Raw genomic sequence first — 54,848 nt, 5'->3', positions numbered from 1 at the left:
AAACGGCGGCTTTTAATTTCGGCCAAGCTCTAGGGTTAGCTAAGATTAAATTTGACGAAATAATGAGATAGCCGCCATTAGCTTTATCAAGTAACCCTTCGGAACTATGAATAATTTGACCATTTTCAACTTGGTATTGCCCAAATAACTCTTCAAGCTCGATACTTTCACTGGTGATAACGGGAGTACGATTTATGTCACCCGTATTCATTAGCATAGAGTAAGCATGATGGATTGCTTGGCGATAAATGAAATTATCCGGTGCATTCACTAATAGGAAACGCGGAAAGCTCGCCATTTGTGCAAAATGCAAAATAGAAGATTTGAGTCTAGGCTGAAGATCCAAAAAGGATAGGTGACTACTAGAGTCGTTTTGCGTGAGGATATCTTCATATTGTGAAAAGTTGGGTGTTGCAGATTGCCAAGACTCTTTGATCATTATAAAAAATTCAATATGTGGTTAGAAGAAAAGAAGTATATAGAAAAATAGCTTAACCTTATACCTGTTTATGCTTCGGAAAAAGAGAGTTTAATCAATGGATTTGAGAGGCTGCTATCATAAAGTCAAAATAGGTTGGACTATTATTCTAGATGGAGTGAAAACAGTTGAGAATGTGATGGTTTTTAGTTACGCTGTCACTGTAAATTGTCTATAGGGAAGACTAATGAAATATCAACAGCTTGAAAACCTTGAATGTGGTTGGAAATGGCAATATTTAATTCGAAAATGGAAAGATGGAGAATCGATTACTCGTTACCAAGATTCGAGTGAATCTCACGCTGCCATTATGGGGCTTCAAAAGTTAGAGCATCAGCCAACACAAGTGCTGAGTTGGATTGATGATCACATGAATCCTGAGCTTGATAACAAACTTAAGCAAGCCATTCGAGCAAAGCGCAAACGCCATTTTAATGCCGAACATACCCATACCAAGAAAAAATCGATCGATTTAGATTATGCGGTTTGGGAAAAACTGTCGGATAGGGCGCAAGAATTAGGTTGCACACTATCAGAAGCGATTGAGTATCTGGTGAGTGAAGCATCTCGAAGCGAGAAAGCCAGTAAGAAAGTGCATAGTATCAAAGCCGATCTTAGTAAATTACTCGACTTTTAACCTATAAACCATCATCTGCTGAGTCAAATTTTTGTGATAGTAAGTGATCGAGATTAAATTTCTTATTCTCAATCCTAGATATTGTCGGTTAAATTGCTAAATTGTATACAGTGATGTTCACATTTTATCTTCCCATTTTGAGGTGCTGTATGAAAAAGCTCGCTATTTTATCGCTATGTTTATTTGCCACATCTTCCCATTTTGCTTTTGCAGGCGATCCAGAAGCTGGTAAAACGAAAGTTGCAATGTGTGCTTCATGCCACGGTGCAGATGGCATCGCGGTAATCAAAACCTATCCAAACCTTAAAGGTCAAAATGCCGCTTATCTTGAAAAAGCAATGAAAGCCTTTAAAAGCGGTGAACGTAAAGATCCAGTAATGTCTCCAATGGCGACCACCATTAATGATGCTGATATCGCTGATATCGCGGCATATTACGAAAGCCTTAAATGAATCTAAGCATAAAATCATTATCTGACTATATTGGTAGGATTGTCGCATCTAACGATCAAGATGCGGCAGATTTTAAAATTGCTCATACTGAAACAACCATGCGCATAGACGATGGCATTACTACAGAACATACCATAACAAGTTTTAAATTCTCTGACGGTGTAGTGATAAGAAAAGAAGTTGAATTTGATCACTTAGCAGAAGAAGAACAAGAACCTCAAAATGTTTGTCCTGAGTACTGGTTAAGTTACCAAGTGATCGCCAATCCAAATAGCATTCAAATAAAACCATTTAAGAAAACATTTTCGAATTTATGCCAACAAAGTTTTTGGTTGAAGATGACTAACGTAAATTAGGATAAATACAGCTGTTGCGGCTCTTTAACAAACCAAGCCTTAGTGCGCATTATTAGTTCTTTATGTAAAATCCATGTAAAGATCACGTCATGATATAGCAAGCCGAATAGAGCGATATTTTTAACTTACTCACAAGATTAAAGATTGCTTGTTATGAATGTTTTCCAACTTATTCAGCCTAAACCCCTTGAATTATATGATTTTTATCCCATTAACAAAAATGAGATATAGATCACATGAAAGTAGATATTAAAGATACTTTGCACGAATTTGGCATGTACAAAAATCAGGTAAAGGATCTGTTTTTATGGCATTTCGATAGCGACAAAGAAGCCGGCGAATATTTCGGTGTAACTCCCCAGACGGTGAAAAACTGGAAAACTAAGGGCAATTATCCGCTTTCTGTGGTGCGCTTGCTGCTTATTATTCATCGTGGGTATTTGCCTACTCGTAAAGAATGGGCAGATTTTAAGATCAGGGGTGATAAATTATATACACCGGCAGGGCGTGAGCTAAGTGCTTATGATTTGATGGAGTTAGATATAAGAGTCACGAACGGCGACAACGTGATCGAATTTAGGAGAAAAAAAAAGACGTGGTTTAAATTACGGCACAAAAAGAAAAGGGCGAAACAATCGCCCTTTAACGTTTGAGTTTTACCGCTACCGCTCCGGCTATCACTGTAATAATTGCCGCGAGTATCATTGTTCTTTCTGTCACGTCAATCTTAACTGTTACCGGCTCCGGCGTGTTTACATCGACTTTAAAAGCGCTTGGAATCATAGTTTTTTCTCCAATTCTCGCAATCGTTCTTCATGATCATCTAACTTGAGCTTTACCCAACTAACATCAGTTTTAAGCGCTGAGACTGTCACAACGCCCGAGACCATGCCAGTAGTGAGGCTGATTAATACCGTTAAAACTAGGCTTATGGCTTGCTCTTTGCTCATTTACCCTCGCTTTTGAATTCATCGCGTATAGCATCATAAACGCCAATTACGACTGGAACTGCTAAACCAATTACACCGCCGAACTGTACGCCGGTTTGTGTGACATCTGCGCTAAAAAAGTGCCCGTAACCGGTCACAGCTGCGATTGTTGAACCAATTAGCGCGAGACCGCGCCATGTTGAACTTTGATTAAATTTCATCTTATTTCCCTATAGGCTGATTAATTAAAGGTCTGTACTTGTCTTTCATTGCACCGCCTTGGTTGCCAAATATCTCACCTAATAACGGTTGATATTGTTCAATGCTCCAGAGCGTTGCGCTTGCTTCATCGGTTAGCGTGTAATCGTTATTTAAATACACGTCACGAATTAAAAGGGGTTGCAGTTCGACCGCTTCCCAACCGTTGAAAAATGCGGTTAGGTCGCTGATTAATTCTGCCGGTGCTTTGGTGGCTTCATTGGCGATATTGTTTAATTTTTGGGTGATGTACCACACGGCCACGCCGCCAAGTACGACAAAAGATAAATCAATAACGCGCCTATCAAGCTGCTTTAATGCCGTCATAAATCACCTTATCGCTGTATGGCTGCACACCGTTTTCATGCTTGATGATCACCTTGATTAAGTCCGGTATGTTTGCATCGTTAATTGTTTGAGTGGGCGAAACGCCAACCGCTTGCGCGGCGTGGGCGATATATGCGCCGGTGTCGTTTTCGACCGGTGGAGCCCATCGGTTAATAATTTGCTCGACCGTGGTTAACCCATGCGTAAACCGGTAAGTGTTGAGAATGCGCGCCATTGCACGGATCCCGTTTTCAGGTGTATCAAACTTGATAAAGCGGCCATCATTGCCAAGGCGACCGCGCCACGGTGTGCCGTTGTCTTCAATGTTGCCCGGGTTGTTGTTTCGGATACCTCTCGGCATGTTCGAATCTCCCTTAGTTAGTAGGAGTAGCAGGGCTGCCGCTGCCGTCATCACCAGTATTTTCTGATTCATTTTCTGCTTCCAGTTGTGCTATATGATCTAAATATCGTTGGTGTTCAGCTTGTAACCATGCGAAATGCTGATTAAAGAAAGCCTCATCAATAAATTGATTAGGGCGGTTGTCTATGTATTCGATCTCACCGTAGCCGGTTGTTGTGTCAAAATGTACCGCCCATTCACCATTGGTCATGTGATAGCCGCCAATATCAGCCATAAAAGCGGCGCTACCATCAATGACGATTACCTGATCTTCTGTTACTGCTGAAATTTTCATATTTTTTTTATCCAAATTACGGCAATAGATTCTTGCCTTGTGTCTACTGTTCCAACATTGCCGACTGTGGCCGTAATATTTCCGACTGTGGCGCTAATATTGCCCACACTCACTGTTGCACCGTGATTATGTGCACCGCTAGAGCCAGCATTGTTTGTTGATAGTGTTCTTCCTGTCATTGTGGAGGCTGCGAACTGAGAACCTGTCCCGGCATTCGCTCCGGCCGTCCCTGAGTGCCCATGAGCAGGTATTCTTGATGTGCTGAGTGTGTGATTTTGAACTGAAACACTTACACTTGGTTTAGAAACGCTCACGCTCGGTTTGGATACACTTACACTAGGTTTATCCGGTCGTTGGGTATTGTTGCCAAATTTTTGGCCTTTAGAGTAAGCTCCACCGGCACCGACCACGGCGCGATCTATCATTTCCTCGGCCAGCTCCCAACCGTTAGGAATGTTTTCTAGTTCACCGCTCCAAATTCGCAGATCGCCTTTTTTCCAACCGCTTGCATTGAGCCTTGGCATTAATTCACCTCCGACAATGTTTTAACCACTGAAGCATTAAGCGAAAGGGCGTAGATACTCGCCTGAGTGTTAATTTCAATACTTGAGCCGGCATCAACTAAAATTCCATTTTCAGCGGTGAGGTTTTCGCCGCCTATGTAGGTGCTATCATCACAAAAGATAAGAACCGAACGGCGGCCAAGTCGTGCCGGTACAATTTCAGTAATGACATTAGCCGATAGGGTGACCGCTTCACTTTCTAAACTGGCCGAACCGGTCAATGATGTTTCTAATCGGTCATCGACTAACTTGGCAGAACTGGCAAAAATAGTCGGGGTTTGTTCCGTATCCGATGAAATATAAAAGGCTTTAAAATCTTTCGAATGCTCGACCGCTAGCCCTTGGTAAAGCTCGGTTTCTATCTCGCTATCATCGAGAAAGACAAAGCGCACCTTTACCGTATCAGCCGCGCTAACGACTTTAAAAAATCGGCCTTTAATGCCAAAAGATTTAGGTTGCGGCGTGACTTGAATTTTTAATAAGGACATTGATTTAACTCCTACTTTTTAGCCGCAACAAAGGCCAATGCAACGGCAATCGCAAGCGTTGAATACATCATGTTTTTGTTGGTATCTCGCGCCGTTGCTGCATCGCTGTCTAGGCTTAAGTTTTTCGCTACATCGAGCGCGGAACCGGTCGCCACTTCACTCGCTGTGATAGCATCGCGGCCAAAATCTAAAATATCGCCTAGCGATTGACTGCCAAAATTGAGCGCACTATCTAAATAATTTTCACTGGTACTTAGCGCCGCTTTGGTAACCGCTTCATTAACGCCCAAGGCTTCACCACCAAAAGAAAAAGCCTCTTTGTTATTCATGGCGATAGCTTCTAGGGCTTTATTGACCGCGCCACCGTCTGTGATGTTTACCGTTGAATTTTCTAAACCTTGTACAAAATTTCCGTTTAATTCATCGTTTAAGCCAACACTGGTATTTTTATTAACCGTTGTTGTGCTAGTGCTGCTTTTATTAGCTGAGGAACTTGAGCCGCCCATTAAATCACCAACCTTAGAACATGCTCCGCGCCTCGTTGCTCGGCTTGTTCGAACTTATAACCAATAGAGCGCACGAACTTTAAGAAGCCTTTGCGCTTTGTGTGTAAGCGGATTGTTTTCGCTTTAATCGCTTTCCCCAAGTCATAGAAAAAGCCGCAAGCCTCCGCCAATTTGTGATCGCCTTTGAATGCAATCACGACCAATTCAAAGCATTCAGTTCTTACTAGGGCATAAGCGCCGCCAATGTAAAAACAAAATGCAAGGCCGGCTTCAATCTCGGCGCTAGGGTCGTAACCGTCTAGCGCCTCGATTAAGTGCGGTTTAGCTTCCGGCCATGAAATAGAATAAAAATCATTTCTTTGACTTAAAGACATAAAACGCGCCCACTCCTAAAGCTGCCAAAATTGCCCACGTAGGGATCCCATTATTTGAGCCAAAGTTAACCGCGCCGCCAGTAAAGCCGCTATTGTTGGTAGTGGTGTTGGTACTGGTTGCGGTACTTGGTCCGGCGCTGCCGCCTTGTAAGCCACCGCCGCCGGTTAAACTGGTTAACGAACCTAGCATTAAACCCCCTTAGCTCTTGGCAATTAGAACCGCGCCGACCAATACAAGCCCACCAATCAACAAATAAGAGGCCGGAACACCGGCCACGCTTGGCAGTTGATAAGAGGGATCATGATTGACTTGCTGCGGTACTTCGGGTGTGTTGTTCACGGCTTGCTGTGAGCTGCCGTTAAAGTCTGCACCGTGTTGGATTTTTTCGTACTCTAGCCACTTATCCGTGGCTGCTCCGAAAAAGTCACCGGCACCGCTTAGAACTGAATCCCAACTCATTGCGCCCCCTTATAAGCCTTGCAGAACGTCTAAATATTCCACGACAACATTAACGGCGGCAGGGTCGGACAGCTCCAGACGTACACGGAAATCTTGAACACCGGCTAAAACCTGCGATTGTGCAAAGTCGCCTTCTTTCATGAAATCCATAGTGAGTTTTGATGCGTCCGGCGTACGGTTTGCATCTTTCTGGATTTTATCCGCTAGACCTTTGGACGCTTGAAAAGCAATGTTGCCATCAACTTCAAGTTCCGCATGCGTGACCTTGTCACTAATTAAGTGAATCGAGGCAATACGCGCTGTCTGTGGAGTGGGTAGGTTGTCGATCTCTTGTGTGCCGGCTGTCGAGAATGACACCGGAAAAGACTTAACCTTAGTGATGTATCCAATCGGCATTGGGTTGCCTTGGATAGCGTGAGCGTTCAATTTTGGATTGGTCGCGGCTTCATCAATATCAATCAACATTGTGAAAGTAGAGATGTCGCTAGTACCTACCGCAAAAGTGCGCTGCTGCTCAATTTGAACTAATTCAGGACGAGCAAAGAAAATCGGTAAAAAACCGTTTTCAGCTTGACCGCGTGAGTAGTGCTTGTTTAACAAGTCTAGCTCTGTGCCGCTTTCGTACTGTTGGATCACTTTGCCGTTTACTTCAAAACGAATCTTCTTCATTTGGGCAAGTGTTACACCGGTAAACTCTAAAAGAATTTGGTGATAGGCAAGCCCTAAAGGGAGTTCGAGGGTCGCGGTAGAACCGGCGGCCACGTTTGAGATAGACGGAAGTTTTTTAAGACGACGTGCCATAAATTAACGCCCCCTTATTTGTTGTAAACGATGTTAGAAACCGGCTCGACTCGGTTAACAACCGCCATTGTTACCACGACCACAGCGGCCGTAATTAAGTATTTTTTCATTTGGTATGCTCCGTGTTTATGAAAAAGTCAGTTAATCGACACGGACAGTTAACAAGGGGATTTGGAAAGGATTACAAACACTTATTTAAAAAGTGTTTGCAATAAATTAGGAATGTTTCAAATAAAGGGCTAGATTTTGCCTTGTGTATAGCGTTTTCCATCTTGTTTTATGTATTGCTTCTCCTCTAATGCTTCAATCTCTCGCGCATTAATACCGGTCATGCGCTCAAGATAAACGCTGCTTACTTTGGTTTTTTGCATCATCACGTAACACACACTGCAGTTATCTATAATGGTTTTTGATACATCTTGACCACGTTGGAACAGGTTCACCACATGCAGATTAAACTTGCGACCGGTTAACAATAGTTTCCTGTGGTATGGGGTGGTTTGTTGGGTGTTCTTGCTGTTCTCGGCTAGTTCTTCGCATATCACTTTCAGTGGTTGCTTGAATCCATCGCCAAGCGCCCACGCAACACGACAAAAAGCGTCTAGGTCTTCCCATGTTGTGTCGTGCTTAGGTTGCCAAAAGATTTTAAATCCTTGTTTAGTTTTGCGAGCGGCTAGGGCTGCCGCTGCAAAGGTTTTTAGGTCGTGATAAATGCGCGGTTTAGCGCGGCCACATAGCCGCGAATAATCCCCAAGTGGGTCAAAACCTATTATCTGATCACGCTCTTGCATTATGACTTTCTTGGTTAGATAGGTTTTACCGCTGCCACTCATACCAACCACAAAAACATGACCGTTTGATAACTCATTGTTAGGGTTTTTAGGCTGCATCGTTTAGCGTCTCGCTGTTGGGTTCATCGTCTTTCGGTTTTGCTTGTGCTTCGTCTAGCTGCTTGAGCTGCTTCACTTGCATATAGCCACCGAACGCGAGGACACCAACCGCAAGCAAGGCAAAAACTTCTTCTTTGTATGGTTCTAACCATTCCGGCATTTGACCGCCATTTTTAACAATGGCCGGTGCTATCGCTTCGGCAGTGTTTTGCTTTTCTGCGTCTTGCCATTTGAAAGCAGGGTGCGCAAGTTGCTTTGTCATGGCTTCGGCGGTATTGATTAGCATTAAGGCCGTGCCGGTTGCCGCTTTTGTTTCTAAATCATCATTTGCATTATTTGGTTCGGTGCCAGTCGTGGCGGTGCTTTCACTTTCTAATGATTTTAAAAAATCGGCTTCCTCCTGGTCTAAATTTGGAGCGCTTTCGCCAGGTACTTGCTCGACATATTCCGGCACGTTTAGATCATCCATTTCCATTTTTTTTCCTTTTTAATTTTCAATTGAATCTGTTTTAAAACGCTTTCTCTGTGTCTTAAATCTCGGTCGTGAGCCATCAAGGCGGCTTCCCAGTGTTTTAATTCTTTCTTCCACCTTAAAAGGGTTTTCATTTCCCAGATAAACCAGAAAACACTAGCAAGAAAAAAGCCCCAAATTGTAAACGTCATGGTTAGCCCCTTAATTTGAGAAATCCAAATACACCAATTAGGCCGGCAATGACCCAAGGGACGGTGCTGCTGCTTTCTTCTTTTTGTTCTTTGGTTTCGGTCGGGGTTTTGAGGGTTTCAAGCTGCGCCTGCGCTTCTTCTTTGGTGATGTGTTTAGCAAAAGCATTTTGCACCGGTGCGCCGGTTCGTTGGTCTAATCCGCATTTACACTTTGCATAGAGAAAACGCGCGCGTTTTCCTTGGCCTTGGTAAACCGATTTTAAAGACAGGCATTTTTTGCAGGGCAGAAAGCCCACGGGTTCACGGTCGCTCATGCTTTCGCCCCCATGCCATTTAAGGCCGCTTTAAGCGATTCAATATCTTCGCTTTGCTTTCTGATTAGCTGATTTTGAACACGAATTAATAGGAATAATTTGGAAAGGGGATCGATAACCGGTTTAAAACCGAATGGGGGGGATTTTGTAACGGCTTCAAGCTGTTCGCCTAAATCCTTTTCAAGTTCTATCTGTTTTTCTATTAATAAACTCATGCTTGATTCTCCTTGGTTTGAGTATCAAGCCGACTTCCTTTATCTATCGGTTAAATAGTAAACGTATTTAAAAAAATTCCCAATAGCTCGCAGAATAAATGTCATGGTTTTGTTAACTTTCGTGGTGCTTAGCTAGCAATTAACAAATAAAAAAAGGAATTCCAATGAAAAAACTAATGCTTTCGGTGCTCACTGTAGGGGTTTTAGCCGGCTGCGGTGGCGGCGGTGGTGGTGATAGTTCGTCAAGTGATAACACGGAAAACACAACGACCTATCAACAAGACGGCATTTATTTAAATGATACAGATTTGGCGGTGATGGTGGTTGACTCTGAAGAAGCACAACACGGTGTAATAGTGGGCGACTATACCGCCAATGCAATTTACATCGTTGATTCTCTCAGCTCGCAAGAAAACACCATCAACACAACCGGCTTAACTTATGTGGATACCGGAACCGGTATTTATGATCCAACGATTGAAACAACCATCACATTTAATGAAAGCGGGGCAGATATCAACGGAACCGTAAACGGTGCAACTTTGATGTATTCGTTTGACCGTACTGAAGATAGCGAAGCGCTGGACCAAATCACCGGAACACACACGAACCCTGATGACGGCCAAGAATGGACAATCAATGCTGATGGTTCATTTGTGATCCACGCTGCGCCATCAATCGGCTGTATTATTTCGGGTACAATGGTACTGGTTAAAGACTATTATTATCGTGCTGATAATATCAAAGCTGAAAACTGTATAGATAGCTCACTAGATGGGACTAATTACACTGGTATTGTTGCCACTGTCACTCAAAACGGCTCTTCTTACTTAGTTGGTGCCATGTCTAATGGTTCATCGGCTCTTTGGAGTGCAACGCCTTATTAATCGTTATATGGCCGCCTAAGTGCGGCCTTTTTTATATCCGCTAAAATCTCGCCTTTCTTTTCCTCATAGACCATCGCGAAGCGATAAAACGACCACGCCACACACGCCACCAAAAACCGCATAGAGCTTTGCTATAAGACTTACCACGCATAAGGCGCCATGCGCTTGCGCATCGAAGCGCCGCTTCATTTTATCCCCGTGTTTCACGGGGTAAGATCTTAAATTTCTTAATTTCATTAAAACCATTTGTTCTAGTCGAAGACTATGAGCGCTAGTTATTAAGAGCGTTAACTAGTTGCAACAACTAGGAGTAGTTTATATAGCTCACTAACAGGCTTATCCACACGTGGCAGCCATGTGGTACAAAAAACAACCAATGATAGGGCGCTTGTGTGTGAATAATTCCAGAATGACAAACCGGTATGTTAAAAAATGACAAACTGACGGCTTAAAATAGGCTTAGGGAACGAAAAAAGCCCCAATTAAGGGGCATAGCAAGCAAAGGGCTTTAAATCGGTATGGGCGTTTGTTGTTGGGCTTCTGCCGCTTCCTTGCGGCGACGGCGTAATAAAGTGATCGGGGTTTGAATGTACTTTATCGGGCGGCCTAGTCTGCGAGCATACATTTTTAGCCAGTCTTTTGCAGCGGTTTGCGCTGTTTGGAACTGCTCGAATATGCCAAGGTCTTTAAAATAAGAATCTGTTACACGTTTAATAGAGGCCAATCCGCGCCACTTCTCAAGGTTATCTTTGCCGGTGTAGCTTTCACGCGGTTGTTTAGACGTGATCCAACCTTTAGAAAAAGCATATTTAGCGCACTGTTTAACACGCCAAAGCGGTAAGCCGGCTTCATCGGCAATGAACTGCCACGAACGCAAAGCAAAGCCGTCTTTAGTCGCTACGCCAATTTTGCGCGAACGTAGGCACATTTCATTGACTAATACGGTCATAACTTTGGCAATATCGCGCACAAAAGACTTGCGAACGCCACGACCGTTAGAGGTTAGAAAGGCAATAGAACTTGATGGGCATTGAGCGATTTTATCCAATACAGAACGATTAAGAGCCGCTAAAGGGCGGTCTTTTCGTTGCTTTCCTGTTTGGTTAATCATGCTCATTTGGTGTGTATAATCCTGTTCTAGTCAAAATTCCCAGTCCAATTTATCTAGCATCTATCGAGGGATGCCCTAGATTATCGTCAACATGTTCGACTCACTCAGATAATGCTAGGGCGCTTTTGATAGATGTCGGAACCATCTCGGCTTGGACGAAAAAACAATGACACAGTATGGTGTGTCTGTATAGCAGCGGTCTATACTTGATAAAGGAGGTATTTATGATTAAAACTGTAAAATTATTGGATATGCTTCGCCTTGAAAAACAACTAGATAGTGACAGACAAGTTGCAAAGTTCTTAGGTGTAAGCCAAGCAAGCGTCCAAAGGTGGCGAAATGGTGGAACAATGACTGATGATCAAGCCTGTATTGTCGCAGATATGTTAGGTTTAGACGTTGACCTTGTGTTACTTGCAATCATTGCGGAACGCTCTAAAAACAATCGTGCAATTGAGGCTTTACACAAGTTAGAAACCAATCAAAGAAGCCAGAAAATAGCGTGATTTTAGAATCAATAAATAAGGGTTAACTTATTGAATGGTAAGTGCTTTAGCCTTTATTTATTAACTCTATTCAGTGCGCATTATGTATCTTATGTTAAATAAGGTGCTCCATTTTTTAATAATCAGTCTGTTATGCCCTGTGATTGCCTTGAATTGTAAAATATCCCAAACAATTTCTATTTCTTTAAACTGTATATAGACAATCTTTTTTCTTTGTCGGTAACCCAACTTAATACATTCTCTAGATTAGATTTAAGCTAAGTTGCTCTCCATCCTTACCAAGACAAAATCTTGGGTTAAAGTAATCTGGATTTTGCATTGCCCAACACTCTAGTTGATGGCTGATGTGAATTAGTCGAGTTTGCTTTGGTTTGATTACTGTGACTATCTCGACAGCATCGTCTAGATTATTATGGTTTCTATTCGGATTGTTGAATTCCGGTGAATGGTTACAATCGATAAGTAAAATATCGATACTGCTATTCTCTAGCCATGTTTGAGTATCTTTTGGTAAACCAACAGTATCGGTTAAATAAGCTAACAGTTTTGTGCTTCCAGTTTTTAAATCTCGGTAACTGAAGCAGTATCCAAAGCAGATTTTAGAATGCTGCATTGGTAAAGGCGTTATTGTAATGTCTTGCCATGTGAACGGTTCAAATGCAGTTAATGGCGGTTGAAAGTCTAATAAGCCTGAATGTTTGAATAAATCGTCACAGCCTTGCTCATCAGGTGGCCCATCGACTGGAATGCTCCCCCCGACTCCCCAACGTAAATCAAACAAGCCATGAACATGATCCATGTGATAATGCGTAAGTAAAATTCTATCGATAGAACCACTAGGAAAACGTTGTAAAAGATCATCACAATTGGCATCAAGTAAGAGTTGCTTGCCATTATGTTCAATGAGCGCAGAGGTTTTTTGTCGACGATATTGCGAATTCTCCATTGCACGTTGGCAAGCTTGGCAATCACAGCCATATACAGGCAACATACCGGTGTTGCCTGTACCTAATAAGGTTAGTTTCATCCTTTTGCATCCATTAATTGGCTACTGTTTTTATCTACAGTACATGATTGAATAGATAAAAGTCGCTGCTGATAATACTGATTAAAAGGTTCAATGGCTTCATCCAAACAACCACTATTGTCGAGTTGTATTGCGCCTTTTATTGGCTGTAAATTCAATTGATTAGAACGAATTAAACGTTGTTCAATCTCCTCAAGGCTTTCTCTTCCTCGGGCAATGAGTCGCTCTTTCAGTATGCGACTTTCAACGCTTATCACTACCGGAATTAAGGCGCTGCCATAACGCTTTTTAGCTTGTTCTAAATAGGCTCGTGAACCGTTAATCATGACATCGACGCCTTTATCTAGCCACACATCTACTTCACAACCTATGCCATAACAATGCCCATTGGCTTGCCAATCTAAAGCGAAAAGCTGATTGTCTTTACGCTGTGAAAATTCATGTGACGACAACGCCACATGATTTTCGCTTCCTGCATCGGCAGAGCGTGTTATATAACGATGGGCAATCATGATGTGTTTTGGCCAGTGGTCACGAATTCGATTTATTACGCTATCTTTACCAGAACCAGACGCGCCAATTACGTAGAATAAACAAGCGTTTGACCTTGAATGAGAATAACTAGATTCCATTAAAATACCTTTATTCCTTCACGCCAAACACCATCGATATAGGCTTGGCCGTGTTTATACTGGGCTAGTAATAAATCAGCTCGCTTTCCTTCTTCAATCACGCCACGGTCAAACAGTTGCAGTGATTGAGCAGGATTAAAGGTTGCAAGTTTAACCGCATCAGAAAGCGTTAATGAATTACGAGAATCATTGGCTAAATTAAACACGGCATCGAGTAGACTGACCGGGTAATAATCCGAGGAAAGAATATCTAACGCGCCGATACTCGCCAGTTCATGCGCAGCAATATTGCCTGAGTGAGAACCTCCACGGATAACATTTGGCGCCCCCATTAATACGTGCAAACCAAGATCTCTTGAGGCTTTGGCCGCTTCCAATGTGGTAGGAAATTCTGCTATCACCATACCGAGATCTTTTGATTCTGTAACATGAGCTAATGTTGCATCGTCATGGCTGGCCATCTGAATATTACGTTCACGGCATTGTCCGCAAATTTCTTCACGATTCGGTGCAGACCATCGTTCGGAATACGCACGTTGCATGGCTTCAAACTCGGCCATTTCGGCATCGCTGTAACCGTACTTACCTTGGTAATAGGTGCGATATTTCTCTATATTGACGAATTGGCGCTGCCCAGGTGCGTGATCCATTAAAGACACTAGTTGTACTCCTGGAGTATTAATATAACGCTCAAAAATACCAACGGTGGTGTCATGTGGCACTTCACAACGTAAATGCAGACGATGATCAACGCGATTAGTGCCATTTTTCTGGCTTTGTACTACGGTATCAATCTGACTATCGAGAATTTCATGTCGAAGTTCACCGCGGTGGTCGCCTAAAGAAAGCGCATTCAATACCGTAGTGATCCCTGCGCCAATAAGTTGAGTATCATGGGCTTTCATGGCTGATAATGGTGGCCAATCCACTTTGGGTCTAGGGGCAAAATACTTCTCAAGATTATCAGTATGCAGCTCAATCAAGCCCGGCATTAAAAAGCCATTATTGCCATCAATTGCTTGTGGTAATTGGCTTGAAGTATTCGACATACTGCGAATCACACCATCTACAACTTCAACTGACCCTTTAACGATTTCATCTTTGAGCACTAAATTTACATTGGTAATGATCATATTATTTGGTCCTTAAACTGGCGTAGGCGTTGCCGCATTGATTTGATTAGTGTGAGAAATAGTCTGAGTACTCATGTGATATAAGCGGTCCGCGACTTGATTACGGTTTATTTCGTCATGGAATATTCCCACAATGGCTGCGCCACGTTGCTTGGCCTCTTGAATCAACGCCACTACGACTGCGCTATTCTTTGCATCTAGTGAGGCAGTGGGTTCATCGAGTAATAAAATGGGATAATCCCAAATGAAGCCGCGTGCAATATTCACTCGTTGTTGTTCACCACCTGAAAACGTGGCTGGCGCTAAATGCCACAGGTGCTCACCAACATTCAAACGACTTAATAAAGTTTTGGCTTTTTGCTCCGCTTCTATGCGATCACCGCCCATCTCAATCATAGGTTGCATTACCACTTCGAGCGCACTGATGCGTGGAATCACGCGTAAAAACTGGCTGACCCAGCCAATAGTATGGCGACGAATATTAAGTACTTGGCGTGGAGATGCTTGAACCATATCGATCCATTGTTGGTTATGGCGAACTTCAATCGAACCACTATCAACTAAATAATTGGCATACAAAGCGCGTAATAATGTCGATTTACCCGAGCCAGAGTGACCGTGTAACACAACGCATTCGCCCTGCTCTACATTAAGGCTCGCGTGGTTTAATACGGGTAAACGGATCCCACTTTGGTTATGTAGAACAAAGGTTTTGCTGACGTCATTGACTTTAAGCATTAGCGTATTTTGATTCTTCATGTGCCGTTATCCCTGTAATACTGAAGAGACTAATAATTGGGTATATGGATGTTGTGGATCATCTAACACCTGGTCAGTTAAACCACTTTCCACCACTTTGCTTTGTTTCATCACCATTAAGCGGTGAGCCAATAAACGAGCCACGGCTAAATCATGGGTAACAATCACTACTGCTAGATCAAGTTCGTTGACCAAGCGACGCAGTAGATCCAATAACTTTGCTTGAACAGAAACATCGAGTCCGCCAGTCGGTTCATCCATAAAAATCAATTTCGGATGAGTGACTAAGTTGCGAGCAATTTGTAAGCGTTGTTGCATACCTCCGGAGAATGTCGTCGGCATACCATCAATACGGTCGGCTGGAATTTCAACATCCTGCAACCACTGCAATGCTTTGTCTCGAATGTCGCCATAATGACGCTCGCCGACGGCCATTAATCGTTCACCAATATTGCCACCGGCTGAAACTCGCGCACGTAAACCGTCCATTGGATGTTGGTGTACGACTCCCCACTCTGTTCTAAGTAAATGGCGACGCTGACTTTCTGCCATTTGATATAAGTTTTCGAGCTGTTCTATGCTGCCTTCACTACCGGGTTGTAGGTATAAAACCTCACCATTATCCGGTGTTAAACGACCTGATATTGATTGTAATAAGGTACTTTTACCTGAACCTGATTCACCGACAATGCCCAGCACTTCTCCGGGATAAAGCTCGAAAGATACATCACTGAACCCTTTGCCAGGTGCGTACAATTTACTGAGTTTATGTATTCGCAATAACGCTCTTTCAGAACTTGGTGAGCTGCTCTTTGATAAATCTTGAGACTGAGTTGAAGTTAACATGGCGCTTGCTCTCCATTTTGACGGCAGTAATCGGTATCAGAACAAACAAAGGTACTTTCCCCTTGGTCATTAATAATGATTTCATCTAAGAAGGTATCGGTGGCGCCACAAATACTGCATGGCTCATCCCATTGTTGGATCTCAAATGGATGATCATCAAAATCTAAGCTCTGCACTTTAGTGAAAGGAGGAACGGCATAAATGCGCTTTTCACGTCCTGCACCAAATAATTGCAGCGCAGGCATGTTGTCCATTTTCGGGTTATCAAATTTAGGAATAGGTGAAGGATCCATAATGTAACGGTCATTGACTTTCACCGGGTAAGCATAGGAAGTCGCGATATGACCAAAACGAGCAATATCTTCATACAGCTTCACTTGCATCACGCCATATTCTTGTAGTGCATGCATTTTTCGAGTTTCCGTTTCCCTTGGCTCAATAAAGCGCAGCGGCTCAGGAATCGGTACTTGATAGACCAAGATCTGCCCTGCTTGTAATGGCGTTTCGGGAATGCGGTGACGGGTTTGAATGATGCTCGCCTCAACCGTTTTTTCTGTGGTGTTAGCGTCAGCGATATTTTCAAAGAATGAGCGAATCGAAACCGCATTGGTCGTGTCATCTGCGCCTTGATCGATCACTTTTAACGTATCAGATTGACCAATAATGGTCGCGGTAATTTGCACTCCACCGGTTCCCCAACCATAAGGCATCGGCATTTCTCGGCCTGCAAAAGGCACCTGATAACCGGGAATCGCGACTGCTTTTAATAATGCACGACGGATCATTCGCTTAGTTTGTTCATCCAAGTAACCGTAGTTATAACCAGAGTTTGAAACTGTTTTAGTTGATGCTGTCTTAATTGAGTCTGGGGCTAGCGAACTGATTTGATTAGACATTGTTCTGGTCTCCTTGCTGATGCTTGGATTCATACTCTTTATGCATTTCACGTAATAGCGCCAATTCAGATTGGAAATCGACGTAGTGCGGCAGTTTCAAGTGCGATACAAACCCGGATGCTTCAACGTTATCGGCATGCGCTAATACAAATTCTTCATCTTGAGCCGGTCCATCAACCGCTTCACCGTATTCTGGTGCTTGTAGGGCTCGGTCCATCAGTGCGACAGACATAGCTTTACGCTCGGTAAATCCTAGTGTTAAACCGTAGCCTCGAGTCAATTTCGCCTTGTCTTGTTTATTACCCACAAAGCCGTTAATCATCTGGCACTCGGTTAACTCAATATCGCCAATTTCAATATTAAAGCCGAGTTCTTCTGGGCAAACCGACAGCGTGATTTCACCACTGCGAATCTCACCAGCAAATGGGTGGTTGCGCCCATAGCCACGTTGAGTGGAATAACTGAGCGACAGTAGAAAACCTTCATCGCCCCGTACTAGATTTTGCAAACGCGCCGAACGATCACTTGGATAATTGACCGGCTGCATCGTGATATCTTCAGGTGCTTGCTGATTATCGACTTCTGTAACCATCAAATCTGCATGCTCTAGCATGGGTAATACTTGTGGGCTTGCCTCTGGTTCCGCCTGTTGTGAATCGTTAACACTATCTTGTTGTGCTTGCGGATCTACTCCTTCGGCTAGTAGAGAAAAGTCGAGTAGTCTATGGGTGTAATCGTAAGTTGGGCCAAGTACTTGCCCGCCGGGAATATCCTTATAAGCGGCGGAAATTCGACGTTCGATTCGCATTTGGGTGGTATCAATTGGCTGACAGACAATCACACGTGATAGCGTTGTTCGGTAGGCGCGTAATAGGAATATCGCTTCGACTAAATCCCCTGCGGCTTGCTTAATGGCTAGTGCGGCAAGATCTTTATCATAAATGCCGCCTTCATTGATCACTCGATCGACCGAGCCTGATAACTGCTCTCGAATTTGCGCTACTGATAATTCATTAATCGAGGTATCACCACGGCGTTTTTGCGCTTGTAATTGATGGGCGGCTTTAATCGCTTTTTCGCCCCCTTTCACCGCTACATACATGGCATCACCTCCACAGTCGTTGAGCGAGGCAGTGCTACAACTTGCTCGTCACTAACCAAGATAAAATCTAACCCTAATGGGAATTTGTGCGTTTTTCGCTGCGATAACATAGTGTTGATGACTGTCGGGGATAAAGATTGCACGACTACCCTAGCCTCATGCTCAATTCCTGGCCCTGAAAGGCGCAAAACGACTGGAGGTTCACCATCAGATTCGGATAGCGAGCAAGGCACAGTCGATAACCCGGCAACCTCTACGATCACGGTAGTGCTACGGTCTGGGTATTCTTCACATCCGACATAAAATGGAATTTGTGACCAATCAAAGTTCGTTAAATCTTGCTGACTAATCACGCCAAAGCTCGGCTTCTGCTGAATTCCAGATAACGGATCCACACCCTTTTGACTTGATAAAATTGCACAGCCAAGGTGGAAATTTAGGTTTTCTATGATGGCGATATCATTGGCAAATCCATTGGATAACCATACTGGCGTGCTGTTATCGGCCAGCGCGAGTAATACTTGTGTAGAAGCCGGCATCATACTGCCAAATCCTTGCGCTAAATTAAGCTCAACCAAAGTGCCCGGTTGTGACATTGCGGTGAGTAACTCTCTAAAACAGAATTGACTGTCATGTATGGTGTCGCCAAAACCAGCGGCTATTGCGCTCATGTGGACTCCTAATTAATAAATTTGTGTATTCCGTTATTTGATTTTCTGCGTGAATCTAGTCTTCACCTCTTACTAGGGTAAAGAAATCCACTTTACTGCTCGCCACCTGCTGCTGACGGAGTTGATGTTTTTGAGCCCGAGTAGTTTGTAGTGGTTCAATAACGCTCATCATTAATTCTTGCTGGTAAGTTTCTGATTGCATTAAGCCATCAATCACCGCGGCAAGCTCTGCATGAGGTTTATTTCGACCTGATAAGTAGCTATAACCAAGATCGCCATTTTCTAGCTTGACGACACAACGAGTCACGGTGACATCGGCAACATTAAAGCGGTTTCCGGTTCCGCCCATACGAGCCTGAACTTGAGCCAAACCGATTTCTGGTGCACGGATCAGTTGATAATTAGGCGTAAAAGATTGGCTTTTCCATAACTCACTCAATTGTTCGAAATCTGCTGTCGCCAGTGCAGACATCCATTGCTGGCGTTGGCTTTGGTTTTGAGCGGTTAATTCATTAGTTTTCATTTAATGGTCCACAACAAGTTCCATCAGATCAGAACGAGTACTTGAGCAGGAATATTCCGCTATAGTGTTGGTTCCGCTGATCACATTAAGGGTTTTCACCGTAAGTAACGGTAACGAAGGAGTAATTTGTAATAGTCGACAAGTTTGATTATTGGGTGGATTGGCACTGATTCGTGTTTTATGGCGGGTTAGATTCACCCCTAAATGTTCACGTAAAAATTGATGTAAAGAGCCTGATTTGAAGTTCTGCAACACTGGCCACCAGTTTAGATTGGCAAGGTATTGCTCAATCATTGCCATTGGCTTGCCATCGACTTTACGTAAAGTTCGAATGTGAATAATGCGACTATCGAGTTCAACATTGAGTTGCTGTGCTAAATCCGAATTGGCATTGATCAATTGCGCTCTCAGCACTTCACTACGAGGCAGAGAACCTTGATCGATTAGATTACTGGTAAAAGCGGCATTGGCATGTAATGGGTAACTCACGGGTTGAGTCAGTACCAAGCAACCTTTTCCTTGTTGACGACGCACTTTGCCGAGCATAATTAATTCATCAACCGCTCGACGAACCGTATGTCGATTCACCTCAAAACGTTCCGCCAACATTTTTTCCGAAGGAAGATAATCCCCTCCTGAATATTGGTTAGTGATCTCTTGCTCCAGCGTATGGGCAATATCTAAATACACCGACATGTCATTCCACTCCCTCAGGCCATAGACCTTACAACTTATCTAGACAAGCAAAAAAGAAACGACTTTCGCTTGCTGTTGAAACCCATATTGATGGTGAAATATGACAGTTACATGGCTGTTTTATGTCTAAGAAATGTCGAACTATAACTTGTTGGATTTGTTAACCAATTGATTATTATTGCTTAAATGGTTGTGAGAGGTCGTTACGTGGAACTTGTCTAGATGTGTTTGTCACACAAGGTTCATGAGATAAGATGGAATTTCTAATTTTGATTCGTATCTGATGGGGATTAAAATTTGAATCAACAAAAAAGCCAGTACCTACTAGGTAACTGGCTTTCAATATTTCTGGTTTAGTTAAGCGTTAGCTTTTACCGCTTATAACCCATTGTGATATTGCTGATTGGTCGAGCTTGGCACCATTTCATAGAGCGCCTGACTAGCGGCTGTTTCACCATTCAGTACAGCTTCAAATTGCTTAATAAGCTCTACTTTGTTTGGTAGTTGCTTATCGCCAGCGCCAATCTCGGTAAGGTCGATCATGAAACCATCAAACAGATCGCTTAAATCATCGATAATATCGGTATTTAGGAACTGATCTTGGTTATAAATGCTTGGATAACCGCCCTTTTGCTTATCAATTGCGAAAGAGTCACCTTTTAAGTTCTTGATGCTCGTCTTTTTATCACACGACAACATGCAACCATTATCGATGCGCGGTTTTTCACAACCAACACTTTGTTGGAAGAAGCACTGACGGCTCGCCATCAACAAGATCGGATGGTAGATGCTGTACATCATTTTGAAGTTCTTTGGTCTTGCAATGTGGCGGATTTGTTGACGGCTTATCTCGTTAGAAATAAACGCACCACTACAACCAAAGTTTTGCTGGAATGATAAAAGCGCGTAAGAGTTAGTCGTATTTAACAGCGGCCCTGCAATCCATTTAATGCCTAAGCGCTCAGCGTGATAGGCAATACCGGTATTGTTGGTTACGATTAACTCTGGCTTCACTTCTTGCAAAATATTCAGCGCAACATCGAAGTCTTTACCTATTAAAACTGGTGGGAACCACGGAATTAGGCGCGGATTCTCTTGGAAGAATGTCACGAATTTTGTGCAGCCGCGTTTGTAGGCATCCGGTAGTTTAAAGTAGATATCGGCATCGGTTTCATCCACCAGCGCAGCATCGTCTTCATCACAAATGAGAATCGACAGTTCCGGTTTTTGAACGGCGGGTTTTGCATGACGTTCAAGTTTAGGCAATGTGACTTCTGCTACTGGCTTGATGCCGTCATTTAAGTAAGCAAGTAATTCATTTTTAAGTGCGGTAATTTCACGATATGGAATGCTTAATCCATCTGCTACTTGATCTACATCGAACTCAACGAGTTCATAGTTAGCGTTATTAATGTTTTTGAAGCGCTTTTCAACAGCCTCTTTATCGACACTTAGCTTCTCACTTTCAGCCATTAAGCTGTTTGAAGTGAATACGGCTGTCTTTGTTGTAGCAGGGCTATTAGGAAGTGCATTCGCATTTTGCTCTGTTGTAACGGTGAGCGTTAAAGGTTGATCTTTTTGGCTCGCAAAATGCAGCTTAAGTTTTATTTTATCAATACTGACTTGCGCGATTTTTTCATCGACCGTAGCGTTGATCTGCTGCTTTTCTTCATGCAATTGCTTTTTAGCATCAAAGATCTGCACCACTGAAATGATTTCATCTTTGTCGGCTTTAAATTTATCGATAATGTGATTTTTTGAGTTATCACGAGGGTTATCAATAAACATAGATTGGTTTAAATCACCGCGCAGGAAGGCATTGGTAAAGTCACGGTTAAACACTTTGTATAAACGCTCGCCATCTTGAGTCAGTTCACCGGTTTCTATGTAGCCATCGATTTGTTTACGGAAGCTGTCGATAACGGTATGAACATAGCTAGCGCCTTTAATGCGCCCTTCTACTTTAAATGAATGAACGCCCGCGTCGATTAACGCCGGTAGATCAAAGAAAGCGGAATTGTCTTTAATATTCAATGGGAAATTGTTACCCGATTCCGTCGTTTCATACTCTTCACGACACGCTTGACTACAACGACCACGGTTACCTGAGTTACCAGCGGTAGCTGATGTTGAATAACATAAACCAGAGAACGCGATACACAATGAACCATGTACAAATACTTCCACGAGTACGTCATGCTCATTAGACACTTTAGTGATCGCAGTGATTTCACGTAGGTTCATTTCTCGTGATAAATTGACACGACTGGCACCGAGCTTTTTAAGAAACGGAATTTGGCCTACATTGTGCGTCGTTAGCTGAGTAGATGCATGAATATCAAGCGTTGGGAAGTATTCACGCAATACGTACAATAAACCTATATCTTGTACGATAACGCCATCTAGGGTGGTATTGACGAGACGGTTAAGCAGTTTTACGACCGTTTTAAACTCACTTTCCAGTATGACAATATTCAGAGTGAGAAATATTTTACAATCATATTGATGAGCAAGTCGGATCGCGCCTACGAGTTGATCAAAGGAAATATTAGACGCACGGTTACGGGCATTAAAGGTATCTAGGCCACAGTAAACGGCGTCAGCACCTGCAATAATGGCGGCTTTAATGGCATCAATATCGCCACCTGGGGCTAATAATTCAATCTTTGGATTCATCACTCGGAGTCTCGTATAACTTTAAAGGCGGCATGATACCTTGATCTGTAGTTGATGAGTATCATTGAGGGCAATTAATCTATTATCTCTGGTTTAATCGCGGTATTTTTATCAGAGAAGTGATTAATTTGAACCATAAGCGTAGAGGAAATCATTATGAATACAAACTTAAGTGGATCGTTACCTGTCCTGTACTCTCTTAGAAACTGCCCATTTGCTATGAGAGCACGAATGGCAATATATCGCTCACAAGTACCTGTGCTACTGCGCGATATAGTATTAAGTGATAAACCGCCTGAAATGTTAGAAGCTTCACCCAAAGGCACGGTCCCTGTTGTTGTCACAAATTGTGGCACTGCCATTGAAGAAAGTGCAGAAGTGATGTTATGGGCGCTGAGTGAAAATGATCCCGATGATTTATTGTTGAGCGCAGAGCCTGAGATGTTAGATTCGATACGTGGCCTTATTCATCAGTTTGATACCGAGTTTAAACCTTGCTTGGAAGCCTACCGTGCGGCTAAGCGTTATCACGAACCAAACTTAGTTGAATGCCGACAAGCCTGTGAGAAATACCTTTGTGAATTAGAAGAACGCTTATCTCAACATTCCTATTTAATGGCCGACCAAGAAAGCCTTGCCGATTTAGCGTTACTGCCCTTTATTCGTCAATTTGCCAGAGTGGAAAGACAGTGGTATTTACAATCGCCCTACCCAAAATTACGTCAATGGCTAAACCAGTATTTACAAAGTAGGATGTTCAGTAAGGTGATGACCAAGCATGAGTTATGGCTGGTCAATCGTAGAGATATTTTGATGGAAACTAAAGCTGGTTAGATTGGAGAGCGACATAGATCACTCTCCAATTTATAAGCCTTTGAAGATTAGGATTATCCGTGCTTGCCTCTTTCAAATAGCGGAATATCTTCCCCGATAATATATTTTTGACGTAGTTTGGATGAGATCATATCCATGGTCATTACAATCACCACCAAATTTAAGGTAATGAAAGTCACTACGTCCCAATTCCATAAACGCATATTCTCGGCATAGACCAAACCAATACCGCCTGCTCCAACAAACCCTAGTACCGCTGCTGAGCGTGTATTGGATTCTATTTGATATAAGCTTAGCGCTAAGAAGGTAGGAAAGGATTGGGTGAAAATTCCGAAGCGATGCTTTTGTAAGCTAGCCGCCCCTAGTGCAGTGAGACCACGGGAAGGTTTATCATCAGCCGCTTCGTGCCCTTCGGCAAATAATTTACCAAGTAACCCTAAGTCTTGAATAAATATTGCCATCACCCCAGCTAATGGCCCCATGCCAATGGCGCGAACAAAGATCATCCCCCAAATAGCCATATCAATGCCTCGTAACACATCAAATAACTTACGCATGGCATAAGCGATAATCGCAAATGGGCCTGTCATAATATTGCGAGAGGCAAAAAATGACAGCGGAAGCGCAACTAACGAGGCAGTGATGGTGCCACCAAACACTATCGCTAACGTGATCAATATTTGGCTGTAATAATAAGAAAATGGCCATTCGGCAACATCTTTCCAAATGAACATATTCGAAAAGTAATGCAATAATTGCTTACTACCATTGACGAACATTTCCTGGCTGACGCCAAATTCGACAAAAAAGAAAGCGTAAAATAGAACGATCCCAAGAGTGATGATTGATAATTTAGACAGATAGCTTTTTTGTTGAGAGAAGATTTCACCATGTTCCTCTTTCAAGGTGTCTAAATCGGCATTCGACATACGATAAGTTAACGTCATCATGATTCCTTTAAAACTTTATTGCGTAGGTGCCCAGATAATGAATCCAAAGCGGATACCACGATAATAATGAGTATCAATGTAATACTGACTTGATCGTAACGGTCTAACTTAATATTGGTCATCAGTTCCTGACCGATACCACCTGCCCCAACTAACCCAAGAATGGTTGAAGATCGAAAGTTGATTTCTAATCTTAAAAAGCTGTAAGACATAAAAATAGGCTTTACTTGTGGCCATAGACCAAAGCGAACGTTTTCCCAACGGTTACTGCCACAAGCTCTTAGTCCTCTTACTGGCTCCATAGATGCTGTTTCAATCGATTCATAAAACAATTTGGTTAGACTACCAACGGTATGCAGAGCTAAAGCGATAAAGCCAGGTAATGCGCCTACACCATAGGCCATGACGAACATAACCGCCCAAGCTAGTTCAGGCATGGTGCGTAAAAATGCCACAAAGCCTCTTACTGCCCAGCGTACTCCAGCTGGTGCATAAGTATTGTTAGCGGCGAAAAAAGCTAAAATTGTTGCAATAAGTGCTGAAACCACCGTAGCTGCCATTGCGACACAAAAGGTTTCCCACAGCAGAGGTAACTGGATTGGTAATCGATAACCCCAGTAAATTAAAGAGCCTTCTATGGCATGGCCATTGGCATCACGCCCAGCAAAAAGTACATCCCATTTCAACACCGGAATGGTATCGGCTAAATAGTCAAAAAAGTTTGGAGCACTAGTGAGAATCTTGCTTAAACTGAACTCAGCAACATAGCCTGAGCTTAAATAGAGAAGTACTAGCAACCCTGACCACATCAAAGCATCGCGTTTTTGCTTTGATCTAATTTGGTGGTAATACTGTTCAAATTGTTTATCCAAAATACAACTTCCGTTTCAATCAATTGACCTAAAAAAAGAACGCCAGTGGTCAATGAGTCTGACCACTGGCGCGTGATTAGCGTGTCGTTTTCTTTTGTGCTTGAACGAGATCAATAACTGATTGATATTCGCTGACAGAAGTATCTTCTAAGTGTAGTTTTCCGCCTGTCGCTTTCATGAAGCATTCGTGTTGCTCTTTATCTAACTGCTTAACCGCCATAACAAGCTTCTCTTTTAATTCCTTATCCATGTTGCCACGAACGATCGTCGGGCCATTTGGAATCAGTGGAGATTTCCAAATAATACGTAGCTGTGACATTAGGTCATCAAAACCATTTTCTTTCACTTTACGTAAAGCACCGGCTGAATAGCCATCGTCACGGTTTCCAACCATAGAAGACCAAGTTACCGCTGCATCAAACTGACCATTTAATACGCCTAAAATATCTTGCTCATGACCACCAGAAAAACCGACTTTATTAAAGAAGCCGTTAAACTGGTTATCCATGTTTCCACCTAACGTTTGCTCAAATTGGTTGTTTGGAATTAAGAAACCCGATGTTGAATCAGGATCAGCAAACGAAAACACCTTACCTTTTAAATCTTCTAATTTTTGGTAAGGGCTATCGGCTTTTACTAATACAACGGAGTGATAACCTTTAGAATTATCCGTGTCATCTGTGGTAATCCCTACTAGCTCAACTTTGCTCTTATCTTTTAGATAAACAGAGGCATAAGCTTTTGGAGACATATTTAATACAAGGTCAACCTGATCACCCAATAAACCCTGAATAACAGCACTATAATCGGATGCGTTACGAATATTGACGGTTGCACCGGTTTTCTCTTCGATAAACGCCTTAGCACACTGATTATTGCCTATTTGTGCTGTTGAGTTCTCACCCCCTAGTACACCTAGGTTAATCTCTGTGTTTGCCTGTGCAGTCACACTACATAGACCAGCAGCGATCATGGTAAGAGTCAGTAATTTCTTCATTGTGTGTTCCTTTCCAATTGAATATAAGTTAATGATTACTTAGGTGTTTATTTAATTAGCTAATTTGTTCAACTTCATCGCCATAAAGCGTATGTAAGATATCGTCCGTTAATCCATCAGGCGAACCGTCATAAACAACTTTGCCCTTCTCTAGCCCAATGACACGCGTGCAGTATTGCTTCACCAATTCGATAGAGTGAAGGTTGACCATAACCGCGATCCCTTCGTCACTGACTTTCTGTAAAGCATCCATAATTCGAGTAGTATTCTTAGGATCTAAAGACGCAACCGGTTCATCGGCTAACAGAATTTTGGGTTGTTGCATTAATGCTCTGCAAATGGCGACGCGTTGTTGTTGGCCTCCAGAAAGGTTTTCAGCTCGTTGAAGCGCGTGAGGTAAGATCTTTAACCACTTGAGTAGTTCAATGGCTTTCGCTCTATCTTTATCATCAAAGATTTTAAACATGGATTTCCACGTTGGTGTGTAACTTAAGCGGCCAAGTAGTACATTGGTAATGACATCTAACCTAGGGACCAAGCAGAAGTTTTGGAAAATCATGCTGCATTGACTGCGCCACTGCCTAAGTTGTTTTCGAGGCATAGTGACGACATTTTCCCCTTGGCCACTGATATCTAAAATCTCACCAGAGCTAGCTTCAATAGTGCCATTTAATGTGTGAAGCATGGTTGACTTGCCAGCTCCAGAGCGACCAATGACCGCTACAAACTCCCCTTCGTATAAATCAAAACTAATGTTATCTAAAACATTTTTTCCACCTTTGTAGGCTTTGGTGAGTTGATTCACGGTTAATAATTTCTTTTTGATTTTAAGCGGGCTTGCTATTTGATCACCGAGACTGATGTCTTGATCAAACATGGTTTCCGGGGGAATAAAGTAATTTAATGTATGGTTATCATTTGATTGGTACATAATCTCATTCTTCTTAATTCTCAAATCTGATATGAATTAAGAAGAAACACTGTGACACTTTAAATACAAATAAGTGACGGAATTGAAATATTAAGATTTGGAGATGAAAAAATCAGGTCGACAAGTGATTGCTAGACGGGGAAAGCCGGAGCTTAGGTGAATGGACATATATTTTTGAAAATTTGACCGTATAAATTCATTTTTTGTGATGTTTCGCGCTGAAACAAAAAAACCTAACGCGCGTTAGGTTTTTTGGGGAAGATTAATTTAACGGTAACTGAAGTTATTGAGAGCGAAATTACTTCTCTTGAGTGTTTTGAGTTTGCTGCTCAATGCATTCATCAACCAGTTGCTTTGGTTGTAGGCTTACCATTTTGTATTCACCTTGTAAGTTGCGGAATACTTTAGCCACATAAGCGGTACCATCATCTACGGTAAATGCGACTTTGTAGTTCATACCCGCCACGACTTGTTGCTCAACAGAAAGTACTTCTTTGAGAGTGTGGCTGCCTTCCATGCTTGCGATAGCCAATAATGCAGACTGCTTCGCTTCTGGTGTTATCTCCGCTTTTTGCCAGCCGCCAACGAGACGTTGAGCCGTTTCACATTGAACTTTCAATTCTGGATTGACCTCTTGTTCTGGCTCTGATGAGCTACATGCCGATAAAACGATAGCGGCTGCAGATACAGCAAGTAATTTCTTATACATAGTAAAACCTTAAATTTTCTAGTTACTTGGGTATATTGAATACCAACATTATGTACGATGTTCATCGATTTCTATATAGGCTTCGTCAGTAATTTTAGCAATTTGTTTGTCATCTTCTGTTAGATTTTTGTTTTTCCAGCTGCCCCTTGCAAACCAAGCGATAGAGAATAACGCGACAACGATATTGGTGATCGCAAATGACCACCAAATTCCTGATGCTTCAAGCTGAGTATGTTTTGACAGTATATAAGCCAATGGAAACTGAATGACCCATTGAGAAAACAAAGAAATCAACATGGTATTAAGCATATTCCCCGATGCCCTAAATGCTGAAACAACACATAATTGCACACCAATAAAGCCCCAGGTTAAGCACATGGTTCTTACAAATTGAGCGCCATGCTCTATCACTTGTGGATCATCTGGAATAAAGAAAGCGACACATTGCGGAGCAAAAATGTAGGCAAAAATACCGAGTACAGTTAACGCTACCCAGCCCCAAATCGTACCTAAGATTGTGATTTGTGATGCTCTTTCAATATTCTTAGCACCAATGTTTTGACCAACCAGCGTAGAGACCGCCATCGATAATCCCATAGCCGGGATGGTGACAATTTGCAGAATGGTCGAGCCTACTCCGTAAGAGGCAATGGTGACAGTGCCAAAGCTTGCTACTAAGAAAGACATGATCATTAACCCGAGTGCTCTTGCTGAAAGTTCAACCGAGCCTGGTGCACCTAAGAAGAACGCCCTTTTTATGTATGAAAAATCGGGCTTGAAACTGGTTAGGGTTAAGTGAATGCCATGTTTGCCACGAAAGAAAATACCTAAGCCAATTATTGCGGCGATAGCTTGAGTGACTAAGGTGGCTAATGCTGCGCCTTTTACTCCGAGCCCTTCAAAGCTGCCTAAGCCAAAAATGAAAAGAGGATCCAACCCGAAGTTTAGAATTACCGTACCAAACACAATAATCAGTGGGATTTTTACCTGCCCGATACCACGCATGATTGATTGAAACATGGCATAGGTGAAGACAAATATCACACCAATAAACGATACATGCATGTAGTCTAGTGCATCGTGATACACCGCCTCTTCTACACCAAGCAGCGTTAAAAAATGTGATGATAGAGCATAACCGGTGAGCCCTAAAACAATGGCGGTGACGACCACCATCAGCATGGTTTGAGCGGCCACATGGTTGACCATCTTCTTATTACCTGCCCCCATATATTGAGCAGATAACGTCGCGCCAGCCATTGCTAGCCCTGCACCGAGTGCAATTACTAGGAAAGTGACAGGGTTACTTATTGATACCGCAGCAACTTGCGCCGCGCCTAAACGGCCAACCCAAAAAGCATCGGTGAGTTGATAAGCAGATTGAAGTATTTGGGCAAGAACAATAGGAACAGCTAAGGAAAGTAAGGCTCTATTGATAGAGCCTTCAAACATATTGTGACGATTCATAAAATGGGCTTCTTGGTGAGAAAGAAAATGAGCGATTAACCGCCCGCAAGTTTAACCGTATGCCCTTTTTTCTCTAGATGAGCTTTGATTTTATCTCGATTGTCACCTTGAATTTCAATGGTGCCATCTTTCACACTACCACCGCAGCCACAGACTTTTTTTAGCTCGGCAGCCATTAATTTTAATTCGGTATCATTCATATCAAGGCCAGTCACTACACAAACGCCCTTGCCTTTACGGCCTTTGGTTTCTCTTTGAATGCGAACAATACCGTCGCCTTTTGGTCGTTGTTTAACTTCTTCTTCAGGTTTAATACGACCGACTTCGGTTGAATATACGAGTGACATAAGGCCTCTTTTATTACGGTTTATTTGTTTTTCTATAATAGTAAATGTATTTTATTGTTGTTCAAGCATTTGCTGGGCAATTTCCCTTCTAACTTAGGTTTAAGTGATGAGAAAGAACATTCCATTGATGTCTGATCCTTCCCAATTAAAAGAAAGCATCCAATTGTTTTCGAAACCGATTGGTTATCAGGATTTTGTCGAGTTAACTCACGGTCTATATTCGCATAATTCGTTACTTTCGATGGTCAATGATTGGAATCGTTTTGTTGAGTTTTGCTACTCTCGTCATGTCAGTCCGTTGCCCGCTTCCGTTACGGCTATTCGCTTATTTTTAGAGCATGAAAGTAGGCAAAGAAAATATGCTTCTATACGTCGTTATAGTTTAACTATCGGCTTAGTACATCGCCTGCATTCACTCCCTGAACCAACTAATCATAGACAAATCCACTTCACCTTATCAGCATTACGCAATATGAAAAAAGGTGATGCAGCTCAGGCTACTCCTTTTACTGAAAAGCATCTTAACGAGCTATTTAAATGCTTAGCTGAAAGCGATTCAATAAAAGATCTGCGTGATTTGTTGATATATAGCCTAATGTTTGAATGTTTTTTAAAGCGTGGGCAATTGCGAGACTTAACATTAGATCAGTTAGATTTATCCAATAGTGAATGCGCTCAACTGATGATTGGGGAGAATACTTATCAACTGACCCCAAGAACCACTCAATTACTGCAAAAGTGGTTAACTGTGCTGGGCGATGAATACCAAGGTGTTTTATTTTGTCGAATCGATAAACATGGCAACCTAGGGAGCGAATCGTTAAATGATTCGTCGATTTATAGGGTGTTTCGCCGAGCGAGTGATCTTCTTAACCTACCTCAGCATCTAGCGTTTTCTGGGCAATCAAGCCGAGTTGGAGGCAGTCAGGATTTATATAAGAAAGGTTATAATTTACGACAAATTCAGCAATTGGGGCGTTGGACGAGTGCCGTTATGCCTGCTCAATATGTTGGAAAGCATGCCCTATCAGAATCAGAGCAACTTTTGTTTAAAAAAATAAAAAGCTGGGATTAACCAGCTTTTATCTGTTGTCGAGCTTTACGTGATCAGGCTTATTTCAAGCTGCTTTTAATCGAGCTTTCTAAGAAATCACTGAACTTATGGCCGTTATGCTCCATTAGTTTAGGGAACATCGAGATTGGCGTCATACCCGGGAAAGTATTTACTTCATTTAAGTAAATGTCGCCTTCTTCGGTTAAAAAGAAATCAATACGTGACAGGTTCTTCAAATTCATATGCGTAAACACTTTACGTGAATAGTCTTGAATTGCCTGTTGTTCAGCGTCGCTAAGCCCTTGAGCTTCTAATACTGTCGATGAGTGGCTATCAGCACTGTATTTTTCATCGTAAGTATAAAACACACCGTCGGGCGCAATGACTTCACCAGGCTTAGTGATCACCAGTTCGCCATCAAGTTGATAGGCTGCAACTTCTAATTCTCTTGGTTTTACCGATTTTTCGATAAGCACTTGATCTGAATAAGTAAATGCTTCGCGAACTGCTTGCGCTAACTTGGCTTTTTCAGTCACGCTGTAGCAACCTACTGATGAGCCTTGTCTTGCCGCTTTAACGAAAACCTTTCCCCATAAATCAAAGGCTTGTTCAGCAATTTCAATCGATTGGTCATTGTTTTCAGTTAAAAAACGGTATGGAGTATTGGGAATACCTAAAGCGTCATACCATAATTTTGAAGTGATCTTGTTAAAGCTATTAGAGCTCGCTTCTGGGCCACAGCCTAAATATGGAATGTTGGCCATTTCAAGCAAGGATTGAATATCGCCAGTTTCGCCGGGGAAACCATGGATACAAGGCACAACAAAATCAATCGCATGTGAAGGGAAACCTTCACCTTTTAGGCAGGAATGAGCAATATCTAGCTCTACTTTTTCTCCAGAAGAAACAAACCAAGCGTCTGTTTTTATTTCAACTTTAATGACGTTGAAATCTGGAGTAAGACTAAGTTGTTGCTCAAGGTATTGGGCTGAAACCAGTGACACTTCATGCTCAGAAGAACCACCACCACATAAAAGTAAAATATTTTTCATCTTAATTTCGACGCTGTTTATGTTAACGCTATACACCAATCATAATGCTTTATCGTTCGAAGAGCAGTACAAAATCGCGTTAAAGTCCTAAATCATCATAAAAAAGGAGCGCATCAGCACCCCTTTGTTTGTTTTTTATTCTTGTTCCAGAGTTTGAATCTCTTATGGTAGTTTTTTCAGCGTTGGGTACTGTGAATTGGTAATCGATTTTACGCTTTTCACAAATGGTCCCATGTTTTGGTAGCTTGCAGGTAGACGCATAATGGCATCTTTCGCTTCTTCTGCCGTTTTAAAGTTACCAAATAATAAGCTGTGCCATTGTTTACCATTAACCGTTTTTACGTTTTCCCACTTAGGTTGATTTTCTGGCAAGCCTTTTGCGGTATTGGTTAAGAATTTCTCACTTTGCAGTGCCGCTACTTGAACAAGGTAGTTACCCGCTGCTGGTTGAGCAACGTCATTTTGTTCTGGGTAAAATACTTTAACGGTTGATTCAGAAGATTCTGCTTTGGTTTCTTCTTCCGCCGGAGGGCTTAACTTAACGACTTTTTTGCCAGATTCTGTTTGTGCTTCAGGCGCTGCTGGCTCAATCATGCTTGGTTCTGCCGTTTGGGCTGAGTCTGCCGTTAAATCTTGCTCTAAAGGTGCTTCAGATTCTGTGATTGGCTGAGGCACTTCATCGGTTTTATAAGTTTCTTGATACGTTTCTGTAGACACTTCGTCATCGTAATTTGCCGATGAACAAGCTGCTAAAAATAGAACGGATAGAGAGATAATAGCTATTTTTTTCATAGTAAGACCAAAGTGTTATAAAAAACTGTCAACATCATGCCTCTGCCATGCCTGAATATCAAGGTGATTAAGGGCTAGAAAGTGATATGTTTGTAAATTTCTTAGACTGCAAAGACAAAATGATAGTTAATTATAGCGATAGATCACATTGATAGGTTTGGGAAAGCGTTTCGATAGTAATATTGATTATGATATGACTATGTTTTTTCAAAGGGTTTAGGTGGGAAAATGCTAACGTTAGATAAACTGTTAAAGCCAAAGTCTGTTGCGGTGATTGGTGCTTCACAGCGCCCTTTTCGCGCCGGTTCTATCGTTATGCAAAATTTGCTCAGTGGTGGCTTTCAAGGCGCAATCATGCCCGTGACGCCAAAGTATCAATCCGTGAGTGGTGTCCTTGCCTATTCTAGTATTGATCAACTACCACTGATTCCCGATCTCGCCATCATTTGTACCAAAGCGAAATACAATAAAGCCATTTTTACTGAGTTAGCCGCCAAAGGTGCTGGTGCGGTGATCGTGGTTTCATCGGATATGTATCAATCTGAGCAAGACTCAGAGCAAAGTATAGATGAAGAGTGTTTAACCATCGCACGTCAATCGGGTATGCGGGTGCTAGGCTCTAACAGTTTGGGATTAATACTCCCCTGGGCTAAGTTAAATGCTTCTCTTTCTCCAGTGACAGCGTCACAAGGTAACATTGCCTTTATTTCTCAATCAGCGGCAGTGTGTACCACCATTCTTGATTGGGCGACCGATAAACAAATTGGTTTCTCCGCTTTTGTATCGCTTGGCAATGCCGTTGATATTGATTTTCCTGAGCTGTTAGATAGCTTATCTGTTGATAGCAAAACCTCCGCTATTTTGCTTTATGTTGACTCAATTAAAGATGCCAGAGCCTTTATGTCGGCAGCTCGTAGTGCGTCACGTAATCGCCGGATCTTGGTTTTAAAATCAGGACGTAGTGTTGAAGGTCAGCAAGCCGCTTCACTGCATACGCGTGGCCAGCAAAGCATCGATATTATTTATGACTCTGCGATTAAGCGCTCTGGCATGCTACGAGTAAACAATACCCATGAACTGTTTGCCGCTTTAGAAACCTTGACTCATTCGGTGCCACTACGTGGTGAACGTTTAGCGATTATGACCAATGGTGGCGGCCCCGGTATTATGGCGGTTGATGAATTGATTCATCGTGGTGGTAAGCTCGCGACATTAACAGAAGAAACCATTGAACAACTAAATCAAATCCTACCGCCAAGCTGGTCGCACAGTAACCCAATTGATCTTGTTGGAGATGCGGATAGTCAGCGCTATGCAAAGGCAATGGATATTCTGCTCGATAGTGATGCGATTGATGCCATATTAGTCATGCACAGCCCTTCTGCTATTTCTCATCCAACACAAACCGCTCAAGCCCTGATTGAAACGATAAAGCAGCATAAAAAGAGTCGACGTTTTAATATCTTGACCAATTGGTCTGGTGAAAGTACGGCAAAAGAAGCCCGTTCATTGTTTACTCAAGCGGGAATTCCTACCTATCGAACCCCAGAAGGTGCGGTCGGTGCTTATATGCACTTGGTCGAATACCGACGCAATCAAAAGCAATTAATGGAAACCCCTTCTTCTGTTGAATCACGCAATCCTGAGCAATTATTACAAGCGCAAAGTTGGATTCAGTCCCACCTTGAAGAATCGATGAGTTTGTTTGATTCTCACCAAATTGATGGCTTATTAAAAAGTTATAACATTTCGGTGCTTCCGACGTGGTTGGCCTCAGATGCCAGTGAAGCGGTGCATATCAGTGAAAAAATTGGTTATCCGGTGGCGGTGAAATTACGTTCCCCTGATATTGTGCATAAGTCGGAAGTGCAAGGCGTGATGTTGAATTTACGCAATGCCAATGAAGTTGCCAGTGCCACTCAAGCCATTATGGATAGAACATCACTACTCTATCCTTCCGCCTTAATTCATGGTGTTTCGGTGCAATGCATGGCGAGCCGAGCTGGTTCGCAAGAGTTAAGAATTCGCATCGAAACCGATCCTATTTTTGGTCCGGTGATCATGCTTGGTCAAGGCGGTACTGAGTGGGATGTGACAGAAGATGCTTCGGTTGCCCTACTGCCTTTAAATATGGCGCTAGCGCGTTACCTAGTGATACGAGCCATGCGGGTTGGCAAATTGCGATTAGAGCAACTGCCAAATCCAGTCGATACTATCGCTTTATGTGAACTATTAGTTCGTTTATCGCAAATGGTCATCGATAATCCTGAAATTCTCAGTTTAGATTTGCATCCATTATTAGCTGCTGGAAATGAATTTACCGTTATTGATGCCCGCTTAGAGTTACAAGCTGCCAATGGCAATAAAAGGCAACGTTTAGCCATTAAGCCTTATCCTGTCGAACATGAAGAAGTGACACAGCTAAAAAACGGCCAGCGTTGTTTAGTGCGTCCTGTATTACCAGAAGACGAAGAAAAGATGGCTTCGTTTATCACCCAAGTTTCTCGTGAGGATTTGTATAAACGTTTCTTCTCAGATGTTGGCGAATTTAATCACGAAGCTTTGGCGAATTTAACGCAAATTGATTACGACCGAGAAATGGCCTTTGTTGCCACACAAACTAATGAGCAAAACCAAGAGATCTTACTAGGCGTTGCTAGAGTGATCGCGGATTCTCACAACTATGATGCAGAGTTCTCGATTTTGATTCGTTCTGACCTAAAAGGCATTGGTCTTGGAAGGTTACTGATGGAAAAACTCATTGCTTATAGTCAAACCAAAGGTACTGTTCGCTTAACCGGAATAACAATGCCATCCAATAAAGGTATGGTTCAGTTAGCCAAAAAATTGAACTTCAAAACAGAAATCCATTTTGAAGATAACATTGTTGATATGCTTTTAATTCTCTAAAAAAACAGTGGGTATTTTTATATCCACTGTCAGCTTAAAAGATTGGTAGCCTAGTATCCGCAGTTGAGGTTAGTTAAGGCTGGCGGCTTTCCAGTGTTTTTTAAGGTATTGAATACACCACGACTTCGCTTTGCCCATTTTGTTGCGTCGCCATGCAATGACCATTTCTACTGCTTGAGTCTCGCTCCCCTCAATAATTTTTAGCTTACCTTGTTCGATTAAAGGTGCGGCTATATGAATAGGTAACGTTCCAATTCCTATGCCAGCACATAATGCTTCTACCTTGGCTGGAAAGTTACTCACGGTGAGTCTAGGTTGATCATCCGCTAAATTTCTACTTAACACTGGTGAATTACGAGCAGAATCGGCAACTGCAATAGCGCGATATTTATTACGAGTGTTTTGATCAAAGACTGATGTTCTTTTATGCACGATATGGTTAGGTTCTGCCACCCATAACATGTTAATCGTTCCTAAAGGCTCTATTTTAATGTCAATCGGTGTATGTTCCATCTTTGCACAAACTAGCAAATCGGCACGACCATAGGCTAAAGCTTCCCAGCAACCCGCGAGAATTTCTTCTTGTACTTTAACCCGAGTTTTTGAATGATTTTCTAACTCTTTCACTAATGGAAAGAAAAATTCAACGGGTAATAAGTCATAAGCAATGGAGATTTCTAATTCCCATCCGTGCGCCAGTATGTTGGCATCTTCAACTAATTCATGCGCGGCAGATAGAATTGAACGCCCTCTTTCCAACAGTAACTGCCCAGCATCGGTAAAGACTGCTTTATGGCCTGAGCGATCAAAAATCACAAGGTCGAGATCTTGTTCTAGTTTTTGTACCTGATAGCTCAAAGATGATGGCGCACGATTCAACTCGTTGGCAGCTGCAGCGAAACTTCCTCTCCTTGCAATAGCATCCAATACTTGTAGAGCTTCCAATGTAATACTGTTGTTCAAATCATTTTTCCTTATTTTTCGACCACTTAAATGTGAAGTTAATCACAATTAATGTAACTGAATGACTTATCAGTGAACTTTTTCTGAACGCTTTAATTTATTGTTTTTAAAAGGGTTTAATTCAAACTCCGTTAAGAAATGTAAAAACACAGTTAAATAATGCAATACAAATGATAGTTATTATCATTCTTATTTATTAGAATGCGTTCGAAAACAAACATAGGGAATGGAATAACTATATGTACACCCACAAATTAAAACCAACAATACTTGCGATTACGATTGCTTCCACTTTAACTCCAGCAGCTTATGCGGCACAAGAATTAACTGCACTTCAAGAAGTGGTTGTTTCGGCAACTCGAACTGAGCAAGACATCAAGGATGTGTCTGCTTCCGTTGAAACCGTTTCGTCAAACGATGTCGACAATCAAATGGCAACCGATCCACAGCAAGCATTAAAATATACCCCAGGGGTTGATGCTGAAGGGACAGGTCGATTTGGTATCTCGGGATACAACATTCGAGGAATGGAAGATTCACGCGTTAAAGTGATGGTCGACGGTGTTGAACAACCGGTTCCGTATAATCCAGGTGCAACCGAACAACGCTCCTACCCTAACAATATCGAAGTCGATACTTTAAGCGCGATTGAAGTGAATAAAGGCCCTTCTTCTACCCTTTATGGTTCTGATGCGTTAGGCGGTGCAGTACTGTTCAAAACCAAAGATCCTTCTGATGTTTTGGTAACCGACGGCGATGAAAATCGTTTTGGTCTTAAGTCCTCATATACTTCAGCTGATGAAACGTTTAAAAATACCCTTACATGGGCGATGCGATATGGTGATTTAGAAACACTACTAATGCTGACTTATGCCGATGGTCAAGAAACAGAAACGCACTCTGATGGTGCTGATGTTACCGGATTTGATCGCGGCCAAGCAGATCCTGCCGATAAAGATATTAGCAACCTACTTGCTAAAGCTTATTATCAAGTGAATGAAGCTCACCGTATTGGTGTCTCGTTAGAGTACTACCTGAGAAATTACGATGAAGATGAATTATCATACGATGGTTACTCTATTTCATTCCCAGGTATGGGGCCGGTAATCACGTATGCCAACAGCTATAATGAAGACCAATCAGAGCGATTACGAGTTGGATTTAATCATGAATGGTTAATGGATGCTGCGATTGCAGATAGCTTAAATTGGTCACTTAACTACCAACAAAGTGATTCTTTAAGTAAGAACTATGACACTACTACAGGAATGATGGGTAGTGGTGAGCGAATGCGTGAGCGTGATGCTACCGATAAAAGCGTTCAGTTTGATTCTCAATTCGATAAACTGGTTGAATTTAATAGTCATTATCACCAATTTACTTATGGCGCCTCTTTTATTCACGATAAGTTTGAGTTGGATAATACCGACTATAAATATGATTTAGGTACCGTTGGACCAGGTAGTACGGGAATGCCAGATGCAACCCTAACCAAATGGGGTATCTACTTCCAAGACCAAGCTTTCTTTTTGCAAGAACGTTTAATCTTAACCGCTGGTATTCGTTATGATTCGTTTAAAACCGAACCTGAAAGCGATGATGGATTTGCGACAGATTTTCCAGACAGTGATAGTGATGCGGTGACGGGTAAATTAGGTTCGGTATATCACTTTAGTGATGGGTTCAGTGGTTTTGCTCAAATAAGCCAAGGTTTTAAAGCCCCTACTGTTTATGATCTTTACTATTTCTATGATCAAGGCGCGATTGTTGAGCCTAATCCAGATCTAAAACCAGAAAAGAGCATTTCTTATGAAGCGGGTTTCCGTGGTCGTAGTGAAAGTACTCGTTTCGAAATTGTCGGTTTCTATAATGACTACTCTGACTTTATCAGTGATACCAATCTTGGTACTGATGCGAGCAGTGGCAAAGATAAATATAGTAAAGAAAACATTAACAAAGCGGAAATTTACGGTGCTGAATTCTCATCAACAACCATGTTAGATGTAGCGTTTGGTGCACCACAAGGCTTCTACTCCAAGCTTTCTGTTGCTTATGCCGAAGGTCGAGATAAAGACACTGGCGAGCATCTTGATTCTGTGGCGCCGCTAACCGGTAATGTTGGTCTAGGTTATGACAGCCTAAACTCTGTCTTCGGTGGTTTACTTAACGTCACAATGGCCGCGAGTAAAGACGATTGGTCTAGCGATGAATACAAAGATGCACCGGGCTATACTTTGGTGGACTTAACCGCGTACTACCGCCCTATTAATGACTTAACGCTTCGTGCGGGTTTATTTAATGCGTTTGATAAGAAATATTGGCATTACTCTGATCTAGAACGTGGTAACACGCCGGGATCAAAGAATGTTGATTTTTATACTCAGCCAGGCCGTAACTGGGGCGTAAGTTTAGATTACCAATTTTAAGTTCCTAGCTAGCCTTAGCTGACGTTAGAAAAATCTCAATAGAGTAAAGACTCCTATATTTTATAGGAGTCTTTTTGTTTCTGTTTCTTTAAATAGGCTTAAAACGAAAAAAAGCCAGCAATCGCTGACTTTTATTGAGTTAATCAAATCAATTTACACTAAAAAGTGGTATTAAAGATTATGTAAATGATTATGATTGTTTAGACATCTCATGCTTTACCATTACTGCACTTGCAACAATAAAAGCAATGATCAGACCTAGTGATAATGACATGTTTTTCCCCTGATTTAAGTAGACTAAAAGTAGCCCTAAAGTAAAAATCGAGGGAATTATAACCACGTTTGTTATGAAAATGTAGTGAATAGTTTATTTTTGCGATCAAGATATTATTTTGTGCTAAAAAAAGAGCAACTTAACATTGCTCTTTTTCATCGTTTGTTTCTTATGCTTCAGGATAACCTTGTGGGTTATTAGATTGCCAACGCCAGGTATCTTCTGTCATTTGTTCTAATGAACGTGTGGCCTTCCATTGTAAGTCTGCTTCTGCTTTAGCCGGATCGGCCCAACACTCAGCAATATCACCAGGACGGCGATCAACAATTTTATAAGGTACTTTCTTGCCAGATGCTTTTTCGAACGCGTTAACCATTTCTAGTACGCTATTGCCATTACCTGTACCTAGGTTATAAATATGAAGACCTTGCTTACTACCTACATGTTTAAGCGCAGCTAAGTGGCCATCAGATAAGTCCATCACATGGATATAATCACGCACACCAGTACCGTCAGGCGTTGGGTAATCGCCACCAAACACAGATAAGAACTCGCGACGACCTACCGCAACTTGAGAAACAAAAGGCATTAAGTTATTTGGAATGCCTTGAGGATCTTCCCCTAGTTCACCTGATGGATGAGAGCCGACTGGATTGAAGTAGCGTAATAGCGTAATGCTCCAATCTGGATTGGCTTTTTGGAAGTCCGTTAAGCACTCTTCTACAATTAATTTACTGCGGCCATAAGGATTGGTCGCGCTGGTTGGGAAATCTTCTAAAATTGGCACAGAAGCCGGATCGCCATATACCGTGGCTGAAGAGCTGAAAATTAACGATTTAACGCCAGCTTCACGCATTGCATCAACAAGAACTAAAGTACCGTGGACATTGGTGTCGTAATACTCTAGTGGTTTTTCAACCGACTCACCGACGGCTTTTAAACCTGCAAAATGAATGACAGATTCAATATCGTATTGTTTTAAAACTTGGCTTATTGCTTGCTTGTCGCGGATGTCACCTTCAACAAAAATGGGACGAACGCCGGATACTTTTTCAATGCGATCAAGTACGGTTGATTTACTATTGTATAAGTTATCAAAAATGATTGGCGTCATGCCTGCTTCAATCATTTGAATGCAAGTGTGACTGCCTATATAACCCATTCCACCGGTGACTAAAACAAACATAAAAGCCTCTATATCAACAAATTATTACTTGGGTCTAACCTTACAACATTGTGTCTTGTAGATATACCCTTGGGGTGTCAATATTAAAATCTCAAATATACATAATAGACTATGATTGGTGCGCGGAAATGACACTTGAATCGGCAAAATTAAAACTCAATTGTGATATGGGTGAAAGCTTTGGTCACTGGACGATGGGAAAAGATGACGCCATTATTCCTTATGTTCATATGGCTAACATCGCTTGTGGCTTTCATGCTTCCGACCCAGATACCATGGCAAAAACGATTCAACTTGCCGTTAAACACAATGTTAGTATTGGCGCCCACCCTTCTTATCAAGATTTATTAGGCTTTGGTCGACGTTCTATTGCGCATACACCAGAACAAATCTCCCATCTTATTAGTTATCAAGTGGGTGCGATTCAAAGCCTTGCCGCGCTTTATGATACGCAAGTTGACTATGTGAAACCTCATGGCGCGTTATATAACGATATGATGGCGGATCTTGAGGTATTTGAAGCGATTGTGCAGGCTGTTATGCCAACAGGACTTCCCTTAATGGTGTTAGCCAAAAAAGATAATACCGCCTACCTAGATATTGCTGATGAGTATAATGTACCGCTGCTTTTTGAAGCTTTTGCTGACCGGGCTTATAAGGATGATGGTTCGTTAGTTCCCCGAAATAAACCTAATGCCGTACACCAAAATGCGGAAGATATTTTCTACCAAGCGATGCAACTAGCCAATTTTGGAACGGTCACAACCATTAAAGGGCATACACTCGAATTACAAGCGGATACCCTTTGTGTTCACGGAGATAATGAGGAATCGATCGCTGTGGTTAAGCGAATTTATACCGCACTAACTCAGCCTATCGTTTAAGTGCGGTTGTACTCAATGGGTAGATTGAGCCCGAAAAAGTGTATCGAGCTGGTCAACCACTTCTACCCAATCAGCATCCTCTTTTTTGGCTTCTTTAATAAAAGTTGACTGCGAAGCTGTCCAAAATGGCGCTCGATGTAACGGTTGTGAATGGTCCAATTGATCGGCATGTTGAGCAATAAAGGCTTCAATATCTTTACTTGAACTTGCCAAACCAAGTTGCTCAAATAGCGTTTCTAGCGAGTGACGATGCATTTCCATATTACCACCTCTCTTTATTTATAACCTGATTGTTAAAAGCATAGAACATCTGTCAAAAACAATCCTAGGTATCCTCTGTTGAGGTTAATTAAAATTTGCTTTGAAGCTTATTCGCTAACCCCATTCCGATAACCATAGAAGCCACAAAGCCCATAAGACTTAAGTTAAGTGTTGATAATGACGCTAAAGCGGGACCTGGGCAGATCCCAGCAATTCCCCAACCTAGTCCAAATAAACTTGCACCAAGGATCAGTTTACGATCCACCACTTTACTTTTGGTTATACAAAACTCGGTTTGATCCAGCGGCTTTTGTCTTGGCTTAATAACGAAATGGTACATTGGAGCAAACACCAGTAATGCTCCTCCCATCACAAAAGCTAGATCGACTTTCCATGCGCCTGCAACATCAAGAAAGGCGATAACTTTCACAGGGTTGACCATATCTGAAATCACCATGCCAGCACCAAAAAGCAAGCCAGCAATCAATGGAATAGAAGAATAACGTTTCATAGTCGCTCGCTTATAAGATATGTAATCGAATGTAGACCGTGACTGCCGCCACTAGCATAAAAGTTAGCGTGGCGATCGTAGAGCGGATAGAAAAGCGGCCCATTCCACAAATGCCATGACCGCTAGTGCAACCATTGCCTAGCTTGGTTCCTAGGCCAACCAATAAACCGGCCAGTAGCATAGTCACGATAGAGCTAGAGTAATGCGTGGGGATGCCTGCGAGATTAGGTTGAATAAGCCAGTTCGTCAATAAACCGCCAGCAATCAAGCCAATGATAAATTGAATTCGCCAGCCTTTATCTACCGCTGATGGCGTCATTGCACCACTAACAATGCCGCTGATGCCAGCTACTTTCCCTTTAAATAATATAAGAATAGTTGCAGAAATTCCGAGCAACATTCCGCCGAATAAAGCACTCCAAGGAATGGTCATAATTGCCTCTTGATGATTAATACTTTCATTTATTATATTAGTAATAATTAATTTAGAAAAGACTTAATCTATGTGGCGATGCAATAAAAAACGTCCATGGATTTCTCCTATGGACGTTTTTATAAGGTGTATCAGTGGTTATCTATTACTTTTGATAGGACTTACAATGCTCGATGGCTTCTTCCAACAATTGTAGCGCTGTTTTATCGCAAGGCTCTAGTTCTGCGGTTTGTGCTTCAATTGGTGTGACTCTATCGCCCCACTTAATCATGCCTGCCCCCCAGGTTAAGCCTGCACCAAATGCGGCAACAAGGATATTCATATTCGGTTTAACAAAACCTTGCTCAACGGCTTCGCATAGAGCAATAGGAACCGTTGCTGCAGAAGTGTTACCGTATTTTTGAATATTCACAAAAGCTTTATCTTGAGAAATACCTGCAAAATCACACAAGGTTTGGATGATGCGAATATTGGCCTGATGAGGTACCACACAATCAATTTCTTCTTTGGTTAAACCGGAACGTTCAAGCACGTTTTGCGTTGCTGCGCTCATGCCTTTTACTGCACGCTTAAAGATATCTTTACCGATAAAATCAAAATTCCAGTGACCACTATCTTGATCAAAACGATCCATAGCGGTACCAAACTTAGGAATAGCAAGAATATCACGCCCTGCTGCATCACAGCCTAGTGAAGCCTGCTGAAGTCCGACAGGGTTATCCTGTTCACGGCGAGAGAGTACAACTGCCCCTGCGCCATCGCCAAACAGTACTGCGGTATCACGCTGAGTCCAGTTTAGATAAAACGATAAATGCTCTGCGCCAATAACAATCGCATTACGATAATTACCCGCTTGGATTAGCCTAGTTGCGGTTTCTAAACCGTAAAGGAAACCAGTACAAGCAGCGTTTAGGTCAAAAGCAGCAGCGGCCTGGATGCCAAGGTTACTTTGCACTTTCGATGCAGTATTTGGAATCAAGGTGTCTGGTGAGCATGTCGCGACAATAATACAATCAACTTCATCTGCTGTGATTCCGGCAGCCTGCATGGCATTCTTAGCGGCTACAGTTGCAAGATCGGATGTCTCTACATGGCTAATGCGGCGACTTTCAATTCCCGTACGAGAGCGTATCCATTCATCGGAGGTTTCTAAAAATGTACTTAAATCGTCATTAGTTAAAACAGCTGGTGGTAGGCATTTTCCCCACCCTGTAATTTCTGCGTAAACGTTAGCCATAAAAATACCTTATTAATTTTATTGTTTTATTTTTGTTTATTTCAAACTTGTAAACATTATACGATAGTTGTTTGAAAACTTATACGTTAAGCACTTCCTTACTAACCGTTTTGTAAACAGCTAGTCGCCATTTTATAAAAAGTAGAGAATATTCTTAAAGAGGTCCTGATGACATCATTTATAACCGCTTGCCCACATTGCCAAAGTAAAAACAAAGTCCCTGAATCAAGAGTGTCAGATAAAGCGAGTTGTGGGCGTTGTCAGTCAGCTCTTTTTGATGGCAAGCCAGTAACCGCTACAAGTGAAAATTTAAATGCATTATTAGCCAGTGAACTGCCGGTTGTTATTGATTTTTGGGCTCCTTGGTGTAATCCATGTGTTGGCTTTGCTCCTGTCTTTGAAGATACCGCGGCAGACATGAGTGGCCAAGTGAGATTTTTAAAAGTGGATACCGAATCACAGCAAAATATTGCCGCTAAGTATCAAATTCGTAGCATTCCAACCATTATGGTATTTAAGTCAGGTAAAATGGTTGATTCTATTAATGGTGCATTACCAAAAAGCCAGTTTACACAATGGTTAACCCAAGCGATTACCAAATAGTTAACCTCTAGAAATCTACATTAAAGGCTGCCTAATATGCTTATTATTAGGCAGTTTCCTACTGAAAATATAGCCATTTCCCTTCAATCAATTTCTTTTATCGTTAAATCAAAAAAATCTCATTTTACATATTGTGATGTAAGCCTCATATTCGCCGCGAAATTGTCCTCTTATTTACATTTAACACATTAAACTTTGCGGAGTATGCGGTGAACGACGTAGCTTTGACTTCATCAAAACCATCATTTTTGATCCCAGTTGCAGCGCTATCTTTATATGCGGTTGCATCAGGTTATTTAATGAGTTTGATCCCATTGATGTTAGGTCAATATGGTTTAAGCACGGACGCTGCAAGCTGGTTAGCCAGTGCCTTTTATGCTGGATTATTATTGGGTGCGATGTTCATTGAGCCTATTGTGGCGAAAATTGGACATAAGAATGCCTTTATCTTTTTCCTAGTGCTTTTTTCACTCACTATTGTGGTAATGCCGATTGTTCCGGCATTTGAGTCATGGCTATTTGCTCGTTTCATTGCGGGTATTGCAGTGGCGGGCATATTTGTAGTTGTTGAATCTTGGCTATTAATTGGTGATGAAAAAAGCCGAGCTAAGCGACTAGGTTTATACATGGCTTCACTTTATGGTGGCGCAACGCTAGGTCAACTAGGCATTAGTGTTTTTGCAATAGAAAGTGAGTGGCCATTTGTGGTGATTCTGTCTTTGCTTGTTGCTGCTACCCTGCTGCTTTGCTTTGGTCGCTGCCAACAACCGCAAACGGAAACCCATTCAGTACTTAGCTTAAAGCAAGTATTTAAGATGAATAAAGCAGCTTTAATCGGTTGTATGGTGTCTGGTCTGTTAATTGGCTCTATCTATGGCCTTATGCCTTTAGAGTTACACGACCGCCATGTTTCAACCGCGAAAATTGGTAGCTTGATGGCATTGCTCGTCATGGGCGCAATGTTGGTACAGCCTATTGTGTCTTGGGGCAGCCAATTTATGGGCAAGAAATTATTGATGGGATTATTTTGTCTACTTGGTGTGTTTGCAATTGGATTAACGACATTAAGCTCTAGCCTAGTTGTACTGGCCATTAGCCTAGTGTTACTTGGTATGGCAACCTTCTCTATCTACCCTTTGGCGATCAGCCTAGGTTGTGATGGATTAGAAGAAAACTACATTGTTTCTGCTACGCAGATTATGTTGCTTGCTTATAGTATTGGCTCGGTTGCTGGCCCTATTGCTGCACAGCATTGGATGAATAATCCTGAAGGTTTAACGGGTTTCTTATTCGTGATCTTGTTAGCAACATCACTTTATATGTTTGCTATGAGCATCAAGCGTAAATCACGTATGGTCGCGGGTGAATAACCGAGTAAAAACAATAAGAACTTGAGCGAATAAAAAGCGCCTCATTCCACTTTATTGATGTGAAATGAGGCGATTTTTTTATTAAGAGGTAATAAGTCTACACCCTGCTTATCTAGTTATCTGAAGATACTCATTAAGCGATGTTCAAATATTTATGCGTTTGGATGGATAAACGCCAATTACGCTTAATGCAGGTTTCCATACAAAGCTCAGTGGCTCTAGGTTTCTGACTGATTGGCTGCAGGGCAATGTTGGCTTTAGATTCGCATTGTGCACGTGTGAGTAGCGCATCAAGTTGATCGATATCTTTTTGTGTTCCTACTGGGTGTTTAATTTCATTGGCACGTTGTAATGCTGAATCGAGTACTTCCAGTTTACCTTTCATGGCAATTTTTGGTGACACTGTCACCCATGTATCATCAGAACATAACACTTCCGATGTGCCACTGGTCTCAATTTGACACTGGCAGCCTAACACTTCAAAAGCAGACGTTAATGGCTGTAAATCATAGATACAAGGCTCACCACCAGTGATCACAATATGCTTTGCTGTGTAACCTTGCTGTTGATATAGAGCCACAATGTCATCAACGCTGGCGTGGCTCCAGCTTGGGCTATCACCTTGTTTGATGATGATATCACCGAGTGTGGTTTTATCGCTTTCTTCAGCGGTCCAGGTTTGTTTGGTATCACACCATGAACAGCCTACAGGGCAAACTTGCAGACGAATAAAAACAGAAGGCACACCGGTAAAGTAGCCTTCTCCTTGGATAGTTTCAAAGATTTCGTTGATCTTGTACACAAGGCTCGCCTTTACTCTTGACCGCGGTATATACAGCCAGCTGTACAGGTTTCTTTGATTTCAACTTTGCTGAGTTGTGGCAGCAGAGGTTTTACTTTTTCCCAGATCCACTTCGCTAATACTTCGCTAGTTGGGTTCTCTAGGCCAGGGATATCATTGAGGTAGTAGTGGTCAAGTTGATCATAAATTGGCGCGAAGATTTTCTTCACATCACCAAAGTCAATAATCCAGCCAGTGGTCGAATCTACTTCACCTTGAATGTATAAGCGAACAAAGAAAGAATGACCGTGCAAACGCCCGCATTTATGCCCTTCTGGTACGTTAGGTAAATGGTGCGCTGCTTCAAAAATGAAGTCTTTGTATATCTCGCAAGTCATAGTAATTCCGAGTCTGATTAAAATGGGGTTCGAATATATAGAAGTCGTTAACTAATGAAAAGAAGAACTTAATAAATTCACTAGTAATTAGGCTAGCATTACCGCAGACGTTTGATATGATGCGCACCCACTAGATTGCAGAGATTGGATATGAACCGTAAGAAGAAAATCAATTCGATTTTAAAAAAACGCTTAAAGCAGCAAAATTCCAAGCTGCATAAAACCAATAAGCCGAAATATATTTCTAAAGCAGAGCGAGCTCGCATGGAAGAAGAGGCTCAAACTCAAGCCCCTTCTGATGATGTGCAAACAACCGATCAAGTAGAATCAGAGCAATAACTCATCTTCAATGGGTTGGTATCGATCGGCGGCTTCAATAAGAGAATTCGCCGTTAAGCCCGGTACCCCATAGACTTCAACCGTTTTTCCGTAACGACTCTGAATACGCTTAGCTAATAAATCAAAGTCACCATCTCCCGATGCAATCACAATCACATCCGACACTTCGGCTAATTCCATTGCATCAAGCGCAATTCCAACATCCCAATCCCCTTTTGCTGAGCCATCTTGTCGTTGAATAAATGGTTTGAGTTTTACGTCAAATCCAATGCCTCTTAAGATATTATGAAATTGCTTTTGTTTATCGTCGCTACGCGCTATTGCATAAGCATTGGCATTGACTAAAGTGCGATCTTTCATCACTTTTGCCCAGAATGCGTTGTAATCAAAATGGCGGTGATATTTGTCGCGAGTGGTGTAATAGATGTTTTGTACATCAACTAATATGGATACAGTTTGCATAAATTTCCAAATAAAAATACGGCATTATGAGTGACTACTAGACTGGATCCATTGTAGGTACTCGTGGAAACCCGTTTCGATGGGCAGCATAACGATTTGTGGTACTTGATAGCTATGGTTGGCTAAAATAACTTGCTCAACTTCTTTATAGTGTCGATGCAGAATTTTAATGATTAATAGTGATTCTTGATCATGATTCACCTCGCCATGCCAATGGTAATAACTGGTGATTGGCATAACTTGGATACAAGCGGCTAATTTTTTGGTCAATAACGCATTAATAATCGCTTGCTGGCTTTCTTCTTCGTTTGTTGTTGATAGAACAATCGCATAGCCATCAGGGTGTGTGTCCATAATGCAACTCTCCCTTTGTTCATTATCGAAGGTGTCTATTTAGTGTAGAGCTTTACTCTGGTTTTACCCATACCTGACTAAAATCAAACCAACCCAAGGCATTACAAGTGGCATTTTGCAGCGAACCACATTGATCTTGGCTTACCCCTAACCAACAGTGAAACATAGGTATCAGTTGCTGAGTTTGAACTAGTTGTTTGGCTAGCTCTTTTGCTGGGAAAGTTTGATTGGGTTGAGAGCGCCAATCTGAAACCATCTTCTTCCAATTAGAAAAGTTTTCCTGATTACTCATGATATCGATATCACTATAACCAAGAAGCCAACCGATTAAAGCATCCTTACGATGATTAGCCAATCCCATAGGTTTGAGCCAAATGTCCACCTCATCAGGGTTTTCAACGGTGAGATCATATTTAACTGTTTTCAAGCTAATACCATCTTCTTTTAACAAACTTTTCATGGATTGAATCACATAAGGAAACAACGGATGCATGCTGTGATAAGCAACCGTAACTTGTGCTTTCTCATTATTTTCTATCGCTGGTGGCATTAAGTTTGATTGTAAAATTCCACTATGATGCCAGCCAGGTTTTAAGCCATGAGCGTGTAGTAAGCCTAGTTCAATGACTTTTTGATCCGGGATCCCTCGCAATAAGCTAAACGGGTTTAACCTTTGCGCTAAGTAATGTGCCCAATCATCATTTTTTGCGATACCAGATCGACGGTTAAGTAATAGATAGGTGCAACCAGGATCGAGTTCTACATCGGTGAACTGCCCTTCTGTAGGCTTATTTGGATGAGTTAAGCTAGGGTAAACCATAGATGAATGAGCTTCATCAATTACCCATACTTCCACTCGTTCGATGAGTGGTCGATAACCAAAGTAGTGTTCAAAGGCTTCTAGCACCAAACGAGCCGAATCATTTCTGGTAACTTTATAAGGCCCTGTACCGTTGGGAATCAAATCAAATTTATCAAGATCATTGATGTGTGACTGCAATATTTTTGCCGGGGTTTCTGTCAGTAATAAAGGTAAGTAATAATCGGCATCGGTTAAGTGAATATCGAGCGTATTATTGGAAGGTGATGCCACCGATTCAATATGCTCAAATAAAGTTAATGTTTTTAATCGGTTAATGCTTTCAATCACGTCCGTCATGTTCAAACGGTCGCCATTATGAAAGCGCACCCCTGAACGTAGATAAAAACGCCAATGAGTCGGCGATAACATTTCCCAGTGATGAGCAAGATCCGGTTGAACTTGTTCTTTTTCATCTAACTGAATTAAGCCACTAAAAATTTGTCGGATGATGTGTTGTTCAGAACGACGAGTCGGCTTTAAAGGGTTAAGCGTCGCAAGTTGGCGATAATAAGGCAAACGAATGACTTGCTGCCCTTCTAAATGACTAAAGCCTAGGTAGCCTTGGAAGACTTGGGTAAGCCGTGCTGGGTCATTATCTAAGACAGAAAGAGCATGTTCAATTTTGCCTTCTTCTAAATAACGTTTAGCAAGATTCTCACTCACATCAATTTTATTACGTTTAAAAATCAGCCGTGATAATTTGCCACGCCCTGCTGCCGGCACCCATTCGATCCAGCCTTCTTCTGCTAATTTGTTAAGGACAATACGAGTATTTCGGCGAGTACAACACAATATATCGGTTAATTCTTCTAACTGAATCGCGCAATCTTCACCTTGGAAGTGTTCAAATAAACGCTCAAATTGTGTTCTTAATCGTGGGCTGCTCATAAAGGGGAAACTCTATTGTTTAGCAATAAGAAATAATTTCCCACTTTATCAGCTTTAAAGGGATAAATCTTGTGGTAACACCATTTTTAGGCATTGAAAATAAAACGGAATATTCCTCTTTTATTACTCACCGCTATTGAATTGGTAAACAAAGAAAATCAGCCAGCTGTTGTAATTGTTGTTCGGAATCTAACTTAATCGACCACTGGCATTGCATGTCATGCGCGGTAATAACATTGGCACCACGGCCAATCAGTTGCAGCGCTTCGGTTTGACATTGCATCGTGACACTCGCCATTTGGCTTAAACGCACCACAATTTCGTGTTGGTTAGTAATGATTTTGCCTTGTGAGAATTCAATGATCATTTTCGGTTTTTAACCGCCTTTTCGAGTTTTAACGGCCATGGTAATTCGGCTCGTACATAGTAGACGCTGCTCTTCATCAACAATTTCAATTTGCCATACTTGAGTAGACACCCCGATATGAATTGGCCACGTTTTCCCTGTGACTACCCCGCTACGTTTTGCTCGAATATGGTTGGCGTTAATGTCGAGACCGACGCAGTAAGAATTATCGTCCACACACATATTGGCAGCCAGAGAGCCTAACGTTTCAGCTAATACCACAGATGCGCCACCGTGTAGCAATCCCATTGGTTGGTGAGTAATACTCGATACCGGCATGGTCGCTGAAATACTATTATCGGTGATCTCAACGTATTCAATATTGAGATGCTCCATCAAGGTATTACGAGAAGTTGCATTTAAACGCTCTAAAGTGACGTCTTTTTTCCAAATCATGATGATTCCTATAGTCGATAACACTGAGCTGGTAACAATATTCTTATCAATAACTAAGTGCAACATCTCACTTCTCAATATGAAGACGCGACTCTAATTTTGATTTCAGTTTTATCGTACATTTGATCAATTGCCGTTATAGATAATGTGTTTTAAAGTTAACTCAATATTGTTAGATCAAGGAATGATTATGAAGAAGCTTTCATCACCGTTAAAGGCCGCCACTTTAAGTGGATTGATCATGATGGGTTTGTCTGCTTGTACTTCTTCCCCAACAGGCAGAAGCCAAGTGATTCTATTTTCAGACAGCGAAATGTCTCAATTAGGCGCACAATCTTTTGAGCAAATGAAACAAGAAGAGAAAGTCAGTAAGGATGCCAAGGTCAATGCTTATGTGACTTGTGTGGCTAATGCGATTACCAAGCAAGTGCCTAAGCAAGCAAGTTTTGAACAATGGGAAGTCGTGGTGTTTGATTCTGACCAAGTCAACGCTTTCGCCCTGCCTGGCGGTAAAATCGGTGTTTATACAGGCTTACTTAAAGTGGCAACTAACCAAGATCAGCTGGCAACGGTTTTAGGGCATGAAGTGGCGCATGTACTTGCTAATCACGGTAATGAACGTATGTCACGTAGTCAAATAACCAGCACTGGAATGCAAGTTACCGATTTTGCTTTAGCCGGTACGGAATACAAAGAAATGACGATGAGCGCTTTAGGTTTGGGCGTGGAATACGGCATTAATCTACCTTATGGGCGAACGCAAGAAACGGAAGCCGATATTATGGGCATCGATCTGATGGCCAAAGCGGGATTCGATCCGCAGCAAAGTATCCAGCTATGGAAGAATATGGCAAAGGCATCCGGTGGAAATCAACCGCCTGAATTGCTGTCAACTCACCCTTCTCATGATACTCGAATACAAGATCTAGGCGATGAGATTAAAGGTTTACCTAGATACAACGCATCAGCCCCGAACTGTCAGGCATAGAAGTGTGAAAAATTAATGACAAAAGGCATTGTTTCATCGCTTCTTACGCAGATTTAGAATGAAGTCTAATAACTCAATTATTACAAGCGTGAATGAAATGTTTGTTGTTATAATGAAAGGACAATAATGTCGGCACTAGTGTGCTGGTATAAATCCCACTAGATGGGAAACGGGTGTTACCTTTGCTTGCAAACACCAAAAGGGGTAAGTCCAGCGACTTACCCCTTTTTTCTATTTTCTATTTTCTAATTTCTAGTAATCTCAAATAGATCGTTGCTCGTGCGCAATTATTTTATTGGTTACTGATCTTTTTATGGCCTTGTTCTAAGTGCACCACATCAACAAGATCATCACCAGAAACTTGGAAAGCTTGTCCAAATCCTTTAACAAATAGACCTTGTACGGGTTTTAGACAAAAGAGTTTAAAGTCTTCTAATTGGCTTAATCCTTTCACTATCTCACCAAATCGCTGTTCTAACTCGGCAGTCACTTGTTGCCATTGCGTTGAATCTCGCTCAACAATACTTGCAACCGCATCAAACGTTAGTCTCTTACGAGCAAATAATTGCTTAGAGCTATCTTCGTCTTCAATCAACATTAAAGAAACTTGAGGGTTTGCAGTAAGGTTTCTAGCATGACGAGCAATTTCAGAAATGAGTACAAAGTATCCATCGCCATTTACCACAAAAGGTGCATAGCTCACGTTAGGCTTACCGTCGTTATCCACGGTCGCTAATTGGATGGTTTTTCTTTCTGAGCGAAACTCTTGAATTTCTGGACCTAGTCTATTCTGTAATCTTTCTTGCTTTACTTCTTTCGCCTGAATGGTTTGGCTTTCCATAATGTTCCCTTATTGGCTCAATTCAATTTGAATTTGTTTAAACTTCTCTACCTGATCCGCAAATAAAACGCGTTTCTGATCTCGACCTAAATAAATTTTAAAAATGCTATTTCCTAATGAATCAAAAAAGCCGAAGTAATAACTTTCCTTTCCTCTGAAAGATTTTGAAACAAGCGCAACTTTCTCGATAAGATCCAACCTTAAGTGACCGTGTAACTCACCAGGTCTGCCCATTAAATTATAGTAACCATGAGCATTTTTACCTTTTGGGAATGGTGCTTTCACTTCAAAGATTGAGCCAAAAGAATGCATTATAGTCGTCACTGGCCCCCAACCAACAATGGTTTCTAGCAATGTTTGAGCATGTTCACCGGGTACGATAACGGCCATGTCGCTTGGAAATGCACAAACTACTTCACCTTCGCTAACTCCTAAGTGCTGAGCTAAGGTAGCCGGTAAAGTGCTGTCATCTTTCTCTAGAAGTTCTCTAACTCTTTGTTTTAGTTCATCCCTATCCATTGGTAGTCACTCTTTTTGTCTTCGTATTAAGCATGTGAGCAGAATCATAATTTCACATTAATGAGAATGCAATTGATAATTGATATTATTTAGATTGTGATCAATAATCGTTGCAAGTTAAGTTTATGTTCTAAAGGATTTGATGTGAACGTTCGTCGTTATACTTGTGCTGCAATTATTTCTTTTGGCGCTCATGCTGCGTTAGTCAGTCAATTTGATGAGCAAAAAGCTTTTGCCATGCCTGTTGGTACTCAAGCGAGCACGATTTCCCTTCAGTTTGTTAAAGCTCCATCACCTTCTACATCAAACAAGTCTGAGATAAAGCCAACTGAATCGACGAATCAAAAGTCATCTTCTGAAAAAGCAGAGCCTACACCACCTACCCCTAAAGCGGCGCCGCCTGTAGCAAATAAGAAGCCTGTTACGAAGCCACAGCCCGTTAAAAAGCCAGACCCCATTAAAAAGAAGAAGCCTATCGAAAAGCAATCTGTTGCTAAAAAAGAGATAGAGAAAAAGCCAGTATCAAAACGCTCAATAGTAAAAGAGCCATCAATAGATAAGTCGCAGCCAAAGGCTAAAGTAGAACCAACTGTTGAAAAAGAACTTACCGCTCAGGCTTCCCCTGCAAGCTCGGCAAAGCAAGGAGTAAGTGAAAAGCCAATTCTCGTTGAACAACCAAGCTTTTTAGCGCCGCCAACAAAGCCCCGCTACCCTAGGTTAGCTCAGCGCCGAGGTATTGAAGGCACGGCTATGTATGAAATCTGGCTCGATGAAAATGGTCAACAAATTAAGCAAAACTTATTGTCTTCCTCTGGTGCATCGATGCTTGATCAAGCTGCTCTAGAGGCAATAAAAAAATGGAAGTTTTCACCACGTAAAATCAATGGTACTTCGATCGCACATCGAGTACAGGTTCCTATTCGTTTCAAGTTGGATTAATCAATGATATTTATTTCTCAAATAGAACAGTTACTTGGCTTAATGGCTTGGCCGCTTATGATTTGTTCTTTACTCACCTTAATTATTATTGTCGAGCGTTTAATTCATGTGGTCTTTAATCACTCGGTTGGACGAGCTCAAATCTCAAGTCCACTCGCTTCAATTAAGCCATCAGAAACAGCAAAAGTGCAGCATTTAGCGGATATTTTTTCTCAACGTCGTGCTGTGATTTATCAGGGCGTTTCATTACTTCTTCGCCAGTCATCTTTAGCTAAGCCATTGCGTGAAGATGTTGCAGGGATTTGGCTACAAGAAAAGCGTCATCAGTTACAAAGCGGTTTAAAGATCCTTACTCTTATCGGTGTTATCAGCCCATTAATCGGCCTATTAGGAACCGTTTTGGGGTTAATCGATATGTTTAAAGGCGTAGCGGCGAGTTCTGGCAATATTACGCCAAACGATCTTGCTGATGGTTTAGGTATCGCGATGCGCACGACTGCCGCTGGCTTAATTATCGCCCTACCTGCGATAGTCAGCGCGCAGCTTTTCACTTTGTGGTCAGAGCAGCTTATTAGCAAACTTGAACATGCGATGAATCGAGTCAATTTATGGATTGAAGGTGTCGATATGATGCCCTCTGCAAAAGGACCCTCAACCGAGTCTAGTCATTTAACCGCAGCAGAAACGCAGGTTGCAAAATGATTCGCTCAAATACCTCAAGTTACTCATCACCGATTACTC

General features: G+C 41.9%; 72 protein-coding genes (2 of these 72 cut by a window edge). 18 read left to right on the top strand and 54 right to left on the bottom strand.

Annotation, left to right across the window (positions count from 1 at the left end):
- A protein-coding gene (locus L3V25_RS13055) for a Lon protease family protein (RefSeq protein WP_237295923.1) crosses the window boundary here: on the bottom strand, positions 1–439 show its 5' portion. It extends 1,232 nt beyond the left edge of the window; only the first 439 of its 1,671 coding nucleotides appear in the window; it begins with the start codon at positions 437–439; the stop codon falls past the left edge of the window.
- A 226-nt stretch (positions 440–665) separates the two neighbouring features.
- Here L3V25_RS13055 and matP point away from each other — a divergent pair, with 226 nt between their 5' ends.
- The 4 genes from matP (at position 666) to L3V25_RS13035 (ending at position 2,576) form a co-directional block, all read left to right on the top strand.
- On the top strand, positions 666–1,115 hold the full coding sequence (gene matP / locus L3V25_RS13050) for a macrodomain Ter protein MatP (RefSeq protein ID WP_192999420.1): 450 nt from the start codon (positions 666–668) through the stop codon (positions 1,113–1,115).
- 149 nt (positions 1,116–1,264) lie between these two features.
- Positions 1,265–1,567, top strand: a complete 303-nt coding sequence (locus L3V25_RS13045; RefSeq protein ID WP_192999421.1) for a cytochrome c — start codon at positions 1,265–1,267, stop codon at positions 1,565–1,567.
- The gene (locus L3V25_RS13040; protein ID WP_237295922.1) at positions 1,564–1,923 is read left to right on the top strand and encodes a hypothetical protein; all 360 of its coding nucleotides are present in this window, start codon (positions 1,564–1,566) and stop codon (positions 1,921–1,923) included. Before L3V25_RS13045 ends, L3V25_RS13040 begins: the two co-directional genes overlap by 4 nt.
- Before the next feature lie 236 nt (positions 1,924–2,159).
- Entirely contained in the window at positions 2,160–2,576 is a 417-nt protein-coding gene (locus L3V25_RS13035) for a DUF3653 domain-containing protein (protein WP_237295920.1), read from the top strand.
- A 126-nt stretch (positions 2,577–2,702) separates the two neighbouring features.
- On the opposite strand, the gene L3V25_RS13030 is transcribed toward L3V25_RS13035, so the two are convergent.
- From L3V25_RS13030 to L3V25_RS12950, 17 genes are all read right to left on the bottom strand, one after another.
- Complete coding sequence (locus tag L3V25_RS13030) at positions 2,703–2,873, bottom strand: hypothetical protein (protein WP_237295918.1); 171 nt, start codon at positions 2,871–2,873, stop codon at positions 2,703–2,705.
- Positions 2,870–3,073 carry a hypothetical protein gene (locus tag L3V25_RS13025; RefSeq protein WP_237295917.1) on the bottom strand — a complete coding sequence of 68 codons (204 nt, stop codon included), beginning with the start codon at positions 3,071–3,073 and terminating at the stop codon, positions 2,870–2,872. The genes L3V25_RS13030 and L3V25_RS13025 overlap by 4 nt, the downstream gene beginning before the upstream one ends.
- Before the next feature lies 1 nt (position 3,074).
- Positions 3,075–3,437 (bottom strand): hypothetical protein, encoded by a 363-nt coding sequence (locus L3V25_RS13020; RefSeq protein ID WP_237295915.1) that lies wholly within the window; start codon positions 3,435–3,437, stop codon positions 3,075–3,077.
- Positions 3,415–3,798 (bottom strand): structural protein, encoded by a 384-nt coding sequence (locus L3V25_RS13015; protein WP_237295913.1) that lies wholly within the window; start codon positions 3,796–3,798, stop codon positions 3,415–3,417. The genes L3V25_RS13020 and L3V25_RS13015 overlap by 23 nt, the downstream gene beginning before the upstream one ends.
- A 13-nt stretch (positions 3,799–3,811) precedes the next feature.
- Positions 3,812–4,132: a hypothetical protein gene (locus L3V25_RS13010; protein ID WP_237295911.1), complete on the bottom strand. Its 321-nt coding sequence runs from the start codon at positions 4,130–4,132 to the stop codon at positions 3,812–3,814.
- Entirely contained in the window at positions 4,129–4,656 is a 528-nt protein-coding gene (locus tag L3V25_RS13005; RefSeq protein ID WP_237295909.1) for a hypothetical protein, read from the bottom strand. The genes L3V25_RS13010 and L3V25_RS13005 overlap by 4 nt, the downstream gene beginning before the upstream one ends.
- Entirely contained in the window at positions 4,656–5,183 is a 528-nt protein-coding gene (locus L3V25_RS13000; RefSeq protein ID WP_237295908.1) for a hypothetical protein, read from the bottom strand. Before L3V25_RS13000 ends, L3V25_RS13005 begins: the two co-directional genes overlap by 1 nt.
- Before the next feature lie 11 nt (positions 5,184–5,194).
- The gene (locus L3V25_RS12995) at positions 5,195–5,689 is read right to left on the bottom strand and encodes a hypothetical protein (protein WP_237295906.1); all 495 of its coding nucleotides are present in this window, start codon (positions 5,687–5,689) and stop codon (positions 5,195–5,197) included.
- Positions 5,689–6,063 carry a hypothetical protein gene (locus L3V25_RS12990; RefSeq protein ID WP_237295904.1) on the bottom strand — a complete coding sequence of 125 codons (375 nt, stop codon included), beginning with the start codon at positions 6,061–6,063 and terminating at the stop codon, positions 5,689–5,691. The genes L3V25_RS12995 and L3V25_RS12990 overlap by 1 nt, the downstream gene beginning before the upstream one ends.
- Positions 6,041–6,253, bottom strand: a complete 213-nt coding sequence (locus L3V25_RS12985) for a hypothetical protein (RefSeq protein WP_237295902.1) — start codon at positions 6,251–6,253, stop codon at positions 6,041–6,043. Before L3V25_RS12985 ends, L3V25_RS12990 begins: the two co-directional genes overlap by 23 nt.
- A 9-nt stretch (positions 6,254–6,262) precedes the next feature.
- Positions 6,263–6,523, bottom strand: a complete 261-nt coding sequence (locus L3V25_RS12980; protein ID WP_237295901.1) for a hypothetical protein — start codon at positions 6,521–6,523, stop codon at positions 6,263–6,265.
- A 9-nt stretch (positions 6,524–6,532) separates the two neighbouring features.
- Entirely contained in the window at positions 6,533–7,324 is a 792-nt protein-coding gene (locus tag L3V25_RS12975) for a major capsid protein P2 (protein ID WP_237295899.1), read from the bottom strand.
- A gap of 239 nt (positions 7,325–7,563) precedes the next feature.
- Entirely contained in the window at positions 7,564–8,214 is a 651-nt protein-coding gene (locus L3V25_RS12970; RefSeq protein ID WP_237295897.1) for a type IV secretory system conjugative DNA transfer family protein, read from the bottom strand.
- On the bottom strand, positions 8,204–8,689 hold the full coding sequence (locus tag L3V25_RS12965; RefSeq protein WP_237295895.1) for a hypothetical protein: 486 nt from the start codon (positions 8,687–8,689) through the stop codon (positions 8,204–8,206). The genes L3V25_RS12970 and L3V25_RS12965 overlap by 11 nt, the downstream gene beginning before the upstream one ends.
- Positions 8,671–8,877 carry a hypothetical protein gene (locus L3V25_RS12960; RefSeq protein WP_237295894.1) on the bottom strand — a complete coding sequence of 69 codons (207 nt, stop codon included), beginning with the start codon at positions 8,875–8,877 and terminating at the stop codon, positions 8,671–8,673. The genes L3V25_RS12965 and L3V25_RS12960 overlap by 19 nt, the downstream gene beginning before the upstream one ends.
- A gap of 2 nt (positions 8,878–8,879) precedes the next feature.
- Entirely contained in the window at positions 8,880–9,191 is a 312-nt protein-coding gene (locus L3V25_RS12955) for a hypothetical protein (protein WP_237295892.1), read from the bottom strand.
- Positions 9,188–9,406, bottom strand: a complete 219-nt coding sequence (locus L3V25_RS12950; RefSeq protein ID WP_237295890.1) for a hypothetical protein — start codon at positions 9,404–9,406, stop codon at positions 9,188–9,190. Before L3V25_RS12950 ends, L3V25_RS12955 begins: the two co-directional genes overlap by 4 nt.
- Before the next feature lie 164 nt (positions 9,407–9,570).
- Between L3V25_RS12950 and L3V25_RS12945 the strand changes: the two genes are divergently transcribed.
- Positions 9,571–10,293, top strand: a complete 723-nt coding sequence (locus tag L3V25_RS12945) for a hypothetical protein (protein WP_237295888.1) — start codon at positions 9,571–9,573, stop codon at positions 10,291–10,293.
- A gap of 508 nt (positions 10,294–10,801) precedes the next feature.
- Here the strand turns inward: L3V25_RS12945 and L3V25_RS12940 are convergent.
- Entirely contained in the window at positions 10,802–11,410 is a 609-nt protein-coding gene (locus L3V25_RS12940; RefSeq protein WP_237295886.1) for a hypothetical protein, read from the bottom strand.
- A 218-nt stretch (positions 11,411–11,628) separates the two neighbouring features.
- Between L3V25_RS12940 and L3V25_RS12935 the strand changes: the two genes are divergently transcribed.
- Positions 11,629–11,910, top strand: coding sequence for a helix-turn-helix domain-containing protein (locus L3V25_RS12935; protein ID WP_237295884.1), 282 nt, complete (start codon positions 11,629–11,631; stop codon positions 11,908–11,910).
- A gap of 241 nt (positions 11,911–12,151) precedes the next feature.
- Here the strand turns inward: L3V25_RS12935 and phnP are convergent, their stop codons facing one another.
- From phnP to L3V25_RS12880, 11 genes are all read right to left on the bottom strand, one after another.
- Positions 12,152–12,937 carry a phosphonate metabolism protein PhnP gene (gene phnP, locus L3V25_RS12930; RefSeq protein WP_237295882.1) on the bottom strand — a complete coding sequence of 262 codons (786 nt, stop codon included), beginning with the start codon at positions 12,935–12,937 and terminating at the stop codon, positions 12,152–12,154.
- Positions 12,934–13,569, bottom strand: coding sequence for a ribose 1,5-bisphosphokinase (gene phnN, locus L3V25_RS12925; protein WP_237295880.1), 636 nt, complete (start codon positions 13,567–13,569; stop codon positions 12,934–12,936). Before phnN ends, phnP begins: the two co-directional genes overlap by 4 nt.
- The gene (gene phnM / locus L3V25_RS12920; protein WP_237295878.1) at positions 13,569–14,702 is read right to left on the bottom strand and encodes an alpha-D-ribose 1-methylphosphonate 5-triphosphate diphosphatase; all 1,134 of its coding nucleotides are present in this window, start codon (positions 14,700–14,702) and stop codon (positions 13,569–13,571) included. Before phnM ends, phnN begins: the two co-directional genes overlap by 1 nt.
- A gap of 12 nt (positions 14,703–14,714) precedes the next feature.
- Entirely contained in the window at positions 14,715–15,461 is a 747-nt protein-coding gene (phnL, locus tag L3V25_RS12915; protein ID WP_237295876.1) for a phosphonate C-P lyase system protein PhnL, read from the bottom strand.
- Between the two features lie 6 nt (positions 15,462–15,467).
- The gene (gene phnK / locus L3V25_RS12910; RefSeq protein ID WP_237295874.1) at positions 15,468–16,307 is read right to left on the bottom strand and encodes a phosphonate C-P lyase system protein PhnK; all 840 of its coding nucleotides are present in this window, start codon (positions 16,305–16,307) and stop codon (positions 15,468–15,470) included.
- Positions 16,301–17,203 (bottom strand): alpha-D-ribose 1-methylphosphonate 5-phosphate C-P-lyase PhnJ, encoded by a 903-nt coding sequence (locus L3V25_RS12905; RefSeq protein WP_267135486.1) that lies wholly within the window; start codon positions 17,201–17,203, stop codon positions 16,301–16,303. The genes phnK and L3V25_RS12905 overlap by 7 nt, the downstream gene beginning before the upstream one ends.
- The gene (locus L3V25_RS12900) at positions 17,196–18,305 is read right to left on the bottom strand and encodes a carbon-phosphorus lyase complex subunit PhnI (protein ID WP_237295873.1); all 1,110 of its coding nucleotides are present in this window, start codon (positions 18,303–18,305) and stop codon (positions 17,196–17,198) included. Before L3V25_RS12900 ends, L3V25_RS12905 begins: the two co-directional genes overlap by 8 nt.
- On the bottom strand, positions 18,296–18,976 hold the full coding sequence (phnH, locus tag L3V25_RS12895; RefSeq protein ID WP_237295871.1) for a phosphonate C-P lyase system protein PhnH: 681 nt from the start codon (positions 18,974–18,976) through the stop codon (positions 18,296–18,298). Before phnH ends, L3V25_RS12900 begins: the two co-directional genes overlap by 10 nt.
- 55 nt (positions 18,977–19,031) lie before the next feature.
- Positions 19,032–19,499 carry a phosphonate C-P lyase system protein PhnG gene (gene phnG, locus L3V25_RS12890; RefSeq protein WP_237295869.1) on the bottom strand — a complete coding sequence of 156 codons (468 nt, stop codon included), beginning with the start codon at positions 19,497–19,499 and terminating at the stop codon, positions 19,032–19,034.
- Entirely contained in the window at positions 19,500–20,195 is a 696-nt protein-coding gene (gene phnF, locus L3V25_RS12885) for a phosphonate metabolism transcriptional regulator PhnF (protein WP_237295867.1), read from the bottom strand.
- Positions 20,196–20,573: 378 nt separating this feature from the next.
- Positions 20,574–22,871 carry a peptidase U32 family protein gene (locus L3V25_RS12880; protein ID WP_237295865.1) on the bottom strand — a complete coding sequence of 766 codons (2,298 nt, stop codon included), beginning with the start codon at positions 22,869–22,871 and terminating at the stop codon, positions 20,574–20,576.
- 156 nt (positions 22,872–23,027) lie between these two features.
- Between L3V25_RS12880 and L3V25_RS12875 the strand changes: the two genes are divergently transcribed.
- Entirely contained in the window at positions 23,028–23,705 is a 678-nt protein-coding gene (locus L3V25_RS12875) for a glutathione S-transferase (protein WP_237295863.1), read from the top strand.
- Between the two features lie 53 nt (positions 23,706–23,758).
- On the opposite strand, the gene phnE (L3V25_RS12870) is transcribed toward L3V25_RS12875, so the two are convergent.
- The 7 genes from phnE (L3V25_RS12870) to yciH form a co-directional block, all read right to left on the bottom strand.
- A complete protein-coding gene (gene phnE, locus L3V25_RS12870) occupies positions 23,759–24,652 on the bottom strand; it encodes a phosphonate ABC transporter, permease protein PhnE (RefSeq protein WP_237295862.1) in 894 nt (297 codons plus the stop codon).
- Positions 24,652–25,527 carry a phosphonate ABC transporter, permease protein PhnE gene (phnE, locus tag L3V25_RS12865; RefSeq protein ID WP_237295860.1) on the bottom strand — a complete coding sequence of 292 codons (876 nt, stop codon included), beginning with the start codon at positions 25,525–25,527 and terminating at the stop codon, positions 24,652–24,654. The genes phnE (L3V25_RS12870) and phnE (L3V25_RS12865) overlap by 1 nt, the downstream gene beginning before the upstream one ends.
- A gap of 76 nt (positions 25,528–25,603) precedes the next feature.
- Positions 25,604–26,524: a phosphonate ABC transporter substrate-binding protein gene (gene phnD / locus L3V25_RS12860; protein ID WP_237295858.1), complete on the bottom strand. Its 921-nt coding sequence runs from the start codon at positions 26,522–26,524 to the stop codon at positions 25,604–25,606.
- Between the two features lie 55 nt (positions 26,525–26,579).
- Positions 26,580–27,455 (bottom strand): phosphonate ABC transporter ATP-binding protein, encoded by an 876-nt coding sequence (phnC, locus tag L3V25_RS12855; RefSeq protein WP_237295857.1) that lies wholly within the window; start codon positions 27,453–27,455, stop codon positions 26,580–26,582.
- Positions 27,456–27,753: 298 nt separating this feature from the next.
- Positions 27,754–28,164, bottom strand: coding sequence for a cystatin domain-containing protein (locus L3V25_RS12850; protein WP_237295855.1), 411 nt, complete (start codon positions 28,162–28,164; stop codon positions 27,754–27,756).
- Between the two features lie 48 nt (positions 28,165–28,212).
- Entirely contained in the window at positions 28,213–29,631 is a 1,419-nt protein-coding gene (locus L3V25_RS12845) for an MATE family efflux transporter (protein WP_237295854.1), read from the bottom strand.
- A gap of 35 nt (positions 29,632–29,666) precedes the next feature.
- A complete protein-coding gene (gene yciH / locus L3V25_RS12840; protein ID WP_089122961.1) occupies positions 29,667–29,978 on the bottom strand; it encodes a stress response translation initiation inhibitor YciH in 312 nt (103 codons plus the stop codon).
- 106 nt (positions 29,979–30,084) lie between these two features.
- Here yciH and L3V25_RS12835 point away from each other — a divergent pair, with 106 nt between their 5' ends.
- A complete protein-coding gene (locus tag L3V25_RS12835; protein ID WP_237295852.1) occupies positions 30,085–31,053 on the top strand; it encodes a tyrosine-type recombinase/integrase in 969 nt (322 codons plus the stop codon).
- Between the two features lie 38 nt (positions 31,054–31,091).
- Here L3V25_RS12835 and L3V25_RS12830 read toward each other — a convergent pair whose 3' ends face one another.
- Both L3V25_RS12830 and L3V25_RS12825 read right to left on the bottom strand, forming a co-directional pair.
- Positions 31,092–32,090, bottom strand: a complete 999-nt coding sequence (locus L3V25_RS12830; protein ID WP_237295977.1) for a D-alanine--D-alanine ligase — start codon at positions 32,088–32,090, stop codon at positions 31,092–31,094.
- 156 nt (positions 32,091–32,246) lie between these two features.
- Positions 32,247–32,876: an SPOR domain-containing protein gene (locus tag L3V25_RS12825; protein WP_237295850.1), complete on the bottom strand. Its 630-nt coding sequence runs from the start codon at positions 32,874–32,876 to the stop codon at positions 32,247–32,249.
- Positions 32,877–33,104: 228 nt separating this feature from the next.
- Here L3V25_RS12825 and L3V25_RS12820 point away from each other — a divergent pair, with 228 nt between their 5' ends.
- Entirely contained in the window at positions 33,105–35,786 is a 2,682-nt protein-coding gene (locus L3V25_RS12820) for a bifunctional acetate--CoA ligase family protein/GNAT family N-acetyltransferase (RefSeq protein ID WP_237295848.1), read from the top strand.
- A 69-nt stretch (positions 35,787–35,855) separates the two neighbouring features.
- Here L3V25_RS12820 and L3V25_RS12815 read toward each other — a convergent pair whose 3' ends face one another.
- The gene (locus tag L3V25_RS12815; RefSeq protein WP_237295847.1) at positions 35,856–36,749 is read right to left on the bottom strand and encodes a LysR family transcriptional regulator; all 894 of its coding nucleotides are present in this window, start codon (positions 36,747–36,749) and stop codon (positions 35,856–35,858) included.
- A 239-nt stretch (positions 36,750–36,988) separates the two neighbouring features.
- On the opposite strand from L3V25_RS12815, the gene L3V25_RS12810 reads away from it, so the two are divergent.
- Entirely contained in the window at positions 36,989–39,175 is a 2,187-nt protein-coding gene (locus L3V25_RS12810) for a TonB-dependent hemoglobin/transferrin/lactoferrin family receptor (RefSeq protein ID WP_237295845.1), read from the top strand.
- Positions 39,176–39,618: 443 nt separating this feature from the next.
- On the opposite strand, the gene galE is transcribed toward L3V25_RS12810, so the two are convergent.
- Positions 39,619–40,635 (bottom strand): UDP-glucose 4-epimerase GalE, encoded by a 1,017-nt coding sequence (galE, locus tag L3V25_RS12805; RefSeq protein ID WP_237295844.1) that lies wholly within the window; start codon positions 40,633–40,635, stop codon positions 39,619–39,621.
- Between the two features lie 128 nt (positions 40,636–40,763).
- Between galE and L3V25_RS12800 the strand changes: the two genes are divergently transcribed.
- Complete coding sequence (locus L3V25_RS12800) at positions 40,764–41,519, top strand: 5-oxoprolinase subunit PxpA (RefSeq protein ID WP_192999433.1); 756 nt, start codon at positions 40,764–40,766, stop codon at positions 41,517–41,519.
- A 12-nt stretch (positions 41,520–41,531) separates the two neighbouring features.
- On the opposite strand, the gene L3V25_RS12795 is transcribed toward L3V25_RS12800, so the two are convergent.
- The 4 genes from L3V25_RS12795 to L3V25_RS12780 form a co-directional block, all read right to left on the bottom strand.
- Positions 41,532–41,780 (bottom strand): DUF2789 domain-containing protein, encoded by a 249-nt coding sequence (locus L3V25_RS12795; RefSeq protein ID WP_237295843.1) that lies wholly within the window; start codon positions 41,778–41,780, stop codon positions 41,532–41,534.
- An 88-nt stretch (positions 41,781–41,868) separates the two neighbouring features.
- Positions 41,869–42,291, bottom strand: coding sequence for a YeeE/YedE family protein (locus L3V25_RS12790; protein WP_237295841.1), 423 nt, complete (start codon positions 42,289–42,291; stop codon positions 41,869–41,871).
- 10 nt (positions 42,292–42,301) lie between these two features.
- On the bottom strand, positions 42,302–42,745 hold the full coding sequence (locus L3V25_RS12785; RefSeq protein ID WP_346656336.1) for a YeeE/YedE thiosulfate transporter family protein: 444 nt from the start codon (positions 42,743–42,745) through the stop codon (positions 42,302–42,304).
- Positions 42,746–42,869: 124 nt separating this feature from the next.
- A complete protein-coding gene (locus L3V25_RS12780; protein ID WP_237295837.1) occupies positions 42,870–43,961 on the bottom strand; it encodes a ketoacyl-ACP synthase III in 1,092 nt (363 codons plus the stop codon).
- A gap of 168 nt (positions 43,962–44,129) precedes the next feature.
- On the opposite strand from L3V25_RS12780, the gene trxC reads away from it, so the two are divergent.
- Complete coding sequence (gene trxC / locus L3V25_RS12775) at positions 44,130–44,564, top strand: thioredoxin TrxC (protein ID WP_237295836.1); 435 nt, start codon at positions 44,130–44,132, stop codon at positions 44,562–44,564.
- 209 nt (positions 44,565–44,773) lie between these two features.
- The gene (locus tag L3V25_RS12770) at positions 44,774–45,934 is read left to right on the top strand and encodes an MFS transporter (protein WP_237295834.1); all 1,161 of its coding nucleotides are present in this window, start codon (positions 44,774–44,776) and stop codon (positions 45,932–45,934) included.
- Positions 45,935–46,067: 133 nt separating this feature from the next.
- Here L3V25_RS12770 and queE read toward each other — a convergent pair whose 3' ends face one another.
- Both queE and queD read right to left on the bottom strand, forming a co-directional pair.
- Complete coding sequence (gene queE / locus L3V25_RS12765) at positions 46,068–46,736, bottom strand: 7-carboxy-7-deazaguanine synthase QueE (RefSeq protein ID WP_237295832.1); 669 nt, start codon at positions 46,734–46,736, stop codon at positions 46,068–46,070.
- A gap of 11 nt (positions 46,737–46,747) precedes the next feature.
- Positions 46,748–47,113: a 6-carboxytetrahydropterin synthase QueD gene (queD, locus tag L3V25_RS12760; protein ID WP_237295830.1), complete on the bottom strand. Its 366-nt coding sequence runs from the start codon at positions 47,111–47,113 to the stop codon at positions 46,748–46,750.
- Positions 47,114–47,263: 150 nt separating this feature from the next.
- On the opposite strand from queD, the gene L3V25_RS12755 reads away from it, so the two are divergent.
- Positions 47,264–47,452: a DUF2986 domain-containing protein gene (locus L3V25_RS12755; protein ID WP_237295828.1), complete on the top strand. Its 189-nt coding sequence runs from the start codon at positions 47,264–47,266 to the stop codon at positions 47,450–47,452.
- On the opposite strand, the gene L3V25_RS12750 is transcribed toward L3V25_RS12755, so the two are convergent.
- The 5 genes from L3V25_RS12750 to L3V25_RS12730 all read right to left on the bottom strand — a co-directional run bounded on the left by L3V25_RS12750 (position 47,441) and on the right by L3V25_RS12730 (position 50,823).
- On the bottom strand, positions 47,441–47,914 hold the full coding sequence (locus tag L3V25_RS12750) for an NYN domain-containing protein (RefSeq protein ID WP_089122944.1): 474 nt from the start codon (positions 47,912–47,914) through the stop codon (positions 47,441–47,443). The two genes, L3V25_RS12755 and L3V25_RS12750, sit on opposite strands and share 12 nt — an antisense overlap.
- Before the next feature lie 24 nt (positions 47,915–47,938).
- Positions 47,939–48,268: a divalent-cation tolerance protein CutA gene (cutA, locus tag L3V25_RS12745; RefSeq protein ID WP_192999444.1), complete on the bottom strand. Its 330-nt coding sequence runs from the start codon at positions 48,266–48,268 to the stop codon at positions 47,939–47,941.
- Positions 48,269–48,320: 52 nt separating this feature from the next.
- Positions 48,321–50,018 (bottom strand): SgrR family transcriptional regulator, encoded by a 1,698-nt coding sequence (locus L3V25_RS12740; protein WP_237295827.1) that lies wholly within the window; start codon positions 50,016–50,018, stop codon positions 48,321–48,323.
- 133 nt (positions 50,019–50,151) lie between these two features.
- Entirely contained in the window at positions 50,152–50,385 is a 234-nt protein-coding gene (locus L3V25_RS12735; RefSeq protein ID WP_237295826.1) for a DUF3389 family protein, read from the bottom strand.
- 9 nt (positions 50,386–50,394) lie between these two features.
- Positions 50,395–50,823: a hotdog fold thioesterase gene (locus L3V25_RS12730; protein ID WP_237295976.1), complete on the bottom strand. Its 429-nt coding sequence runs from the start codon at positions 50,821–50,823 to the stop codon at positions 50,395–50,397.
- A gap of 187 nt (positions 50,824–51,010) precedes the next feature.
- Here L3V25_RS12730 and L3V25_RS12725 point away from each other — a divergent pair, with 187 nt between their 5' ends.
- Positions 51,011–51,808: a M48 family metallopeptidase gene (locus tag L3V25_RS12725; RefSeq protein ID WP_237295824.1), complete on the top strand. Its 798-nt coding sequence runs from the start codon at positions 51,011–51,013 to the stop codon at positions 51,806–51,808.
- 292 nt (positions 51,809–52,100) lie between these two features.
- Here the strand turns inward: L3V25_RS12725 and hutZ are convergent, their stop codons facing one another.
- A complete protein-coding gene (gene hutZ / locus L3V25_RS12720; RefSeq protein WP_237295822.1) occupies positions 52,101–52,649 on the bottom strand; it encodes a heme utilization protein HutZ in 549 nt (182 codons plus the stop codon).
- 9 nt (positions 52,650–52,658) lie between these two features.
- Entirely contained in the window at positions 52,659–53,168 is a 510-nt protein-coding gene (gene hutX, locus L3V25_RS12715; RefSeq protein ID WP_237295820.1) for a heme utilization cystosolic carrier protein HutX, read from the bottom strand.
- 144 nt (positions 53,169–53,312) lie between these two features.
- On the opposite strand from hutX, the gene L3V25_RS12710 reads away from it, so the two are divergent.
- The 3 genes in view from L3V25_RS12710 to L3V25_RS12700 are tightly spaced (at most 3 nt apart) and all read left to right on the top strand, a layout consistent with a single transcriptional unit that may run on beyond the window.
- Positions 53,313–54,107 (top strand): energy transducer TonB, encoded by a 795-nt coding sequence (locus L3V25_RS12710; protein ID WP_237295818.1) that lies wholly within the window; start codon positions 53,313–53,315, stop codon positions 54,105–54,107.
- Between the two features lie 3 nt (positions 54,108–54,110).
- Positions 54,111–54,809, top strand: coding sequence for a MotA/TolQ/ExbB proton channel family protein (locus L3V25_RS12705; protein ID WP_237295816.1), 699 nt, complete (start codon positions 54,111–54,113; stop codon positions 54,807–54,809).
- A protein-coding gene (locus L3V25_RS12700) for a biopolymer transporter ExbD (protein ID WP_237295815.1) crosses the window boundary here: on the top strand, positions 54,806–54,848 show its 5' end (the start). It continues 383 nt past the right edge of the window; only the first 43 of its 426 coding nucleotides appear in the window; the start codon lies at positions 54,806–54,808; its stop codon lies off the right edge, out of view. The genes L3V25_RS12705 and L3V25_RS12700 overlap by 4 nt, the downstream gene beginning before the upstream one ends.

Origin of the sequence: Vibrio sp. CK2-1 (assembly GCF_021726515.1) — a bacterium.
Taxonomy (GTDB): domain Bacteria; phylum Pseudomonadota; class Gammaproteobacteria; order Enterobacterales; family Vibrionaceae; genus Vibrio.
Note: the sequence above shows the minus strand (reverse complement) of the source record. Positions and strands in the feature narration are given on the sequence as shown.

Coding starts and splice junctions, on each gene's coding strand:
- matP (WP_192999420.1), top strand. CDS start 666: ATGAAATATCAACAGCTTGAAAACCTTGAATGTGGTTGGAAATGGCAA.
- L3V25_RS13045 (WP_192999421.1), top strand. CDS start 1,265: ATGAAAAAGCTCGCTATTTTATCGCTATGTTTATTTGCCACATCTTCC.
- L3V25_RS13040 (WP_237295922.1), top strand. CDS start 1,564: ATGAATCTAAGCATAAAATCATTATCTGACTATATTGGTAGGATTGTC.
- L3V25_RS13035 (WP_237295920.1), top strand. CDS start 2,160: ATGAAAGTAGATATTAAAGATACTTTGCACGAATTTGGCATGTACAAA.
- L3V25_RS13030 (WP_237295918.1), bottom strand. CDS start 2,873: ATGAGCAAAGAGCAAGCCATAAGCCTAGTTTTAACGGTATTAATCAGC.
- L3V25_RS13025 (WP_237295917.1), bottom strand. CDS start 3,073: ATGAAATTTAATCAAAGTTCAACATGGCGCGGTCTCGCGCTAATTGGT.
- L3V25_RS13020 (WP_237295915.1), bottom strand. CDS start 3,437: ATGACGGCATTAAAGCAGCTTGATAGGCGCGTTATTGATTTATCTTTT.
- L3V25_RS13015 (WP_237295913.1), bottom strand. CDS start 3,798: ATGCCGAGAGGTATCCGAAACAACAACCCGGGCAACATTGAAGACAAC.
- L3V25_RS13010 (WP_237295911.1), bottom strand. CDS start 4,132: ATGAAAATTTCAGCAGTAACAGAAGATCAGGTAATCGTCATTGATGGT.
- L3V25_RS13005 (WP_237295909.1), bottom strand. CDS start 4,656: ATGCCAAGGCTCAATGCAAGCGGTTGGAAAAAAGGCGATCTGCGAATT.
- L3V25_RS13000 (WP_237295908.1), bottom strand. CDS start 5,183: ATGTCCTTATTAAAAATTCAAGTCACGCCGCAACCTAAATCTTTTGGC.
- L3V25_RS12995 (WP_237295906.1), bottom strand. CDS start 5,689: ATGGGCGGCTCAAGTTCCTCAGCTAATAAAAGCAGCACTAGCACAACA.
- L3V25_RS12990 (WP_237295904.1), bottom strand. CDS start 6,063: ATGTCTTTAAGTCAAAGAAATGATTTTTATTCTATTTCATGGCCGGAA.
- L3V25_RS12985 (WP_237295902.1), bottom strand. CDS start 6,253: ATGCTAGGTTCGTTAACCAGTTTAACCGGCGGCGGTGGCTTACAAGGC.
- L3V25_RS12980 (WP_237295901.1), bottom strand. CDS start 6,523: ATGAGTTGGGATTCAGTTCTAAGCGGTGCCGGTGACTTTTTCGGAGCA.
- L3V25_RS12975 (WP_237295899.1), bottom strand. CDS start 7,324: ATGGCACGTCGTCTTAAAAAACTTCCGTCTATCTCAAACGTGGCCGCC.
- L3V25_RS12970 (WP_237295897.1), bottom strand. CDS start 8,214: ATGCAGCCTAAAAACCCTAACAATGAGTTATCAAACGGTCATGTTTTT.
- L3V25_RS12965 (WP_237295895.1), bottom strand. CDS start 8,689: ATGGAAATGGATGATCTAAACGTGCCGGAATATGTCGAGCAAGTACCT.
- L3V25_RS12960 (WP_237295894.1), bottom strand. CDS start 8,877: ATGACGTTTACAATTTGGGGCTTTTTTCTTGCTAGTGTTTTCTGGTTT.
- L3V25_RS12955 (WP_237295892.1), bottom strand. CDS start 9,191: ATGAGCGACCGTGAACCCGTGGGCTTTCTGCCCTGCAAAAAATGCCTG.
- L3V25_RS12950 (WP_237295890.1), bottom strand. CDS start 9,406: ATGAGTTTATTAATAGAAAAACAGATAGAACTTGAAAAGGATTTAGGC.
- L3V25_RS12945 (WP_237295888.1), top strand. CDS start 9,571: ATGAAAAAACTAATGCTTTCGGTGCTCACTGTAGGGGTTTTAGCCGGC.
- L3V25_RS12940 (WP_237295886.1), bottom strand. CDS start 11,410: ATGAGCATGATTAACCAAACAGGAAAGCAACGAAAAGACCGCCCTTTA.
- L3V25_RS12935 (WP_237295884.1), top strand. CDS start 11,629: ATGATTAAAACTGTAAAATTATTGGATATGCTTCGCCTTGAAAAACAA.
- phnP (WP_237295882.1), bottom strand. CDS start 12,937: ATGAAACTAACCTTATTAGGTACAGGCAACACCGGTATGTTGCCTGTA.
- phnN (WP_237295880.1), bottom strand. CDS start 13,569: ATGGAATCTAGTTATTCTCATTCAAGGTCAAACGCTTGTTTATTCTAC.
- phnM (WP_237295878.1), bottom strand. CDS start 14,702: ATGATCATTACCAATGTAAATTTAGTGCTCAAAGATGAAATCGTTAAA.
- phnL (WP_237295876.1), bottom strand. CDS start 15,461: ATGAAGAATCAAAATACGCTAATGCTTAAAGTCAATGACGTCAGCAAA.
- phnK (WP_237295874.1), bottom strand. CDS start 16,307: ATGTTAACTTCAACTCAGTCTCAAGATTTATCAAAGAGCAGCTCACCA.
- L3V25_RS12905 (WP_267135486.1), bottom strand. CDS start 17,203: ATGTCTAATCAAATCAGTTCGCTAGCCCCAGACTCAATTAAGACAGCA.
- L3V25_RS12900 (WP_237295873.1), bottom strand. CDS start 18,305: ATGTATGTAGCGGTGAAAGGGGGCGAAAAAGCGATTAAAGCCGCCCAT.
- phnH (WP_237295871.1), bottom strand. CDS start 18,976: ATGAGCGCAATAGCCGCTGGTTTTGGCGACACCATACATGACAGTCAA.
- phnG (WP_237295869.1), bottom strand. CDS start 19,499: ATGAAAACTAATGAATTAACCGCTCAAAACCAAAGCCAACGCCAGCAA.
- phnF (WP_237295867.1), bottom strand. CDS start 20,195: ATGTCGGTGTATTTAGATATTGCCCATACGCTGGAGCAAGAGATCACT.
- L3V25_RS12880 (WP_237295865.1), bottom strand. CDS start 22,871: ATGAATCCAAAGATTGAATTATTAGCCCCAGGTGGCGATATTGATGCC.
- L3V25_RS12875 (WP_237295863.1), top strand. CDS start 23,028: ATGAATACAAACTTAAGTGGATCGTTACCTGTCCTGTACTCTCTTAGA.
- phnE (WP_237295862.1), bottom strand. CDS start 24,652: ATGACGTTAACTTATCGTATGTCGAATGCCGATTTAGACACCTTGAAA.
- phnD (WP_237295858.1), bottom strand. CDS start 26,524: ATGAAGAAATTACTGACTCTTACCATGATCGCTGCTGGTCTATGTAGT.
- phnC (WP_237295857.1), bottom strand. CDS start 27,455: ATGTACCAATCAAATGATAACCATACATTAAATTACTTTATTCCCCCG.
- L3V25_RS12850 (WP_237295855.1), bottom strand. CDS start 28,164: ATGTATAAGAAATTACTTGCTGTATCTGCAGCCGCTATCGTTTTATCG.
- L3V25_RS12845 (WP_237295854.1), bottom strand. CDS start 29,631: ATGAATCGTCACAATATGTTTGAAGGCTCTATCAATAGAGCCTTACTT.
- yciH (WP_089122961.1), bottom strand. CDS start 29,978: ATGTCACTCGTATATTCAACCGAAGTCGGTCGTATTAAACCTGAAGAA.
- L3V25_RS12835 (WP_237295852.1), top strand. CDS start 30,085: ATGAGAAAGAACATTCCATTGATGTCTGATCCTTCCCAATTAAAAGAA.
- L3V25_RS12825 (WP_237295850.1), bottom strand. CDS start 32,876: ATGAAAAAAATAGCTATTATCTCTCTATCCGTTCTATTTTTAGCAGCT.
- L3V25_RS12820 (WP_237295848.1), top strand. CDS start 33,105: ATGCTAACGTTAGATAAACTGTTAAAGCCAAAGTCTGTTGCGGTGATT.
- L3V25_RS12810 (WP_237295845.1), top strand. CDS start 36,989: ATGTACACCCACAAATTAAAACCAACAATACTTGCGATTACGATTGCT.
- galE (WP_237295844.1), bottom strand. CDS start 40,635: ATGTTTGTTTTAGTCACCGGTGGAATGGGTTATATAGGCAGTCACACT.
- L3V25_RS12800 (WP_192999433.1), top strand. CDS start 40,764: ATGACACTTGAATCGGCAAAATTAAAACTCAATTGTGATATGGGTGAA.
- L3V25_RS12795 (WP_237295843.1), bottom strand. CDS start 41,780: ATGGAAATGCATCGTCACTCGCTAGAAACGCTATTTGAGCAACTTGGT.
- L3V25_RS12790 (WP_237295841.1), bottom strand. CDS start 42,291: ATGAAACGTTATTCTTCTATTCCATTGATTGCTGGCTTGCTTTTTGGT.
- L3V25_RS12780 (WP_237295837.1), bottom strand. CDS start 43,961: ATGGCTAACGTTTACGCAGAAATTACAGGGTGGGGAAAATGCCTACCA.
- trxC (WP_237295836.1), top strand. CDS start 44,130: ATGACATCATTTATAACCGCTTGCCCACATTGCCAAAGTAAAAACAAA.
- queD (WP_237295830.1), bottom strand. CDS start 47,113: ATGACTTGCGAGATATACAAAGACTTCATTTTTGAAGCAGCGCACCAT.
- L3V25_RS12755 (WP_237295828.1), top strand. CDS start 47,264: ATGAACCGTAAGAAGAAAATCAATTCGATTTTAAAAAAACGCTTAAAG.
- L3V25_RS12750 (WP_089122944.1), bottom strand. CDS start 47,914: ATGCAAACTGTATCCATATTAGTTGATGTACAAAACATCTATTACACC.
- cutA (WP_192999444.1), bottom strand. CDS start 48,268: ATGGACACACACCCTGATGGCTATGCGATTGTTCTATCAACAACAAAC.
- L3V25_RS12740 (WP_237295827.1), bottom strand. CDS start 50,018: ATGAGCAGCCCACGATTAAGAACACAATTTGAGCGTTTATTTGAACAC.
- L3V25_RS12735 (WP_237295826.1), bottom strand. CDS start 50,385: ATGATCATTGAATTCTCACAAGGCAAAATCATTACTAACCAACACGAA.
- L3V25_RS12725 (WP_237295824.1), top strand. CDS start 51,011: ATGAAGAAGCTTTCATCACCGTTAAAGGCCGCCACTTTAAGTGGATTG.
- hutZ (WP_237295822.1), bottom strand. CDS start 52,649: ATGGAAAGCCAAACCATTCAGGCGAAAGAAGTAAAGCAAGAAAGATTA.
- hutX (WP_237295820.1), bottom strand. CDS start 53,168: ATGGATAGGGATGAACTAAAACAAAGAGTTAGAGAACTTCTAGAGAAA.
- L3V25_RS12705 (WP_237295816.1), top strand. CDS start 54,111: ATGATATTTATTTCTCAAATAGAACAGTTACTTGGCTTAATGGCTTGG.